Annotated in this window: 54 protein-coding genes and 3 tRNA genes (1 of these 57 cut by a window edge); 39 read left to right on the forward strand and 18 right to left on the reverse strand. The window is 40.0% G+C overall.

Annotated elements, in window-relative coordinates; all coding sequences use genetic code 11:
- The first annotated feature begins 907 nt into the window (after positions 1-907).
- Positions 908-1,225 (forward strand): hypothetical protein, encoded by a 318-nt coding sequence (locus B6258_RS17440; RefSeq protein ID WP_099076343.1) that lies wholly within the window; start codon positions 908-910, stop codon positions 1,223-1,225.
- An 89-nt stretch (positions 1,226-1,314) separates the two neighbouring features.
- On the opposite strand, the gene hemY is transcribed toward B6258_RS17440, so the two are convergent.
- Genes hemY through hemC form a run of 4 tightly spaced genes read right to left on the reverse strand, consistent with a single transcriptional unit; the run spans position 1,315 to position 5,504 of the window.
- Entirely contained in the window at positions 1,315-2,535 is a 1,221-nt protein-coding gene (gene hemY, locus B6258_RS17445) for a protoheme IX biogenesis protein HemY (RefSeq protein ID WP_099076344.1), read from the reverse strand.
- A 4-nt stretch (positions 2,536-2,539) separates the two neighbouring features.
- Positions 2,540-3,808, reverse strand: a complete 1,269-nt coding sequence (gene hemX / locus B6258_RS17450; protein WP_099076345.1) for a uroporphyrinogen-III C-methyltransferase — start codon at positions 3,806-3,808, stop codon at positions 2,540-2,542.
- 20 nt (positions 3,809-3,828) lie between these two features.
- Complete coding sequence (hemD, locus tag B6258_RS17455; protein WP_099076346.1) at positions 3,829-4,566, reverse strand: uroporphyrinogen-III synthase; 738 nt, start codon at positions 4,564-4,566, stop codon at positions 3,829-3,831.
- Positions 4,563-5,504, reverse strand: coding sequence for a hydroxymethylbilane synthase (gene hemC / locus B6258_RS17460; RefSeq protein ID WP_099076347.1), 942 nt, complete (start codon positions 5,502-5,504; stop codon positions 4,563-4,565). Before hemC ends, hemD begins: the two co-directional genes overlap by 4 nt.
- A gap of 997 nt (positions 5,505-6,501) precedes the next feature.
- Here hemC and B6258_RS17465 point away from each other — a divergent pair.
- Positions 6,502-9,096 (forward strand): class I adenylate cyclase, encoded by a 2,595-nt coding sequence (locus B6258_RS17465; protein ID WP_099076348.1) that lies wholly within the window; start codon positions 6,502-6,504, stop codon positions 9,094-9,096.
- 68 nt (positions 9,097-9,164) lie between these two features.
- Here B6258_RS17465 and cyaY read toward each other — a convergent pair whose 3' ends face one another.
- Positions 9,165-9,482 (reverse strand): iron donor protein CyaY, encoded by a 318-nt coding sequence (cyaY, locus tag B6258_RS17470; protein WP_099076349.1) that lies wholly within the window; start codon positions 9,480-9,482, stop codon positions 9,165-9,167.
- Between the two features lie 79 nt (positions 9,483-9,561).
- On the opposite strand from cyaY, the gene lptM reads away from it, so the two are divergent.
- The 7 genes from lptM to B6258_RS17950 all read left to right on the forward strand — a co-directional run bounded on the left by lptM (position 9,562) and on the right by B6258_RS17950 (position 15,826).
- A complete protein-coding gene (gene lptM / locus B6258_RS17475; RefSeq protein WP_071788576.1) occupies positions 9,562-9,729 on the forward strand; it encodes an LPS translocon maturation chaperone LptM in 168 nt (55 codons plus the stop codon).
- A gap of 41 nt (positions 9,730-9,770) precedes the next feature.
- Positions 9,771-10,595 carry a diaminopimelate epimerase gene (dapF, locus tag B6258_RS17480; RefSeq protein ID WP_099076350.1) on the forward strand — a complete coding sequence of 275 codons (825 nt, stop codon included), beginning with the start codon at positions 9,771-9,773 and terminating at the stop codon, positions 10,593-10,595.
- Between the two features lie 25 nt (positions 10,596-10,620).
- Positions 10,621-11,331, forward strand: a complete 711-nt coding sequence (locus B6258_RS17485; RefSeq protein ID WP_099076351.1) for a DUF484 domain-containing protein — start codon at positions 10,621-10,623, stop codon at positions 11,329-11,331.
- Positions 11,328-12,251 (forward strand): tyrosine recombinase XerC, encoded by a 924-nt coding sequence (xerC, locus tag B6258_RS17490; RefSeq protein ID WP_099076352.1) that lies wholly within the window; start codon positions 11,328-11,330, stop codon positions 12,249-12,251. Before B6258_RS17485 ends, xerC begins: the two co-directional genes overlap by 4 nt.
- Complete coding sequence (gene yigB, locus B6258_RS17495) at positions 12,251-12,967, forward strand: 5-amino-6-(5-phospho-D-ribitylamino)uracil phosphatase YigB (protein ID WP_099076353.1); 717 nt, start codon at positions 12,251-12,253, stop codon at positions 12,965-12,967. Before xerC ends, yigB begins: the two co-directional genes overlap by 1 nt.
- A gap of 144 nt (positions 12,968-13,111) precedes the next feature.
- Positions 13,112-15,268 carry a DNA helicase II gene (gene uvrD / locus B6258_RS17500; protein WP_099076354.1) on the forward strand — a complete coding sequence of 719 codons (2,157 nt, stop codon included), beginning with the start codon at positions 13,112-13,114 and terminating at the stop codon, positions 15,266-15,268.
- A 162-nt stretch (positions 15,269-15,430) separates the two neighbouring features.
- Positions 15,431-15,826 carry a hypothetical protein gene (locus B6258_RS17950; RefSeq protein ID WP_129586870.1) on the forward strand — a complete coding sequence of 132 codons (396 nt, stop codon included), beginning with the start codon at positions 15,431-15,433 and terminating at the stop codon, positions 15,824-15,826.
- A gap of 11 nt (positions 15,827-15,837) precedes the next feature.
- Here the strand turns inward: B6258_RS17950 and rarD are convergent, their stop codons facing one another.
- The gene (rarD, locus tag B6258_RS17505; RefSeq protein WP_099076355.1) at positions 15,838-16,731 is read right to left on the reverse strand and encodes an EamA family transporter RarD; all 894 of its coding nucleotides are present in this window, start codon (positions 16,729-16,731) and stop codon (positions 15,838-15,840) included.
- A gap of 145 nt (positions 16,732-16,876) precedes the next feature.
- Complete coding sequence (locus B6258_RS17510; protein WP_075672777.1) at positions 16,877-17,344, reverse strand: thioesterase family protein; 468 nt, start codon at positions 17,342-17,344, stop codon at positions 16,877-16,879.
- Positions 17,345-17,577: 233 nt separating this feature from the next.
- On the opposite strand from B6258_RS17510, the gene pldA reads away from it, so the two are divergent.
- The 4 genes from pldA to yigL all read left to right on the forward strand — a co-directional run bounded on the left by pldA (position 17,578) and on the right by yigL (position 22,236).
- Complete coding sequence (gene pldA / locus B6258_RS17515; RefSeq protein ID WP_099076356.1) at positions 17,578-18,450, forward strand: phospholipase A; 873 nt, start codon at positions 17,578-17,580, stop codon at positions 18,448-18,450.
- 114 nt (positions 18,451-18,564) lie between these two features.
- On the forward strand, positions 18,565-20,394 hold the full coding sequence (gene recQ, locus B6258_RS17520) for an ATP-dependent DNA helicase RecQ (RefSeq protein WP_099076357.1): 1,830 nt from the start codon (positions 18,565-18,567) through the stop codon (positions 20,392-20,394).
- Between the two features lie 18 nt (positions 20,395-20,412).
- Entirely contained in the window at positions 20,413-21,423 is a 1,011-nt protein-coding gene (gene pldB, locus B6258_RS17525) for a lysophospholipase L2 (RefSeq protein ID WP_099076358.1), read from the forward strand.
- Between the two features lie 12 nt (positions 21,424-21,435).
- Positions 21,436-22,236 (forward strand): sugar/pyridoxal phosphate phosphatase YigL, encoded by an 801-nt coding sequence (yigL, locus tag B6258_RS17530; protein WP_099076359.1) that lies wholly within the window; start codon positions 21,436-21,438, stop codon positions 22,234-22,236.
- An 83-nt stretch (positions 22,237-22,319) separates the two neighbouring features.
- Here yigL and mscM read toward each other — a convergent pair whose 3' ends face one another.
- From mscM to rsgA, 3 genes are all read right to left on the reverse strand, one after another.
- The gene (gene mscM / locus B6258_RS17535; protein ID WP_099076360.1) at positions 22,320-25,655 is read right to left on the reverse strand and encodes a miniconductance mechanosensitive channel MscM; all 3,336 of its coding nucleotides are present in this window, start codon (positions 25,653-25,655) and stop codon (positions 22,320-22,322) included.
- 22 nt (positions 25,656-25,677) lie between these two features.
- Positions 25,678-26,574 (reverse strand): archaetidylserine decarboxylase, encoded by an 897-nt coding sequence (gene asd / locus B6258_RS17540; RefSeq protein WP_099076396.1) that lies wholly within the window; start codon positions 26,572-26,574, stop codon positions 25,678-25,680.
- A gap of 88 nt (positions 26,575-26,662) precedes the next feature.
- Positions 26,663-27,721 carry a small ribosomal subunit biogenesis GTPase RsgA gene (gene rsgA / locus B6258_RS17545; RefSeq protein WP_099076361.1) on the reverse strand — a complete coding sequence of 353 codons (1,059 nt, stop codon included), beginning with the start codon at positions 27,719-27,721 and terminating at the stop codon, positions 26,663-26,665.
- 115 nt (positions 27,722-27,836) lie between these two features.
- On the opposite strand from rsgA, the gene orn reads away from it, so the two are divergent.
- The 4 genes from orn to B6258_RS17565 all read left to right on the forward strand — a co-directional run bounded on the left by orn (position 27,837) and on the right by B6258_RS17565 (position 28,847).
- A complete protein-coding gene (gene orn, locus B6258_RS17550; RefSeq protein WP_099076362.1) occupies positions 27,837-28,382 on the forward strand; it encodes an oligoribonuclease in 546 nt (181 codons plus the stop codon).
- A 166-nt stretch (positions 28,383-28,548) separates the two neighbouring features.
- Positions 28,549-28,624: transfer RNA gene (locus B6258_RS17555), tRNA-Gly, on the forward strand.
- Positions 28,625-28,660: 36 nt separating this feature from the next.
- A tRNA-Gly gene (locus B6258_RS17560) sits at positions 28,661-28,736 on the forward strand.
- Between the two features lie 35 nt (positions 28,737-28,771).
- Positions 28,772-28,847: transfer RNA gene (locus tag B6258_RS17565), tRNA-Gly, on the forward strand.
- 48 nt (positions 28,848-28,895) lie between these two features.
- Here B6258_RS17565 and B6258_RS17570 read toward each other — a convergent pair.
- From B6258_RS17570 to queG, 3 genes are all read right to left on the reverse strand, one after another.
- Positions 28,896-29,222, reverse strand: coding sequence for a type II toxin-antitoxin system RelE/ParE family toxin (locus tag B6258_RS17570; protein ID WP_099076363.1), 327 nt, complete (start codon positions 29,220-29,222; stop codon positions 28,896-28,898).
- A 5-nt stretch (positions 29,223-29,227) separates the two neighbouring features.
- Positions 29,228-29,497: a type II toxin-antitoxin system Phd/YefM family antitoxin gene (locus B6258_RS17575; RefSeq protein WP_099076364.1), complete on the reverse strand. Its 270-nt coding sequence runs from the start codon at positions 29,495-29,497 to the stop codon at positions 29,228-29,230.
- 756 nt (positions 29,498-30,253) lie between these two features.
- Positions 30,254-31,408 (reverse strand): tRNA epoxyqueuosine(34) reductase QueG, encoded by a 1,155-nt coding sequence (gene queG, locus B6258_RS17580; protein WP_099076365.1) that lies wholly within the window; start codon positions 31,406-31,408, stop codon positions 30,254-30,256.
- Between the two features lie 224 nt (positions 31,409-31,632).
- On the opposite strand from queG, the gene tsaE reads away from it, so the two are divergent.
- The 16 genes from tsaE (at position 31,633) to rplI (ending at position 48,137) form a co-directional block, all read left to right on the forward strand.
- Entirely contained in the window at positions 31,633-32,100 is a 468-nt protein-coding gene (gene tsaE, locus B6258_RS17585) for a tRNA (adenosine(37)-N6)-threonylcarbamoyltransferase complex ATPase subunit type 1 TsaE (RefSeq protein WP_099076397.1), read from the forward strand.
- Positions 32,101-32,113: 13 nt separating this feature from the next.
- Positions 32,114-33,454 carry an N-acetylmuramoyl-L-alanine amidase gene (locus tag B6258_RS17590; protein ID WP_099076366.1) on the forward strand — a complete coding sequence of 447 codons (1,341 nt, stop codon included), beginning with the start codon at positions 32,114-32,116 and terminating at the stop codon, positions 33,452-33,454.
- A 23-nt stretch (positions 33,455-33,477) separates the two neighbouring features.
- Positions 33,478-35,487 (forward strand): DNA mismatch repair endonuclease MutL, encoded by a 2,010-nt coding sequence (mutL, locus tag B6258_RS17595; RefSeq protein WP_099076367.1) that lies wholly within the window; start codon positions 33,478-33,480, stop codon positions 35,485-35,487.
- A complete protein-coding gene (gene miaA / locus B6258_RS17600) occupies positions 35,456-36,397 on the forward strand; it encodes a tRNA (adenosine(37)-N6)-dimethylallyltransferase MiaA (protein WP_099076368.1) in 942 nt (313 codons plus the stop codon). Before mutL ends, miaA begins: the two co-directional genes overlap by 32 nt.
- A gap of 109 nt (positions 36,398-36,506) precedes the next feature.
- The gene (gene hfq / locus B6258_RS17605) at positions 36,507-36,794 is read left to right on the forward strand and encodes an RNA chaperone Hfq (RefSeq protein WP_075672788.1); all 288 of its coding nucleotides are present in this window, start codon (positions 36,507-36,509) and stop codon (positions 36,792-36,794) included.
- A gap of 94 nt (positions 36,795-36,888) precedes the next feature.
- The gene (gene hflX / locus B6258_RS17610) at positions 36,889-38,172 is read left to right on the forward strand and encodes a ribosome rescue GTPase HflX (RefSeq protein WP_099076369.1); all 1,284 of its coding nucleotides are present in this window, start codon (positions 36,889-36,891) and stop codon (positions 38,170-38,172) included.
- A 92-nt stretch (positions 38,173-38,264) separates the two neighbouring features.
- Complete coding sequence (gene hflK / locus B6258_RS17615) at positions 38,265-39,539, forward strand: FtsH protease activity modulator HflK (RefSeq protein ID WP_099076370.1); 1,275 nt, start codon at positions 38,265-38,267, stop codon at positions 39,537-39,539.
- Between the two features lie 2 nt (positions 39,540-39,541).
- Positions 39,542-40,546, forward strand: a complete 1,005-nt coding sequence (hflC, locus tag B6258_RS17620; RefSeq protein WP_075672791.1) for a protease modulator HflC — start codon at positions 39,542-39,544, stop codon at positions 40,544-40,546.
- Between the two features lie 458 nt (positions 40,547-41,004).
- Entirely contained in the window at positions 41,005-42,303 is a 1,299-nt protein-coding gene (locus B6258_RS17625; protein WP_099076371.1) for an adenylosuccinate synthase, read from the forward strand.
- Between the two features lie 428 nt (positions 42,304-42,731).
- The gene (gene nsrR, locus B6258_RS17630) at positions 42,732-43,160 is read left to right on the forward strand and encodes a nitric oxide-sensing transcriptional repressor NsrR (RefSeq protein ID WP_036914714.1); all 429 of its coding nucleotides are present in this window, start codon (positions 42,732-42,734) and stop codon (positions 43,158-43,160) included.
- 39 nt (positions 43,161-43,199) lie between these two features.
- Positions 43,200-45,689, forward strand: a complete 2,490-nt coding sequence (rnr, locus tag B6258_RS17635) for a ribonuclease R (protein WP_099076372.1) — start codon at positions 43,200-43,202, stop codon at positions 45,687-45,689.
- Positions 45,690-45,792: 103 nt separating this feature from the next.
- Positions 45,793-46,524, forward strand: a complete 732-nt coding sequence (gene rlmB / locus B6258_RS17640) for a 23S rRNA (guanosine(2251)-2'-O)-methyltransferase RlmB (RefSeq protein WP_164996193.1) — start codon at positions 45,793-45,795, stop codon at positions 46,522-46,524.
- Positions 46,525-46,687: 163 nt separating this feature from the next.
- The gene (rpsF, locus tag B6258_RS17645; protein ID WP_023583607.1) at positions 46,688-47,086 is read left to right on the forward strand and encodes a 30S ribosomal protein S6; all 399 of its coding nucleotides are present in this window, start codon (positions 46,688-46,690) and stop codon (positions 47,084-47,086) included.
- 8 nt (positions 47,087-47,094) lie between these two features.
- A complete protein-coding gene (gene priB / locus B6258_RS17650) occupies positions 47,095-47,415 on the forward strand; it encodes a primosomal replication protein N (protein ID WP_099076374.1) in 321 nt (106 codons plus the stop codon).
- A gap of 4 nt (positions 47,416-47,419) precedes the next feature.
- On the forward strand, positions 47,420-47,647 hold the full coding sequence (rpsR, locus tag B6258_RS17655) for a 30S ribosomal protein S18 (protein ID WP_000135199.1): 228 nt from the start codon (positions 47,420-47,422) through the stop codon (positions 47,645-47,647).
- A gap of 40 nt (positions 47,648-47,687) precedes the next feature.
- Positions 47,688-48,137, forward strand: coding sequence for a 50S ribosomal protein L9 (gene rplI, locus B6258_RS17660; protein WP_023583606.1), 450 nt, complete (start codon positions 47,688-47,690; stop codon positions 48,135-48,137).
- Positions 48,138-48,229: 92 nt separating this feature from the next.
- Here the strand turns inward: rplI and B6258_RS17665 are convergent, their stop codons facing one another.
- Both B6258_RS17665 and B6258_RS17670 read right to left on the reverse strand, forming a co-directional pair.
- Positions 48,230-48,874, reverse strand: a complete 645-nt coding sequence (locus tag B6258_RS17665) for a LysM-like peptidoglycan-binding domain-containing protein (protein ID WP_240531623.1) — start codon at positions 48,872-48,874, stop codon at positions 48,230-48,232.
- A gap of 68 nt (positions 48,875-48,942) precedes the next feature.
- Positions 48,943-50,634, reverse strand: coding sequence for a hypothetical protein (locus B6258_RS17670; RefSeq protein WP_099076376.1), 1,692 nt, complete (start codon positions 50,632-50,634; stop codon positions 48,943-48,945).
- A gap of 247 nt (positions 50,635-50,881) precedes the next feature.
- On the opposite strand from B6258_RS17670, the gene B6258_RS17675 reads away from it, so the two are divergent.
- From B6258_RS17675 to zinT, 3 genes are read left to right on the forward strand one after another with little or no spacing between them, the layout of a single operon-like run.
- Complete coding sequence (locus B6258_RS17675) at positions 50,882-51,130, forward strand: type B 50S ribosomal protein L31 (RefSeq protein WP_099076377.1); 249 nt, start codon at positions 50,882-50,884, stop codon at positions 51,128-51,130.
- A 10-nt stretch (positions 51,131-51,140) separates the two neighbouring features.
- A complete protein-coding gene (gene ykgO / locus B6258_RS17680) occupies positions 51,141-51,266 on the forward strand; it encodes a type B 50S ribosomal protein L36 (protein WP_006535739.1) in 126 nt (41 codons plus the stop codon).
- Positions 51,267-51,270: 4 nt separating this feature from the next.
- Positions 51,271-51,918: a metal-binding protein ZinT gene (gene zinT / locus B6258_RS17685; protein WP_099076378.1), complete on the forward strand. Its 648-nt coding sequence runs from the start codon at positions 51,271-51,273 to the stop codon at positions 51,916-51,918.
- A 142-nt stretch (positions 51,919-52,060) separates the two neighbouring features.
- Here the strand turns inward: zinT and B6258_RS17690 are convergent, their stop codons facing one another.
- Positions 52,061-53,509 (reverse strand): NAD-dependent succinate-semialdehyde dehydrogenase, encoded by a 1,449-nt coding sequence (locus tag B6258_RS17690; protein ID WP_099076379.1) that lies wholly within the window; start codon positions 53,507-53,509, stop codon positions 52,061-52,063.
- 260 nt (positions 53,510-53,769) lie between these two features.
- Between B6258_RS17690 and B6258_RS17695 the strand changes: the two genes are divergently transcribed.
- Positions 53,770-54,390: a BamJ family beta-barrel-assembly machinery protein gene (locus tag B6258_RS17695; protein ID WP_099076380.1), complete on the forward strand. Its 621-nt coding sequence runs from the start codon at positions 53,770-53,772 to the stop codon at positions 54,388-54,390.
- 142 nt (positions 54,391-54,532) lie between these two features.
- Positions 54,533-55,273 (forward strand): 3'(2'),5'-bisphosphate nucleotidase CysQ, encoded by a 741-nt coding sequence (gene cysQ, locus B6258_RS17700; RefSeq protein WP_099076398.1) that lies wholly within the window; start codon positions 54,533-54,535, stop codon positions 55,271-55,273.
- 52 nt (positions 55,274-55,325) lie between these two features.
- Here cysQ and B6258_RS17705 read toward each other — a convergent pair whose 3' ends face one another.
- Entirely contained in the window at positions 55,326-55,886 is a 561-nt protein-coding gene (locus B6258_RS17705) for a YtfJ family protein (RefSeq protein ID WP_099076381.1), read from the reverse strand.
- Between the two features lie 283 nt (positions 55,887-56,169).
- On the opposite strand from B6258_RS17705, the gene B6258_RS17710 reads away from it, so the two are divergent.
- Positions 56,170-56,376, forward strand: coding sequence for a DUF1107 domain-containing protein (locus tag B6258_RS17710; RefSeq protein ID WP_006535730.1), 207 nt, complete (start codon positions 56,170-56,172; stop codon positions 56,374-56,376).
- A gap of 79 nt (positions 56,377-56,455) precedes the next feature.
- On the opposite strand, the gene paeA is transcribed toward B6258_RS17710, so the two are convergent.
- Positions 56,456-57,671 carry the 3' portion of a polyamine export protein PaeA gene (paeA, locus tag B6258_RS17715; RefSeq protein ID WP_099076382.1) on the reverse strand. It continues 170 nt past the right edge of the window, so 1,216 of the gene's 1,386 nt are visible here — the last part of the coding sequence; its start codon lies off the right edge, out of view; its stop codon occupies positions 56,456-56,458.

The following is a 57,671-nucleotide window of genomic DNA, read 5'->3' on the forward strand; positions in this document are numbered from 1 at the left end:
ATTTCTATTTCTATTTCTATTTCTATTTCTATTTCTATTTCTATTTCTATTTCTATTTCTATTTCTATTTCTATTTCTATTTCTATTTCTATTTCTACAAGTCATTACTCTTACCCATGCTTTTTATTTCTTGTTATGTGTTCTAGGTAAGAAAACCAAAATGATTCTTTTAACGAAAATACCCTCTTCGTCACTTAAGGGTTATTAATAATTTAATTTATTGCCGAATTTTAATCTTCATAAAAAGATGAGTTAAATACGTAAAATAATTGATGGTAATTATATGAAATATAACTCTTTTATTTTATCTGTCGGCAAATGCCAACACTCGCTATTTTTGATGTCTCCAATAGGAGACATATAATGCATTGATTTTAAATAATTAAATAATTGGTATGTTCTTCTTGTCGTGAAAAAGAGACGTATATCAGACCCTATATTTTCTTTTCTATTTAGCAATAGCATGGTGAAAGCACAAACCATAGCTTCTTTATCATTGGAAATGAGTAAAGCCAGAAAGGAAAACCAACATTCAATAAGTTATCTTATGCTTTTTAGAGATAGAGGGTATTTTTAATAAAAAATGAAAAATTGGCACGCTAAATGCAATATGTATATTGTAGATGCTCATTCCACTCCTTATGACAGCATATGGCTTCATAAACCTAGGAATGATGCAGAGCCGATTATTCGGTGCCTACGTCCACGTTAACGATGAACATCATTCATCATCAACAGGACGAAACGTTGAGTGAGGCACCATCCGTCTGTAGACCTGATTGTATATTTATGCGCCTGTATAGTTTTATACAGGCGTTTTTTTATATATCAATCTCATATCCATTTTGTATTCACCGCATTATCACGCTATTATCCAGCGCAAGGGTAGATTGGAGATAGCATCAATATGATAAATAAACAAAAAGCATATCTTGCACAAGAAAAACTCTTTCTTATAGAGAAGTTTGGCCCATTATTGTTCTTTTTGATCCCTCTTATCATGCTCATTATTGGTGGCAAATCATGGGCTAAATATGTGGCTTTTCTTTGTCAGGGGATCGCACTGATTTATATTGTCGTGTTTTATCAAGCGAGAAAAAATTACCAGTCATTTAAGCAAGAAAATGAGAAGGGAATACCCACTCGTTTTTATCGTATTGCTTGGGTGTATGTGTTTTTGACTTTATGTGTAGAAGTGGTGTTGTTATTTCAAAGTGTCTTTTAAATCACATAAAAAAACCCTCAATAATTAATAAAGAGGGTTTTTAGATCAGGTGATTAAACGATTTATGATCACGTTCTTATCGAATAAGCTTATTTACTTTTTTTCGGCTCTTCAAAAATGACAGAATCCTTTTTCAGTGTCATTAATAAAGCATCTTTACGCACTTTCGCCGACTCTTCCGATTTTTTCTGTTTATCTAATGCATCAGCAAGCCACGCAAAGTCATGAACATCAGGACGCTGTTTTAACGCATTACGAAAAGCCTCTTCAGCTTGGGTCCATTGTCCTTGTTGCATTGCAATCTGACCTAATGTGCTATTGAGTAATGGCGTTGGTCCATGTTGTTTAATTAATGAATTGAGTACTTTCAAAATAACGTTGGCATCTGTATTTTTTAAACGAGGGAGTAGTAAGATCAAGCGTTCATCATACTGGCGTTTAACACCGTCTAAGATGATCGTTTGAGCAGTATCAGGATCGTTACACTCAATAAGGTGTTCAGCCAAAACGACGCGCAAGGCATTATCGTGATGGACTTTACGCGGCTGTGCTTTCCACCAATTTTTCAGTCCATCACAGCCACTTTCGGACATCTTTTGCCCCATAATACCGATATAGGCTTTTTGGCGTAGTTGCGCGAGTTCATCATCCGTATGTAATGCAATTTTTTGCATGGAAGGAATGATATCAAGCAATGCTTGCCAAGCGCCTGTTCGTGTATAAGCAGCTTCTGCAAGGCGTAATACTTCTGGATGGCGTGGCGCTTGATTTAATAACTCATCAACCCCAGTACGCGCGGCATGATTTTCGTTTTGTGCTAATAAAATACGCACTCGTGTGATATCAACAGGAAGCTGATTTGTATCGGCAAGCTCGGCTGCGCGTTCAAGGTGTTGTTGAACTCGGAATTCATCACCTCGTTGTTGTGCGGCTTCAGCGGCTAATAGGTAGTTTACAACAGGCTGTTCTGCATAATCTGCATTACGGCTCATTAGTTTTTCAACTTCTTTAAAATCACCTTCCGCTAATTTCATTAATGCCATACTGGTTTGTTTGCGTGCACGATTACGTTTACGGAAAGAAAACCAACTATATGCTTTTGAGCCTGTACCAATAAAGCGGCGATAACTCCAACCAATCAGCAACAATGCTAATTGTAGTAAAACAAACATAATGACAAGGCTAGTCACACTGGTTTCAATATCCCAATCATCAGTTTGTATAAGCACATAACCTTGATGACCTGCCAATAGTGGACCAAAAATGATGCCTGCAATAAGCACCACAAAAAGGAGCAGTATTTTTAACATAAGCTTATTCTCCTTGTCGTGTTACTGGTGCATCAACAGTTGTGCTATCAGCTGCAGCATCTTGTACGCTTTCTGATGCATTATGTTCAGCTTCTACGGCTTGGGCATCTTGGGCTTCTACAGCTTGTGCTTCAGCAACTTGTGGCTCTGCATACTCATTTTTTGCCAGCAAATTGCGGATTTGTTTTTCTACACGTTTTTCTAGCAATGTTGGGCTTTTCAATTCTGATGGCATTGCAAGCGTAATAGGCTGTTTCTCTAATTCAGATACTGTATCTAAAAATGCGGTTGTACTTGGATCAGAGGTATCAAAGTAAGCTCGTACCCAAGTGGATACCGCTTCCAGTGATTGCTGATAAATTTCAGTTTGGTGACGAGGCACTGCTTGAGAAGCAATTAATAAACGCGAACGGATATTTTCACGTAAATAGACATCTTGATTCGGTGCTAATAAAGGAACGGCAGCAGTATCACGACGACGAATGGTAATAAAATCATCCATAAAGCTTTTCCAGCTTTTGCTTAGATTCTGTTTCCAATCAGAAAGTGAACCTGAAATAGTTTCATCGTTCTTATCCATTGGTGAGCCATTACGCTCAAAACCAGCTAAACGGAGATTATCAATCTGATTCGCTAACTGGTTTAATTGTAAGATGATGCCATCATTATCAATTTTAGTGAGTGCGGCTAAATTGCTGATATCTTCATTAATAGCACGACGGATCTCAAGTAAACTCGGATCGTTCATTTCTGCTAAGCTACTATCGGCACCTTTTAATAGACTGACTGCGGTCACAACATCTTGATCATTCCATAACTTACGACCGGCCATTTTCACCATAAAATCGGCTTGTGCTAATAGCCAACTTTTGACATCTGCACTGGAAATAGCGGCAAAGCGTGTTTGTAGATCTTGAATTTGGCGCTCTGTTGTTTGGCGCTCGCTTTGTAACTTATCGATAGTCTGTTTTTGTGAATTAAACATGCTATCAATATTGTCAAAGCGTTGTTGATATGTATTTTGGCGTTGTTGTAATTGGGCTAGCTCAGATTTGAGTGATTGATTTTCTGCACTCAACGTTGATGCTTGTTGATTGGTGTAATAGTAAAGGCTACCACCGATTGCCAAAATAACAAGGATAGCAACAGCACTTCCAATTAGGCCTGAGCGCTTGTTATTAACAGGTTTGACTTCCTGATAGCGGACATTCTCATCAGCTTTAGCTGCATCTTTTGGCAAGTCATTATCATTTGTATTTTTCTGTTCCGTCATATCGGCGTCTCATTTAGGTTCTATATTAATGCATGAAATAAAGCATCATTATTGGCACTTTCAGCAACGGTGACAGTTTCCCACCCTAATGTTTTTGCTATTGTTGCTAATCGTTCACTGACTACCAGTAAATGGCAGTTTAACAGCCATGCTTTTTTAGATTCAGCGACCAGATCAAAGAGTTGTTGTAACATTTCACCGCTAGTGACAACAAGCGTATCAACCTGTGCTTTTTCCCATTGAAGCGCAAAGTCCTCAGGGGAATAATGAATAAATAGGCGTTGGTAACATTCGCATTCATCAACGATTGCGCCTCGTTGACTTAATGTTGTTGCGAGTAAGTCACGACCCCCGTTACCTCTAAGCAGTAATATTTGTTTGTTTTTCACCTGATTAAGCGCAGGAAGATCAAGAAGATCTTCACTGGTTTCTCCTTGCTCAGGGTAGCAAATTGGAAGACTGCTTAAATATTGGAAATCTTTCGCTGTGCTTTGACCTATACCATAATAGGATAGCGTATCTGGCCATGATTGTTGTAATTGATTTAGCTGCCAGTTTGCGTATGACACCGCATTTTTGGAAAGTAAAAACACACAATCACCCGCCCTTAATCCTTTTAGTTTAGCATCTAATAAAGAGAGTTCACGACCTGCGGTGATCTCTATTAAAGGTGCTTGAAAGGCTGTTTTCCCCGCATCAATTAAACGCTGGGTTAATGCCTTCCCTGCTGGGTTGGGGCGAGTAACTAAAATACTCATGCTGGTGTGCTGCCCTGGTACACTGCCGTTAAAATAGCTCGTGCACCTTTATCTAAAAGCTCCTCTGCCAATGAGATACCTGCGGCTTCAGCATCTTTAGGAGTCACTAAACGTTCGCCACGTAAAATAGTTTTGCCATCAGGCGAACCGACTAAAGCACGTAACCAAATTTTGTCTTTTTGCCAAATGGCATAGCTTCCAATAGGAACTTGGCAACCGCCTTCAAGACGCGTATTCATTGCACGCTCTGCTTTAACGCAAATTGCAGTGCGTGAGTGATTGAGAGCATCTAATCGTTGGCGAGTTTCATTGTCATCTAAGCGACACTCAATTCCCACTGCACCTTGTCCAACCGCAGGTAAAGATTGCTCAGCAGATAATGGTGTGCGAATACGTTCGTTAAGACCTAGGCGCTTTAAGCCAGCAACGGCAAGAATAATGGCATCGTAATCACCATTATCTAATTTCCCTAAGCGAGTACCTACATTACCCCGTAAATCACGAATAATTAGGTCTGGGCGCTGTGCTTTTAATTGGCATTGGCGGCGTAAACTGGATGTACCTACGATGCTACCCGCAGGAAGCTCTTCCAAAGAATCATAATGATTAGAGACAAAGGCATCACGAGGATCTTCGCGTTCACAAATAGTCACTAACCCTAAGCCTTCTGGGAAATCAATAGGAACATCTTTCATAGAGTGAACGGCAATATCTGCGCGTGATTCAAGTAGAGCCAGTTCTAACTCTTTTACAAATAGCCCTTTGCCACCTACTTTAGCTAAAGGTGTATCTAAAATGATGTCACCTTTAGTGACCATTGGTACTAATTCGACGACTAAACCTGGATGAGTAAGTTGTAGTTGTTCTTTCACGTAAAGTGCCTGCCACATAGCAAGAGGGCTTTGGCGGGTAGCAATACGGATGGTACTTTTTGACATAATAGTATTATCTCTTCCGAGCGATTAGCGATATTTTTGTTTAGAAATAAGGCATTGTTTTAACACTTTAAGGCTCAATTTTCCAGTTAAGGCGCTTTGTGTCGTAATAACAATGAAAGAAATGAGGGCGTCATCGAAAAAGAAAAAAAGAAAGGAGAAATAAAAAATAAGTAAATTACTAATGGATACTATTGGATTTAGTTATTTTCAGAGTTTTATTCTTTTTATATCTATATAAAAAGTGTGGTTATTTACAAAATTAAAACATTGGGTTAATTTTGTTAACAATTGATGGGTGAGAAGTAATATAAATATTATGTTCAATCTGAACATATTGATAAAACAACTATTATTTTAAATTTACTTATTTTTCTTATTATTTTTTAATATATAAAAACACGATAAATTTTAACAAAATTATTATTAAATAAAAGAACGAGAAATAATAAAAATAGAGAAAAGAATTTAGTCTTAAATTAAATAAAAAACTAATAAAAATTAAATATTATTTTAAATATTATTATCGCAACATTAAAAATAGAATTCTTATTTTAAGTATAAAAATCAAAAACAATCAAAAAATAGAAATAATTCATTGTTATCAATCAGTTGTTTTTATTTTTGTTTTTTTATCTATTTTTTATGTTTTATTAAGATTTATTTTCAGTTTCATCATTAAGTAAACAGGGGTTTTTGTGGGATAAAGGAAGGATTGAGAGATTTTTTTTATCATTTTATCTATAAGTAAAATAATGTATCCATATGATTGTAAATATATTTATTTGATGGCTTTACACGATTAAGCGCTTAAATATCACTTTTAGATCTTGGTGCTATATTTTGAGTTCCTCTTTACGCCTTGCGCTCAAGGTGTTAAATTGATCACGTTTCCGAGATTTTGTTAGTAAAGTTTTATCTATTAATATTACCTAACTCAACCTTGGTCACTTATAAACTCAGATTCTACTATCTTCTTAGTATTGTTCAGGCGAAACTCTTGTATCTTTATATTGAAACACTGAAGCAACGGCTGGATGCGATTAATCAACTCAGACTGGAACGAGCATTTGCATCGATGTGTGATGTTTTTAAACAGGTCTATGGTTTAATTCCTGTTTTATTGCATTACCACCATCCTGAGTTGCCCGGCTACATACAAGGAAATGTTCCTCACGGTACATGTTTCTTTGAACCTGATGACATGCAACGTCAATGGGCGAATAAGCTGGTTAACGCATTATGTGATGATCCGATGGATGGATACGCCAATGGAGAGCTGCCAATTACTGGCATCTATTCAATGGGGAGTACCTCTTCTATTGGTCAAAGTCACTGCTCCGATATTGATATTTGGGTCTGCCATCAATCATGGCTAGATCAAGATGAGCGTGCACTTTTACAACGCAAATGCCAATTGATTGAACAATGGGCTGGCGAACTAGGTATTGATGTTACATTTTTCTTAATTGATGAAAATAGATTTCGTCACCACGCAAGCGGTAGCTTAGGTGGAGAAGATTGTGGCTCTACTCAACATATTCTTTTACTTGATGAGTTTTATCGTACAGCGGTACGTCTAGCAGGTAAACGCTTGCTATGGACGATGGTACCTATTGAAGAAGAACATCATTATGATGAATATGTTAATTCCCTTTATGCTCAAGGTGTATTAACGCCAAATGAGTGGCTAGATCTAGGGGGTTTAGGTGAACTTTCTGCTGAAGAGTACTTTGGCGCAAGTTTATGGCAACTCTATAAAAGTGTCGATTCACCTTATAAAGCGGTACTAAAAAGTATTTTATTAGAAGCCTATTCAGCGGATTACCCTAATGGGAAGTTGCTGGCATTAGAAATGAAACAACATCTACACCGTGGCGAAATCGTTAATTATGGTTTAGATGCTTATTGTATGATGCTTGAGCGAGTCACTCGCTATTTGGTTTCTATCAATGATTTAACACGCCTTGATCTTATTCGTCGTTGTTTCTACCTGAAAGTGTGTGAAAAATTATCTAACGAAAAAACACCCAACGAACCAGAAGGTTGGAGACGACAAGTCTTATTGCAATTGGTCACTCAATGGCAATGGGATAATGAGCGTTTAACAGTACTCGATACGCGTGATAGCTGGAAAATCGAGCGTGTGCGTGATGCACACAATGAATTATTAGATACGATGATGCAAAGCTATCGTAATCTTATCCGTTTCGCACGTCGTAATAATTTAAGTGTCAGTGCAAGTCCACAAGATATCGGTGTTCTAACACGTAAACTTTACGCTGCGTTTGAAGCATTGCCCGGCAAAGTCACACTGGTTAATCCACAAATTTCACCTGATTTATCAGAGTCACATTTAACCTTTATTTATGTACCACAAGGTCGAGCAAATCGTAGCGGATGGTATTTATATAATCGCGCCCCTGATTTTGAAAATATCGTTGGACATCAACCACTAGAATATAACCGCTATTTAAATAAATTAGTGGCATGGTCTTATTTTAATGGGCTGTTAACGAAAGAGTCTCGAGTTTATATTCATCAAGGAGGATCCTCTTGTGATGAAATTAAACTGCATGAATTAGTTAGAGATATGTCGAACCATTTTCCGATCAGACTGCCCGCACCAACGCCTAAGGCACTGTATAGCCCTTGTGAAATTAGACACTTAGCCATTATTGTTAATCTTGAGACTGATCCAACTGAACGTTTTTCTGATCAAGTGGTTCATTTTGATTTTAGAAAATTGGATGTTTTTAGCTTTGGTGAAGAGCAACAATGTTTAATTGGCAGCATTGATTTGTTATATCGCAACTCATGGAATGAAGTGAGAACCTTGCATTTTAGCGGCACACAATCAATGCTGGAATCTCTGAAAACGATTTTAGGTAAAATGCATCAAGATGCGGCTCCACCGGCCTCTGTTGAAGTATTTTGTTATAGCCAACATTTGCGTGGTTTGATCCGTACTCGTGTTCAGCAGTTAGTTTCAGAATGTATTGAATTACGATTATCAACGAATCGTTTAGAGCCGGGTCGTTTTAAAGCTTTACGCATTGCTGGACAAACGTGGGGATTGTTCTTTGAACGCCTCAATGTGTCAGTACAAAAATTAGAGAATGCGATCGATTTTTATGGGGCGATTTCCTATAACAAATTACATGGGTTGCCCGTTAAACTTGATAAAGATGCCCGTTATTTACCCGCAGTGATTGATGGCTTTGCCTGTGAAGGAATTATTCAATTCTTCTTTGAAACCACTGAAGATAATAATGTTTTTAATATCTATATATTAGATGAATCTAATCGCGTTGAAATTTATTCCCATTGTGAGGGCAGTAAAGAAGAGTTAGTGAAAGATGTTAGCCGTTTCTACTCTTCATCTCATGACCGATTTACATATGGTTCGAGCTTTATTAATTTTAATCTGCCGCAGTTTTATCAAATTGTGAAAGTGGAAGGATCAACACAAGTGTTACCTTTTGCTGGGGGATCCTTTGGTAAGTTATCCGATCTGGGTAGTAAAGAAGTTCAACCTGAGATGAATGTTGTTGCCCACGGATTTACAGATTATAAAGCGGTGCAACACTCTTAATTGAGTACAAGCCAATAAACACAAATGGGAGCTTTGATAGCTCCCATTATTGTTGTTAACTGCGCTTCTTAGAAAGAAAACGCTTCTCCACTTTGTTCTGTTATTGCGTGTGCCAGCATGGTTAAAAATTCACCGCCACTTCTATCACAAATCCATTGTTCATCTTTCCAATCAAAGTGATAGCCACCAGCGCGTGTCGCTAACCAAACTTGATGAAATGCTTCTTGGCGATTAATAATAATTTTGCTATTATTTTCAAAGGTTAATGTCATTACACCGCCATTGATTTCACAATCAATATCTGCGTCACCTTCATAATTATCAATAGTTTGTTCTATTTCTGACAAGAGTTCGTCAGCTAATTGGTGAAATTCACTGTCGTTCATCTTCATTTCCTATTTGCTTTTCGAGATCTAACTGCGATTATAGAGGATATTAACCAAATAAATGACAGGCAGATTTCGAATGAAAACGTATTTACGTTGCACTCTTGCTATAATAACACTGATTTCTCTTTCTGGTTGTGGCTTGAAAGGCCCTCTTTATTTCCCTCCTGAAGATACTCAGGCAAAAATGACACAGTCATCCCAGCCAACCCAGCAAGTTGAGAGCGCCTCAACTCAGACCAATTAGTCAATCTTAGAAACGGTAATTTCGTTTCAGGCAGGGGCAAGATGCAATTTTCAAAAATGCATGGTCTTGGCAACGACTTTATGGTGGTCGATGCTGTGACTCAAAATGTTTATTTTTCACCAGAATTAATATGTCGATTAGCGAATCGTCATACTGGTGTTGGATTTGATCAATTATTGGTGGTTGAAGCACCTTATGATCCTGAACTCGATTTCCATTATCGTATTTTTAATGCGGATGGAAGTGAGGTTGCGCAGTGTGGTAATGGTGCTCGTTGCTTTGCTCGATTTGTGAGATTAAAAGGTCTTACAAACAAAAGAGAGATAAAAGTCAGTACGCAGTCTGGCAGAATGACCTTGCATGTTATGGATAATGATGATGTATGCGTCAATATGGGCGAGCCTGAATTTGAACCTCAAAAAGTCCCTTTCCGTGCACAAAAGGCAGAAAAGACCTATATTATCAGAGCAATGGAACGTACTGTATTATGCGGTGTTGTTTCAATGGGAAATCCTCATTGCGTTATTCAGGTTGAAGATATTAAAACAGCAGAAGTTGAGTTGTTAGGGCCTGTGTTAGAGCAGCATGAACGTTTTCCTGAACGTGCTAATATTGGTTTTATGCAAATCGTAGATAGAAGTAACCTTCATTTGCGGGTATTTGAACGTGGTGCAGGTGAAACAAATGCCTGTGGTAGCGGGGCTTGTGCGGCTGTCGCAATTGGTATTTCACAAGGCTTACTAGATAAGCGAGTGAAAGTCACCTTACCGGGTGGATCATTACTCATTGAATGGAAAGGAGAGGGTAACTCTCTTTATATGACTGGGCCTGCGACACATATTTATGATGGGATCATTCAGCTATAATATTATTTTTTGAGAGGCTATCTGTATGACGGATAAAAATGAGCAGTTCTGTTGCCCTGAAACCAACGAACTTAATGATCAACAAGTGATCCGTTACCTCAGGGAACATCCTGGTTTTTTTATCCGTAATGCAAGCTATATTGAGCAAATGCAAGTTCCTCATCCCGTCAGAGGAACCGTTTCTTTAGTTGAATGGATAATGTCGCGTCAACGTAACCGCATTCATTATCTTGAAGAAGATATGCGTTTGTTGATAGAACAAGCCTCTGAAAATGAAGCTCTATTTAGCCAACTCTTGTTATTAATTTCTGAACTATCCAGCAGTGCTTCTCTTCACGAAATGCTAGAACGCTTAAACCTTTGGGCTAAGGGATTAGGGCTTTATTCAGTTCAATTACGCCTATTTACCGATCGCTGGCAATTACAGCCACCTTTAGATGCACAAGATCTCCCATTATCTCGCCAAGCATTTGAACATTTCCGTATTCAACGTATGGGCGATGATAATCACTATTTAGGGACATTAAATGGGCAAGAGATCATGTTATTGATGCCTAATGTACGACGTTCTGGTTCTGTTGCGCTTTCATTGTTAGGACATTATGGTGATTTGGGCGTGATTATTTTTAATAGCCGAGATAACCAACATTTTCAGGAAGGGATGGGAACAGTCATGCTGGATAAGCTCGCCCATATTTTACCCGAATTGTTACTTCGTTGGATTGCAAGGCAATGAATCAATCAATAGATATTCCAGAAACACTCTCCACCGTTATCGAGCAATTCCTGCGTTACATCCAAGTTGAACGCCGATTAAGCCCTGTCACAGTAGAAAATTATCATCGCCAACTGACCGCATTAGCACAAATGATGGTGGCGATGAAAATCACACAATGGATATCACTTGAAAGCCAACATGTACGCATGTTATTAGCGAAAAGTCATCGAAGTGGATTACAACCGACCAGCCTTGCTTTGCGCTTTTCGGCGTTACGTAGCTTTCTTGATTGGCAAGTGACACAAGGAATGTTAGAGGTTAATCCCGCAAAAGGCATTCGCACCCCTAAATCTGGTCGTCACCTTCCTAAAAATATGGATGTCGATGAAGTGAGCCAATTGATGAATATCGACTTAAAAGATCCTCTTTCTGTGAGAGATAGAACCATGCTGGAAGTGATGTATGGTGCAGGATTACGCCTATCAGAATTGACTAACTTAAACATGAGCGATATCGACATGAATGAAGGTGAGGTTCGTGTCTTAGGTAAAGGAAGTAAAGAACGAAAAGTACCATTGGGAAGAAAAGCACTAGAGTGGCTACAAAATTGGTTTCCGATGCGAGAGCTCTATGCGCCTGAGGATAAAGCTGTCTTTATCTCAACACAAAGCGGCAAGCGTTTATCCGTGCGCAGTGTACAAAAACGGTTTGAACTTTGGGGTGTTAAACAAGGACTAAGTAGCCATGTGAACCCTCATAAATTACGCCACTCGTTTGCCACACATTTACTGGAATCCAGTGGTGATTTACGTGCTGTACAAGAGTTATTAGGGCACGCTAATTTATCGACTACACAAGTTTATACACATTTAGATTTTCAGCATTTAGCGAAAGTCTATGATGCTGCTCATCCGAGAGCTAAGAGAGAAAAATCATAATGCGCTTTTACAGAACTCTGACGCCAATTGCAGCGATGACTTTTGATTTAGATGACACGCTGTATGACAATGTGCCAGTGATGGACAGAACTGAAAAAGAGACGCTGGATTTTATTCGTCAATATGATCTGCGTTTTAATCATTTCACAGAAAAAGATGTGAATGCCTATAAAAAGCCACTTATAGAAGATAATCCTGATATTTTTCATGATATTACTCAATGGCGTTGGCTTGCAGCTAGAAATATGTTGTTAGATTATGGTTACAGTGAGGCCAAAGCACAGCAAGGTGCTGATGAAATTATGACTAACTTTGCTTATTGGCGTAGCCGCATTAATGTGCCTAAAAATACCCATCAGGTTTTGACCGAATTGGCACAGAAAATCCCATTAATTGCGATTACAAATGGTAATGCAAACCCATTAAGTTGTGGCTTAGGGCAGTATTTTTCACATATTTTAAAAGCTGGCCCTGATGGTCGTTCTAAGCCTTATCCTGATATGTTTGATAAAGCCGCTTCACTGTTAAATCTTCCACATGAAAAAATCCTACATGTGGGTGATCACCTGATAACAGATGTTGAGGGGGCCGTTAATAGTGGATTACAAGCATGCTGGATTAACCTTGATAACCGTAGTTTATTTGAAGAAGGTGAAACCAGAGTAATGCCACATATTGAAATTACAGATCTAAGCAAACTGATAGAATTAATTTAATGTGATATTCGATAAGAATGGCACAGATAAACGCGGTTAAAAAAGGCTTTATTTTGCATAGCGCGTGAATTCCTGTTAGTTTGTTGCTTACTCTCTATTTCTGTATATATCCACAGTATTTTCTTCACTAAATGATTGGTAATTATGGACGTCTCATATCTGCTAGAAGGCCTTAACGATAAACAGCGCGAAGCTGTAGCCGCACCTCGTATTAATATGTTGGTGTTAGCTGGCGCAGGTAGTGGTAAAACACGGGTTCTGGTACATCGTATCGCTTGGTTATTATCTGTTGAACAAGCTTCTCCTTTTTCGATTATGGCTGTGACGTTTACCAATAAAGCCGCTGCAGAGATGCGCCATCGTATTGAAGACTTAATTGGCACAAGCCAAGGTGGCATGTGGATTGGCACATTCCATAGCCTTGCTCATCGTTTATTACGCGCACACTATCTTGATGCAAATTTGCCACAAGACTTCCAAATTATTGACAGTGATGATCAATATCGCCTTATTCGTCGTATTGTTAAGTCAATGGATCTTGATGATAAACAATGGCCTGCACGTCAAGGTATGTGGTATATCAACGGCAAAAAAGATGAAGGTTTACGACCACAACATATTCAAACTTATGGTAATCCTGTTGAAACAACATGGTTGAAAGTGTATCAGGCATATCAAGAAGCGTGCGATCGCGCGGGGCTGGTGGACTTCGCTGAGCTTTTATTACGTGCTCACGAACTTTGGCTTAATAAACCTCAAATATTGGAGCATTACCAAAATCGCTTTACCAATATCTTGGTTGATGAATTTCAAGATACTAACCGCATTCAATATGCATGGATAAGAATGTTGGCGGGTCAAACAGGTAAAGTGATGATTGTAGGTGATGACGATCAATCTATTTATGGCTGGCGTGGTGCGCAAGTTGAGAATATTCAAAATTTCTTAAATGAGTTTCCTGGCGCAGAGACTATCCGATTAGAGCAAAATTATCGTTCTACCAGCAATATTCTAAAAGCCGCGAATGCACTCATTGCTAATAATAGTGACAGATTAGGTAAAAACCTGTGGACTGAAGGGGCTGAAGGTGAGCCTATTTCGCTGTATTGTGCTTTTAATGATCTGGATGAAGCACGTTATGTCGTAGGTCGAATTAAGCGCTGGCAAGAAGAAGGTGGTGCGTTAACAGACTGTGCCATTCTTTATCGTAGCAATGCCCAATCTCGTATAATGGAAGAGGCATTATTACAAGCAGCGATGCCATATCGTATCTATGGCGGTCAGCGTTTCTTCGAGCGCCAAGAGATCAAAGATGCACTCTCTTATATGCGATTAACGGCTAATCGCCATGATGATGCTTCTTTTGAACGCGTTGTGAATACCCCAACACGGGGCATTGGTGATAGAACATTAGATATTGTTCGCCAAGTCGCCAGAGATAACCAAATTACCTTATGGGAAAGTGCATTACAGGTTATTGAACATAAAATGCTTGCAGGACGTGCAACGGCTGCAATTCAACGATTCTTAGAACTGATTGAAACACTCGCCTCTGAAACGGCAGATATGCCATTACATGTGCAAACAGACCGAATTATTCGTGATTCAGGCTTAAAAGCGATGTATGAGCAAGAAAAAGGTGAAAAAGCACAAGCTCGTATTGAAAACTTAGAAGAGCTGGTTACTGCGACTCGTCAATTTAGCTATCAAGATGAAGACGAAGATTTAATGCCACTGCAAGCATTTCTTTCACATGCTGCATTGGAATCAGGCGAAAGCCAAGCTGATGCCTATCAAGATGCCGTGCAGTTAATGACACTTCACTCGGCTAAAGGGCTCGAATTTTCACAAGTCTTTATTGTGGGGGTAGAAGAAGGCATGTTCCCAAGCCAAATGTCGCTAGATGAAGGTGGGCGTTTGGAAGAAGAGCGTCGCTTGGCTTATGTCGGTGTCACGCGAGCGATGAAAAAGTTAACACTCACTTACGCTGAAAATCGCCGTTTATACGGCAAAGAAGTGAGCCATCGTCCTTCTCGTTTTATTGGTGAATTACCTAAAGAGTGTGTTGAAGAAGTCCGTTTACGCGCGACAGTTTCACGCCCTGTTAATCATAGCCGTTTAGGGACGCCGATTATCAGCAATGATACGGGTTATTCGCTTGGCCAACGTGTGAAGCACCCCAAATTTGGTGATGGTACCATTATCAATATTGAAGGTAGTGGTGAACATTGCCGATTACAAATCGCCTTTAATGGTGAAGGTATTAAATGGCTAGTGGCAGCGTTTGCGCGACTGGAATAAGCCTTGATGAGAGTGAATTAGCATTACCCCAATATAAAAACACCCTAACTTATTTGATCGATAAACGGGGGTCAGTTCATAAATAAGGGTGTTTTTTTAAGGGCGGTGCAAGTTGATTGATTAATAATCTCGTTATCTATTCTTACTCAACGAGATTAATTGATGAAACTCTCTAGTGTATTCTTTCATACCTACTCTTTTGTTGCACCTTGCACGCGAACTTTTCCTGCCTCTTTTTCTAGTAATGAATTATCGGTCGAAAATACGGAGGAAGTCCTGTGTGATACTTATCATCCCAGCGAGCCTATCCATGAATTTGAAGAAGATTTGTATTGTAAGTTATTGAGACACCAGCGTGATTTTGTTCCTCGTGTCAATCTCTATTACAGTGTCTTGATTAACCATATTCAATTGGTTAATAACGCAATATCAACCTTATTTAGGTGCTCACATCGCTATGTAGAGGAGATATCAAAGGGTGCGTATTCATTAAAGAAGAATAAGAAAGAAAAATGCTCTTCCGCTTTTACACAAATCAGCAATTTAGCGGAAGAGTGAGTCTTAGAGGGTTAGCTACGTCTTAAGCGGCGTTGTGTATAAAGCGCATCAAGCGTAAAGAGGATCAGTGCAACCCAAATAAAGCCGAAGGTGACGAGTCGTTCTGCATCAATTTGTTCGCCATATACCATTGTGGCAAGAATAAACATCAAGGTTGGGCCAATATATTGGAAAAAGCCCAAGGTTGATAAACGCAGATGATGCGCAGCTTCTGTAAAGAGCAGTAGTGGCACAGTTGTAATAATACCGGCAGCAATTAACAAGGTATTTAATGACCAGCTATTCTCAAGCATATTGCTAGTCGGCGAATGTGTGAAAAATAAGATATAAACTAATGCAACAGGGAATAGCCATAATGTTTCTACCAGCATGCCTGTTTGCGCATCGACACCCAATTTTTTACGCAGTAAGCCATAAAGACCAAAAGTCACCGCGAGGCTTAATCCAATCACAGGTACTGAACCAAAGTGCCAAAGTTGAATGAATACTCCCGTAAAGGCTAAACCTACCGCGACCCATTGCATACGGCGGAAGCGCTCACTCAAGAAAAGCATACCAAAGAGTACGTTAACCAGTGGATTAATAAAGTAACCAAGGCTGGCTTCTAGCATATAGCCGTGGTTAACCGCCCATATATAGGTAAGCCAGTTAGTTGCGATAATGACGGCAGTCAGTGCTAAAAGAAGAATTTTTTTAGGTTGACGTATTAATTGGCGCAAATAAGGCCAATGACGACTAATCGTCATTAAAATTAACATAAAAAAGAACGACCATAAAATACGGTGCGTTAAGATCTCTTCTGCGGGCACTTCTTGAATACTTTTAAAATAGACAGGGGCAATACCCCAGATCAAATAGGCGCCTAAGGCACATAAAACGCCTTTCATCGTGTTTTTCTGGCTCATGCTATCTCTGGAATTGATGGAAAGGAAAAGTGTGACGGGGTTATCATACCCAATGACATTATCTAATGTGTCATTAGGTATGTATTTTTACAAGTAATTAATACTAATCTAAGCATCATCGCGCACAATGAATTCTAACAAAGGCTTAACCTACGATGTAGGTTGCTGTCCCACTCGCAATATGAACTTGTTTTTCATTATGTAATTCAACACGAGCAACAGACACTTTATTACCACTGCGTAAAATATGGCTACTTGCAGTAAAACATTCTCCACGTCCCGGTCTTAAATAATCAACTCGTAAGTCGATAGTGCCCATATTAGCGAGTTTCTGTTCAAGTTGCTCTTGGGATATGGGAGCCAAACGTGTTAATGCGTTACCGACACAAACTAACCCCGCACTAACATCAAGCACAGAAGCAATGAGCCCACCATGTAAGATACGTTGAGCGATATTACCAACAAGTTTATCTTGATACCGAAATTGAATTTCCGCGTAGTCTTGTTCAAAGCGAACTAGCTCTAGGCCGATTAATTGATTAAAGGGCATTTTATAAACAAAAACATGACCAATAAGTGTTTGAGCCTCTTCTAATGTTAACTGTTTTTCCATTTTTAGAACCCCTGATATCACGTTATTAAGTTAATACTATGTTAATAATACATGACGAAATCGTAATTGCACATTCGTGCTATAAATATAATGGTGTGAAAATATACGAGATTTAATGGCAATTACGTGTAAAATATGGGCACTAAAGTGTAATAAAGCACATATATAAGAACTAATTCTAAAGTAAGTACTAACTTTTTATATTATTCAATAATGAGACAGGATAATTAACTATGCGTTACATCCGTTCTTTACTCGCGGTGGCTTTATTCTATCCAGCATGGGGATTTACATCCGAAATACAAGCATCATCTCCTGCACCGCTTGTTCAGGGCAGTATTATTTCTGGTTTATTACAAGAATACGATTCACCTTTTGTTCTTTATCCTTATGAATCCAATTATATTATTTATACGAAAACCTCTGATATGAATAAAGAGGCTATTCAAAGTTATGATTGGGGTAATAAGGCTAAAAAAGATGAGGTGAAATTTCAGCTTAGTTTGGCCTTTCCTTTATGGCGTGGTATTGCGGGTGAAAACTCTGTTTTAGCGGCATCTTATACTCAACGCTCTTGGTGGCAATTAAGCAATAAGAAAGAATCTGCTCCTTTTCGTGAGACAAACTATGAACCGCAACTTTTTCTAGGTTGGGCAACAGACTATAAATTTGCTGGTTGGACACTTCGTGAGATAGAAACGGGTTTTAATCATGAATCGAATGGCCGTTCTGATCCTACCTCTCGTAGTTGGAACCGTGCTTATGCGCGTTTTATGGTGCAAAAAGGCAATTTACAGCTTGATCTAAAACCTTGGTATCGCTTTAATGAAAGTGCACAACGTGATGATAATCCAGAGATTAATCGCTATATGGGGTATTATCGCTTAAAAGCAGGTTACCGATTAGGCGAAAGTGTGATCACGGCAACTGGGCGTTATAATTGGAACAGCGGTTATGGGGCAGCTGAATTAGGCTGGAGCTACCCAATTACTAAGCATGTACGCTTTTATACCCAAGTATTTAGTGGTTATGGTGAATCAATGATTGATTATAACTTTCGTCAGACTCGGGTCGGTGTTGGTGTGATGCTTAATGATATGCTGTAATTTTCCCCGTTCTGGGTTAGCATAGCGCTATAAATGATGATGGCACCTTCATATTGGTGCCTTTTCTTTTACTCCTCATCATAGTTTTTATCAGCAGCTTTTCAGAGGAACGGTGTGTCCACAGCAGAAGTTCTTAATTCAATGCCATCAGCACAGGCTATTTTGCGAGAAACCTTTGGTTATCAGCATTTTCGCCCTGGCCAGCAAGAAATCATCCATACCATTACAACAGGGAGAGATTGCCTAGTTGTGATGCCGACAGGGGGTGGTAAATCCCTTTGTTATCAAATTCCCGCATTATTGCTCGATGGATTGACTGTGGTTGTTTCGCCACTCATCTCACTGATGAAAGATCAGGTTGATCAACTTTGCCTTCATGGTATTGAAGCTGCTTATTTAAATTCAACTCAAACGCGTGAAGAGCAGTTTGATGTTCAAATGCGTTGTCAACAGGGTGAAATAAAACTGCTGTATATCGCCCCTGAACGTTTAATGATGGAGAGTTTTCTTCATCAATTAGTGCAATGGAAACCGGTATTACTCGCTGTTGATGAAGCTCACTGTATTTCACAATGGGGACATGATTTTCGCCCTGAATATCGCGGTATAGGATTATTAAGACAATATCTTCCTGATGTTCCCATCATTGCATTGACAGCAACGGCGGATAATACAACACGTTACGATATTATTAATCAGCTAGTGTTGCGTGATCCTTTAATTCATATCAGCAGTTTCGATAGACCGAATATCCGCTACACTTTAGTAGAGAAATACAAACCGCTTGATCAGCTTTGGCTATTTATTCGTGGTCAAAAAGGAAAATCAGGCATTATTTACTGTAATAGTCGCAGTAAAGTCGAAGAAACAGCAGAGCGCTTGAGTAAACGAGGATTAAGCATTGCGGGCTATCATGCTGGAATGGAAATTGCGCAACGCGCTAAAGTACAAGACGCTTTCCAGCGCGATGATTTACAGATTGTGGTTGCCACGGTGGCATTTGGCATGGGAATAAACAAACCCAATGTCCGATTTGTGGTTCACTTTGATATTCCGCGAAATATTGAATCTTACTACCAAGAAACAGGGCGTGCAGGGCGAGATGGATTGCCCGCAGAAGCGGTATTATTTTACGATCCAGCGGACATGGCATGGTTGCGTCGTTGTTTAGATGAAAAGCCAGAAAGCGATCAAAAAGCCATTGAAATGCATAAGCTTAATGCGATGGGAGCATTTGCTGAAGCGCAAACATGCCGACGCTTAGTGTTGCTAAATTACTTCGATGAACATCGACAAAACGCCTGTGGTAACTGCGATATTTGCCTTGATCCTCCTAAGCAATATGATGGTTTAGTGGATGCACAAAAGGCATTATCCTGCATTTATCGTACGGGGCAGCACTTTGGTATTGGTTATATTGTTGAAATTTTAAGAGGCGCGAATAATCAGCGTATTCGCGATTCGGGACACGATACATTACCTGTTTATGGTATTGGTAAAGCACAAAGCCATGAACATTGGGTCAGTGTGATCCGTCAACTTATTCATTTAGGTATGGTGACACAAAATATTGTCCATCGTTCTGCATTACAACTGACAGAAATGGCTAGACCGATCTTACGAGGTGAAGTGCCATTACAATTAGCTGTACCTAGATTATTAAGCTCGACAAAAAGCCGTAATCAACAAACAAAAAATACCCATAGGCAGTACGATAGAAAATTATTTGCGAAACTACGTAAATTACGCAAGTCTATTGCTGATGAAGAAAACATTCCGCCCTTTGTCGTCTTTAATGATGTTACATTGATTGAAATGGCAGAACAGTGCCCCGTTTATCCTGATGAATTATTATTAATAAACGGTGTTGGACAACGAAAATTAGAACGATTTGGACCCGCGTTTATGACACTCATTCGTGACCATATTGAGGGCTTCGAATAACGCCAATAAGGAGAGCCAATGACAACCACTCTGTTTAAATATTCGTGGTTATCGCGTGAAAAGCAGTTTTCTGCATTTACGAACGGCGTCTTATTGGATTTTTGGGGGCAACGTGAAGAGGGGGAGTTTGTTGGTGTTGATGGTGCCAAAATTCGTTATGTTTATTGGCGTTCATCCTTATCTTCACACAATAAAGCGCTAGTTATTTCATCGGGTCGTACTGAAAGTTACATAAAATACCCTGAAGTTGCTTTTGATTTTTTCCATATTGGCTATGATGTTTTCTTGCTAGATCACCGTGGACAAGGTTTTTCCGATAGACTTTTGGACGATCCCCAAAAAGGCCATGTTGAAAGATTTAGTGATTATATTGATGATTTTTCAACTTTTATTGATAAAGTTGTTTTGCCTTATCGATATAAACATTATTTTGTATTAGCTCACTCAATGGGCGGGGCAATTTTAGCGGGATATCTGTTGAGACAAACCAATGTATTTAGTGCAGCTGCGCTATGTGCACCGATGTTTGGGATTCGATTACCTATACCTCGCTGGGTGGCTAATTTTTTAGTCAATCGAGCAGAGCAGAGCCAATCTGAAAAAAATAACTACGCTGCATCTACGGGTAAATGGTTTCCTCTACCTTTTATTCTTAATGTGTTAACACATAGTCATGAGCGATATCGCCGGTATTTACGTTATTACGCTGATTTCCCAGAACTACGATTAGGCGGACCGACTTATCATTGGATGGGGGAAAGTCTAAAAATGGGAGATTGGTTAATTGAACATGCGGGAGAGATTAATACCCCTCTATTAGTGCTCGAAGCAGAGCATGATAAGGTGGTAGATAATCAAGAGCTAAGGGCTTTCTGTGAAGGTTATAGTCAGTCCAGAACAAGAGAAGAAAAGCAAAAATTGCCACTAGTAATTGAGGGTGCGCATCATGAAATCTTGTTCGAAATAGATAAGCTACGCTCACAAGCATTAAATGAAATCTGTGAGTTTTATGATAAGCATTTATTTTAATCAGGAATGTGTATGTATTCGATAGTCGCTTCAGATCTTGATGGCACACTGTTATCACCTAATCATGTATTAACTCCCTATACGCAAGAAACCCTGCATTTACTTATTAATAAAGGCGTGCACTTTGTATTCGCAACAGGTCGCCATCATGTTGATGTTGCTCAAATTCGTGATGGATTAGGCATTAACGCTTATATGATAACCTCTAATGGTGCACGTGTGCATAACACGCATGGCGACCTTATTTTTAGCCAAGATCTTGAGCCTGAAATTGCTTATGACTTGGCTCTTATGGTTTTTGATCACCCTGAAATTGAAACTAATATTTATGCTGGTGACTACTGGTATGTGAATAAGGAGATGCCAGGGGCTTGTGAGTTTTTTAGAGAATCAGACTTTAGCTATGAACTATATTGTAAAACAGGATTTCCAACCACCAATGTCTGTAAGGTTTTCTTCACCTCTGAGGATCATGAGCTATTACTGAAACTAGAGAATGAAATTAATCAACGCTGGGGTGACAAGGTTAATGTGAGTTTTTCACTGCGTAATTGCTTAGAAGTGATGGCTGGTGGCGTATCTAAAGGTGAGGCACTAGAGAAAGTGGCTGAACTGATGCAACACTCTGCGAAAGATGCTATCGCGTTTGGTGATGGTATGAATGATAAAGAGATGCTACAGATGGCGGGTAAAGGTTGCATTATGGAAAATGCGCACCAGACATTAAAAGATCTGTTACCCAATATGGAAGTGATTGGTACCAACGCCGATGAAGCCGTTCCTCATTATTTACGTAAGCTATACCAAGTGTGATCTCTTCGAAAAGAAAAGGCGAACAAGGTATGTTGTTCGCCTTCTTTGTCTATTATTTTCTTTACATTAACTGAATAGGTAGATTATAACCCACCCACTTCTCTTGGTGTCGCTCGCATTGAGCTACTAATTGTATTACCCATCATATCCACTCTTGCTTGGAATGGCGGGAACGGTAATGGGATACCGTGCTCTGCAAAGGCTAAGAGAATATTTTGGTGGATCTCGTGTCTTGCTGGCATTCTATGCCCCATCTCTGCGGCGTAAACACGTAATTCGAAAATCTGAATACCTTGCTGTAAATCGACGAGGTAAACCTCAGGTGCTGGGTTTTCTAAAATCATCGTAGAGCGTTTTGAGGCTTCTAATAACACATTGGTCACTTGCTCACTGTTGCAGTCCGCAGGCGCTGGGATTGTCATTACGATACGAGTGACAGAGTCTGACAGTGACCAGTTAATAAATTGCTCTGTAATAAAGGCTTTGTTCGGTACGATAATTTCTTTTCTATCCCAGTCAGTTAGCGTAGTTGCCCGTGTGTTGATCTTAGAAATATTTCCGGTCAAATTACGAATGGTAACGGTATCGCCAATACGGATTGGTTTTTCAAATAAGATCATCAACCCTGAAATAATGTTGGCAAAAATTTCTTGTAAACCAAAGCCTAATCCGACACCCATTGCCGCCACTAGCCACTGTAATTTTGACCATTCAATCCCTAATAAAGAGAAACCCACAATACTCCCAATTAAGGTGATGGTGTATTTGGTCATGGTGGTAATGGCGTAACCTGTACCTGGAGTTAAATCAAGATGCTGTAAAATGGCCAATTCAAGTAAAGCAGGAAGGTTTCGAACTAATTGGGTTGTAATAATAATGACGAGGATCGCCACTAAAATAGAGCCCATTGTGATAGGTTGCACCGTGTTAACGCCATTCACCGACGAGGTGACATCCCAAAGTCGGATATTGTCAACGAAAGAGAACGCCGTGTTTAATTCAGACCACAATAAGATCATCGAGACTAATGCAATCATAGTCAGAATAGAGCGAACTAAACCAATAGATTGCGCACTGATAGCATCAAGGTCTATTTCTTGAGCCTCAATTTCAAGTCCTACTGTGCTTTCACCACTGCTCCCAACAATCGTATTTTCATCTTCACCTTTTGCACGCTGAGCCAGAATTTCTGCACGCTTTTGTTTAGCACGCTCAAAGGCTAATTTTCGGCGCTGAATCAGCATCCATCGCTGAATAATGTGGTAGATGATCAGTAGAGCAAACCAAATGGCGACAGACATTTCTAAACGACCAAGTAAGACAATCGATGTAGAAAGGTAACCTAAGACGGCGGCTAAACCTGCAATAACCGGAGCAAGCAGTAAGAACCACCATAAAATGGTGTTGATCAGATTATCGCCAGATCCATGTTTATCAAGATAAAGGGGGACGTGCGCTTTTTTAAGGCTAGACGTAATAAAGCTTAAGGCGATACAGAGTAGTAAGAAACAGAAGCGACCGACCGTCGGTGCAAATTCTCTATCGCTATAATATTCAAAGGTAATTAATGACATCATCAGCGGAACGATGACAAAAATAGAAAGCTGGTAAAAGCGCATCGCTTTTTTAACACGGCTCTCTTTCCATTTAAATTGAGCAATAAACAGGCCGTTATGACGTGCAAATGTTGCACTGATCATAAATAACCACAGCACAGGTGCTGCCGCTGTGACCCCATATCCAATAGCGCCCGCCATTGGATAACGCCATTCAACACTTTGTAAACCATAACCTACGGCAGACCATAACAGAGGTAATGGCAACGCAATTAAAATAGACCAAAAGACGGTGCGTATTGTCAGTGAAAAGTGATCTTGTGTGACTTTACCAATACGGTTGCTGACTCTTTCAAGAAATGCGTTGTAATGTTTTCGAGTACGCAGGCTAAAGCCCACAATGGATAACGTGACAAATAGGAATAGGAACGTATCCTGATTTTTAAGCATGCTGATAGCAGCATGACCTAATTGTGAAAAGGTATCTAGCGAAAGCAATCGAGTGATATCTTTGACTAATAAAACCGGATAATTAAGTTTGATAGGGCTGATATCGGCAACCCAGAACATATAACGGTTTGTTGCGTCTTTTGTCTCTTTTAATGCATCCGCTAATTGTGTTGTCGCCACTTTTAGTTTTGTTAACTCAAGAATTTGAGAGTCATAACCAGATAACAACGAATTCAATAATTCATGGCGTGCTTGGATCAGAGAATCAAAAATATATTGCTGAGCTTCAGGCAATTTAGAACCATCGGCAGTTTCTGGTGGCTGGATCTTACTTAAGTTTTCCAGCATATCCTCATAGCCTAAACGCTCGACACGTAACTGAATGATATCTCTATCAAGTTCTTGTGAACGAGGCATTTCAGGTAAGCGAGAAAGCTGGGTTCTTAATGCTTCACCTAATGCTGTTGAGCCACTTAACCACTGTGCTTGTTCTCGAATAGTGGTGAGCGTTTGGCGAACTTGTTGTGTCTGCTGTGTAGTAATGCGCTGTTTTTCTGATAACTCACTCATTTCCTGTGTTTGTTTATTCAGGATCTGAGAGAGTTCACGGTTAGTTTGGATCTGCTTTGTCAGAAATTCAGGAAGCTCGCCCCCTTTCTCCGCTAACATCTCTGTTTTTTCTAATGCAAGATCAGCCACTTCTTGGCGCTTTATATTTAATAAGCTGCGCAATTGTTGTAATTGCACATCAAGACGCTGATAGCGTTTTTTAAACAATTCTAAGCGAAGGCGAGCAATTTCTTGGCGGTTATTCGCTGACAGTTGTGCCATTTCAAGCTCATTAACCATCGCTTTACGTGCGGTGACTTCAGCTTGTGTGAGTTTATTTTGTGCTTCTGTTAATGGCGTTGTTGATGCACTGACAGCTGCGAGTCTTGCTGTTGCATCGCTGAGTAAACGGCGCGCTTCAGAAAGCTGTTGGGGTAATAAGTTTAAAGATTCGCTAATTTCACGGCTTTTATCTTGCTCTTGCTGTTGAAGCCTTGCTTGTTCCATTAATTGGCTACTGATTTGAATAATTTTCTGTTCTAAATCAGGGATGCTAATTTTTTCAGGGATAGTAGGAACAGCATGGCTTTCCTCAAGGAGTTTGGTTCTTAGCTCTTGCGTAATTTGAGGGTAATCATCAATGGTTTTTTGATAGCTGTCTGCGTTTGTTTGCGCTTTTTCACCATCATTAATCCAGTTGATAGTGCCTTGTAGCGCCTGAACTGCCTCAATATCTTGAGGATTGGTGCTTCCTTCAAGTTGTTTAATATCTTGACGTAATTTCTCCACATCTGCTGATATTGCGGATGTGCTTAACGAAAGCGTCAAAAAGAGCGAGAAGAAAAGACTGATTATCAGGCGCACAAAGGTTACTCCGAATTACGTGTTATTCACTGATGGCATTATTGTCATTACCAGCGACATTGATGATGGAACCCAGTTGTTCCCCCATTAATGTAACGGAGCCATTCATAAGATCTTTATTCAACTGAACGGTATTTTCTGGGAAAAGATTGATGACCGTTGAGCCTAACTTAAATCGACCCATTTCTTCACCTTTTTTCAGGAATATTGCTCCTGCTTTCTCCGCTTGAGGGTATGTCCAGCGTTTAATAATACCTTCACGAGGTGGCGTTACCATGCCACACCAAACCGTTTCAATACTACCGACAATTGTTGCACCAACCAGAATTTGTATCATTGGACCAAATTGAGTTTCAAAAAGGCAGATAATACGTTCATTACGTGCAAATAAGTTAGGGACATTAGCTGCTGTTAATGGATTAACAGAGAAGAGATCGCCTGGAACATAAATCATCTCTTTTAATAAACCATCGCAAGGCATATGAACACGGTGGTAATCACGAGGCGAAAGATATGTTGTAATAAACTGACCATTACGGAACTTATCTGCCAACATAAAATTACCCGCAAGTAATGCTTCAAGGGTGTAGTGATGCCCTTTGGCTTGCAAGATTTGATCATCTTGAATTAGGCCAAGTTGGCTTACTGCACCATCAGCCGGTAATGCAAGTTTGTCATCACCTTCAATGATAGGGCGAGCACCGTCTTTTAAAGTACGAATAAAAAAGTCATTGAATGTAGAATAAGCTTGGAACTGGCTGTCTTTCGCTTCATTCATATCGACTTTATAAGCTTTCGCAAAAGTCTTGATAACAAACTGGGTGATGATACCCGCTTTTTTATTTGCGAACCAACCTGCTAACTGTGTTAGCCATAATTTAGGCAATAAATACTGTAGTTTAATTTTTAGCTTGTCCAAAATGGCAACCTCTGGGATTAAACGATAAAAAATAGACAAAAGGGGTCTATTGTACCCACCCTTAATAGGGTTGTCAGTGAATCAATTATTAAGAGTCTAAATTAATGTTCTTACGAACTTTCACCTGACTCATACTTTCTAAAATTCGATGGTAGTTTTCAAATCGTGTTTCTGCAATTTCGTTGTTTCTTACTGCTTTACTAATTAAGCAACCCGGATCGTCTAAATGCTTGCAATCGCGGAATTTACAACCACCAAGGTACGGTCTGAATTCAATAAACCCTTTCGTGACTTGTTCTGGCGTTAAGTGCCATAAACCAAACTCACGCACACCCGGAGAGTCAATGACATCTCCGCCTTGTGGAAAATGGTAAAGGCGTGATGCTGTTGTGGTATGTTGGCCTAAACCGGAGTTATCAGAGACTTGATTAACAACAATGCTTTCTTCCATTGGGGGTAACAGCGTGTTAAGTAAACTTGATTTACCTACACCGGATTGACCAGCAAAAATAGAGATGCGTCCGATAAGTTCTTGGGTCAGTGCTTCTAATCCTTCTTTGGTATAGCTAGAGACTTCAAGAACACGATAACCAATATCTTTATAAGTCTGCATCCATTCACTAACCGTCTTACGGCTTTCTTCATCTAACATATCGATTTTATTGAGCACAATCAGAGGCTCAACATTTAACGTTTCACATGCTACAAGGTAACGGTCGATAATATTTAAAGAAAGTTCAGGCAAAATAGCCGAAACGATAATAATTTGATCGATATTTGCGGCAATAGGCTTAATACCATCATAATAGTCAGGACGGGTCAGCACTGAAGTTCGTTCGTGTACGGCTTCTACAATGCCATTTACGCGGACATTTTCTTGTGTTTGTAGCGCAGGACGCCAAACAACTTTATCACCCGTTACCAGTGATGAAATTGTGCGTCGAATATTGCAGCGTGTAATGGTGCCGTCAGCAGCTTCGATATCGGCATGTTGACCAAAACGGCTGATCACTAAGCCTTCGGTCGCTTCGCCTAGTTGTGTATCGTCTAATTCAACGTGGTTTTTTTTCTCTTTGCTTTGCAAACGCTTTTTATGATTTTCTTGTACTCGGCGTTGCTGGCCTTTAGATAATTTACGTTTTGTCACCGATCCTCACTTGTATTATTCGGTTAGATGTTCTTCTGTCGTGCTTATTGAGTAAACGCGCTATGATAAACGCTAAAATATCATGTCTCACACTTAGAAACAGCTAGGATATATTATGTCAAAAAGCGAGAACAATCTGATCTGGATAGATCTGGAAATGACAGGTCTTGATCCTGAATATGACCGTATCATCGAAATTGCCACTATCGTGACAGATCCTCAACTTAATATTTTAGCCGAAGGCCCTGTAATTGCAGTACATCAATCTGATGAGCAATTAAGCTTAATGGATGAATGGAATACACGTACCCATACAGGAAGTGGCTTAGTTGAGCGCGTAAAAGCCAGTTCATATGATGATAATTCAGCACAAAAAGCGACAATTGAATTCCTAGAAAAATGGGTACCAAAAGGCGTATCACCTATCTGTGGTAATAGTGTGGGGCAAGATAGACGTTTTCTATACCGTTATATGCCAGAGCTAGAGCAATATTTTCACTATCGTTATCTTGATGTGAGCACATTAAAAGAATTAGCTCGTCGCTGGAAACCTGAAATTTTAGAAGGTTTTGAAAAAAAGAATACTCATCAGGCATTGGATGATATTCGTGAATCCATTGCAGAGCTTGCTTATTATCGTAGAACCTTTATTAAAGAGTAAAAAGTGGGCATTCATGATTGATATTGCATCATTGTGATGATTTTATCGGCATGTAATCAAAAAAACGTATTTTTTTGTTGATAAGGGCTTGCGGTTAAGCATTTTTCTCGTATAATGCGCTTCCCGTACCGATGAAGAATTTCGTTTGTACGGGTGTAAGAAAGACGCGGGAATAGCTCAGTTGGTAGAGCACAACCTTGCCAAGGTTGGGGTCGCGAGTTCGAGTCTCGTTTCCCGCTCCAATCTTTCTTAGACAATTATTAGTAGTGTTATGCGACGCGGGAATAGCTCAGTTGGTAGAGCACAACCTTGCCAAGGTTGGGGTCGCGAGTTCGAGTCTCGTTTCCCGCTCCAAATCTTTTACTAATCATTGTCAAAACTTACCAAATGCGGGAATAGCTCAGTTGGTAGAGCACAACCTTGCCAAGGTTGGGGTCGCGAGTTCGAGTCTCGTTTCCCGCTCCAAGTTTTTCTCTTCCAGTTTTTATTCTTCTAATCAAAAAAATCAATACGTTATCCTAATAGTCTACGGCTAACTAGCGCTTTCATATCTCGTCTACCATCAGTAATGACGTAAATAATAATTTGTTGTCCTAATACTCTGTAGATCACCCGATAGGGTTTAAATAGAATTTGCCGAAATTCACGAATACCTAACGTTAGCAATTCATTAGGCGCAGTTCCCTCCATTGGAAAGTTAGTTAAATTGTCTGCTATTGCTAGTAACTCATCTAATACATAATCCGCATTTTCTGGGCAGTCATGTTCAGAAATATAGTTATGAATGTTTTCTAAATCTGCCTCGGCATCTTTAGTAACTACGACCTTGTATGATGCCATTCTTTTTACTTCCTTTTATTTTTTAAACGCTGAACAACACTTTTTATATCACTGACTTCGCCTGATTCAACTTGTTGTTGACCTAATGCTAATATTTTCAGTAAAGCTAACGTCTCCTGAGTTTCTTCATAAGATTCAATATCTTGAATGACTGCTTTAGCTTCGCCATTTTGAGTAATAATCATAGGGGAGCCAGATTCGGTAAGTTTTACCATTACTTCAGCCATATTGGCTTTTAAATAGCTAATTGGTTTAATTTGTTCTGAATAACGCATATTCACCTCCATAAATTAAGTCTTAATTTAGACCAAAAAAAGACTATGTTCGCTAGTCTAATAATGTGTAGCCTAAAATATAACCAAAAAAATCTTCATTTACTCTCTCGCTTTTTAAAATATCGACTACACTGTGTTAGGGTGCAGATTAAGGGATTTTACTTAATACTCGCAAAGAGAGTGTGAGAGATTATTGTTCAAAAAGAAAAATGTGATGACTGTGCGTAAGATCAAGCTATTTTTTTGTGATCTATCTTTGATCTTTGCTTGCATTTCTATTTTGACAGCACTAGAATGTGCGCCTTTCCTCATTTAGAGGGGAAATTAGAGGCAAGATCATTTTTTAGGTTTTAGGCCTTTATTCTGTTAAACATGCATTGAATAGTATTTTAGAAAAAGAAAAGGGTTTATCAGGCTTTTCTTTAAAAAAACGTGGTATATATTCTACTATTCTTAAAATCTTCCCAAATCGATTTATCCACAGTGAGATGCTAATAACCATCGCATCTAAGCACTATTTATTTTTTTACTGCACAGAGTTATCCACAAGCATGTATCCTTCAGTGATAAGGATATTATTCTCTTCAATAAATCGATTGGATTTTATATCTAATTGATAATTAAGTTTATTTTAATTTTTTAAATTTTGAGTCTTAGTTCGCTTGAATTTTTTTTTCATATTGATAGGCAAGGGATTTTTATTTTATTCACAGAGGAAACTAATAGTTACTCGTAATGCGTTTATTCTGTTAAAAATTAAGCGTCGCGAGGTAAGCCTTTAGTTATCGCCCTTACTAAGCGTTTTTGTTGTGAAGTCTGTATTTTCACTTCTTTTTCATTTCTCTTCGCTGTCTGTTGTGCAATTGCCCAGTTTAAATGTTCATCTAAAACATCACTCAATCCAAAGCGTTCTTGCAAGGCAAGTATAATTTTATCTTGATAAGGTGCATTTCCTAACGCCACGCTAATATTTCTAAGCCAACGTAAATAGCCGATACGACGGATCGGGGAACCTTCTGTGATACGCAGAAATTTATCTTCACGCCATTGAAAGAGATCGAGTAATTCTGGGGTATGAAGCGCTCTTCTTGGGGAGAAATCTTCTTCATCAGTCAGTGATGAAAAACGATTCCAAGGGCAGATAAGCTGGCAATCATCACAACCATAAATACGATTACCCATTAGAGGGCGAAATTCTTCGGGAATAGCACCATCGAGTTCGATAGTAAGATAAGAAATACAGCGACGAGCATCAATAGTATAAGGTTCAACAATGGCACCTGTCGGACAGGTTGTTATACAGGCGACACATTTACCGCATTGTTCTTCAACTGGGCTATCAGTAGGCAATGGCAAATCAATCAGTAGTTCACCAAGGAAAAACCAAGAGCCTGCTTGATTGTTAATAACAAGTGAGTGTTTACCAACCCAGCCAAGTCCAGCCTTAACGGCTAATGGGCGCTCCATGATAGGTGCTGAATCAACAAATGGACGAAAGTTGACGACCCCTTGATATTCAAATTGCTGACAATATTGTGAAATTCTTTCACCGAGTTTTTTAAGACGCTGTCTTAATACTTTGTGATAATCTCGACCCAGTGCATAACGACTGATATAGCCTTGCTCTGGATTATTTAAGGTTCGAGCAAAAGCCGCATCTGTAGGGAGATAATTCATTCTGATACTGATTACGCGTAATGTACCCGGAACCAGTTCATGAGGTCTGGCTCGTGTCATTCCATACTTTTCCATCCATGCCATTTCACCATGATATTGCTTATCTAACCACGCTTGCAGGCGAGGCTCTTCAAGCGATAAGTCAGTATCACATATTCCTGTTTGTTGAAAACCTAGCTCAGAACCCCATAATTTAATGTTTTGAGCGAGAAGATTAAGATCGAGTGATGACATGAATAAACCGAATCAATAGGTAAGGGGTGAGTCCTAAGAGCGCGCAGTGTATCATAGTGAGGCAGTAGGAAAAATCCTCGCAATAAATAGATTTATGGTATGGTTATTTGATAGTGATTTCGATAACTATTTGCCTTAAGAAAACATATAAAGCTTAGTATTTGATGTTCTCCAACGATCTCACTTTATTAAGCCGTTATAACTTAACAATAGATTATATAAATATGAAAGAATGGGTTGTTACATTAGAAGATGAAGCGGCAACAGTTGAACTCGGGCGTACTGTTGCAATGGCAACTAATCATAGCGGATTGATCATTTATTTATATGGCGATCTTGGCGCTGGAAAAACAACCTTTAGCCGAGGCTTTTTACAAGCGCTTGGCCATCAAGGGCATGTTAAAAGCCCAACATATACATTAGTTGAGCCTTATATGCTCTCGCCAAATCCCGTTTATCATTTTGATCTTTATCGTTTAGCCTCTGCCGAAGAGCTGGAATTTATGGGAATACGCGACTATTTTGAGCAAGACGCGTTATGCCTTATTGAATGGCCATCGCAAGGTGAAGGCTTTTTACCTAACGCTGATGTAGAACTTCATTTAAGCTACGAAGATGAGGGTCGAAAAGCGCGTTTTGTTGCCCTTTCACAAAGAGGGAATACTGTTTTATCCCGTATTCAGTCTGCATAAAGGAATATTGATTATGTTGAGTCTCATCACCATTGTGAGTCAAAGTCAGCGCTATGTTGTTGCCTTTCTGTTGGTTGTTTTGTCTTTATTTTTTGTGCAAGCAGCACAAGCCGCTACTGTGACAGAAGTAAAAGCAGAAAACGGTATTTCAGCAACAACCCTCACATTCACTTTTAGTGATGGGAAGCCTAGTTATCGATATTACTCATTAAAAAGTCCTGACCGTTTGGTGATGGATTTTAAGCAGAGCACAAAAATTACGGGATTACCGGCAACATTAGGCAATGGGCAGTTAGTCCATAAAATTCGCTCAACGCAATCAAAAGATAGCCAATACCAAAGTATGGTTGTTGAGCTTGCTCAGCCTGTCGTGGTGACTGAGAGTTTGATGAATGTCAGTAGTGGCTATAAGTTGGTACTTACTATCAAAGCGATAAATGGTCGTCAAAATAGCAATACCCAATCAACAGTAAGTGTTGTTGCGTTATCACCGACAGCAACAGCAACTACATCAAGTACAAATACATCAAATTCAAATAGCAATAGGGAAATGGCGCCTTTAATGACCAAGCCGACACCTGAGGTTACGCCAGTAGCTCCTATTGTAAAACCACGCACTACATCATCAAAACCACAAGCAGGCTCTCGCCAAATTATTATTGCGATAGATGCGGGTCATGGTGGGCAAGATCCGGGAGCGATTGGCCAGAAAGGTAATCGTGAAAAAGACGTGACATTAAGTGTGGCAAGGAAGTTGGAAGCTCGCTTACGTAATGATCCTATGTTTAAACCTGTTCTAACACGTAGTGGTGATTATTTTATCTCAGTTGCAGGGCGCTCTGAAGTTGCCCGTAAGCAAAGTGCGAATATGTTAGTGTCTATACATGCAGACTCAGCACCCAATCGTAGTGCAAGAGGGGCCTCTGTATGGGTACTTTCTAATCGTCGTGCAAACAGTGAATTAGGTAAGTGGCTTGAACAAAGTGAGAAACAATCTGAATTACTCGGTGGTGCGGGTGATGCATTAGATGGCGCTGATCCTTATTTAAGTCAAACAGTACTCGATTTGCAGTTTGGTAATTCACAGCGAGTGGGCTATGACGTTGCTGTTGCTGTATTGTCTGAATTAAGAAAAGTCGGTTCATTACATAAAAAAACACCAGAGCATGCGAGCTTAGGTGTTTTACGTTCGCCTGATATTCCTTCAATTTTAGTTGAAACAGGCTTTATCAGTCACGCGTCAGAAGAGCAATTACTGATTTCTGATGCTTATCAAGAGAAACTTGCGGCATCTATTCACGCGGGTTTAAGAAATTATTTTCTGGCACATCCTTTACAAAACGCGCCTAATTGATTGAGTAGAATGGAATAAAGGTAATGGCGATAAATTTATTACCTCCTCAGCTTGCAAACCAAATTGCCGCAGGGGAAGTTGTTGAAAGACCCGCCTCTGTTGTTAAAGAGTTGCTGGAAAATAGTTTAGACGCAGGCGCAACGTCGATTGATATTGATATCGATAAAGGTGGCGCTAAGCTTATCCGTATCCGTGATAATGGAAGTGGTATCAATCGTGATGATTTGAAGTTAGCACTTGCTCGCCATGCAACTAGCAAAATATCAAGTCTTGACGATCTCGAAGCCATAATGAGTATGGGCTTTCGTGGAGAAGCATTAGCGAGTATTAGCTCAGTTTCCCGTTTAACGCTGACATCACGTACTCAAGATCAAGAAGAAGCATGGCAAGCTTACGCCGAAGGTAGAGATATGGCAGTCACCGTTAAACCTGCTGCTCATCCTATCGGAAGTACAGTTGAAGTGCTTGATCTCTTTTATAATACGCCTGCAAGACGTAAATTTTTACGTACTGAAAAAACAGAGTTTGCACATATTGATGAAGTGGTACGCCGCATTGCGTTATCGCGCTTTGACGTCTCTATCAATCTTACCCATAACGGTAAACGTGTTCGGCAATACCGTGCAGCGAAAGATGAAAGTCAGCAAAATCGCCGTTTGAGTGCGATTTGTGGTAATAATTTTGTCAATCAATCAATGCAGTTATCGTGGGAACATGGTGATTTAGCAATAAAAGGCTGGGTAGAACACCCTTTATCACCAGTGCAAAGTAGTGAAATTCAGTATTGTTATGTGAATGGACGAATGATGCGTGATAGGTTGATTAATCATGCTATTCGCCAAGCTTATGAAGGATATTTACAAGGGGAACAGCAACCTTCTTACATCTTGTATTTAAGTGTTGATCCTCACCAAGTCGATGTTAACGTCCATCCTGCTAAACATGAAGTTCGCTTCCATGAATCTCGTTTGGTTCATGATTTTATCTATCAAGGCGTGTTGAGTGTTTTACGACAAGCAACGCAAGAGCCTTTATCACTGATTTCAGATGACGAAGAAGAACATGAAACCGCGTTAAACTTCCCTGAAAATCGCCAAGTTGCAGGTGAAAACGTATTTTCTCAGCCTTATCAAGCGCCAGTAGCTCAAACTCCGTCAAATACATCATCACACCAATACAGTGAACGAGAGTACAACAATAACTTACATCAAAAGCAAGCCTCTCAATTTGGCGATCGCCGTCAGTTTGGTGAAAGCTATCAACGGACACAAGGTGCGCTTTATCAAAAAATGATGCAGGAAAGTGTATCTACATCAAAAGATAAAGAGAAAATACCCCTATTTCCTGACCGTGCCCCATTGAATTTAGGTGAAATCGTTCATACAACTAATAATATCGAAGGCGATGCTATTTCGGTGATGCCGCGTTCCGTCAATGCGAAAGAGGGGCAAACTGATTATACTTTTGGGCGAGTATTGGCAATTTATCAGCACAAATATGCGTTAATAGAATCTTCACAAGGTCTTGGGCTGTTGTCATTGGAAGAAGCTGATTTTCTGTTAAAATGTGCGCAATTACTGCCTAAAGATGAAACATTGAAGCCACAACCTTTGCTAGTGCCTTTAAAGTTGGCATTGAGTAAAGAGGAGATTAGTGTATTCAATCAGTTTCAATCGCTAATTAGTCATTTCGGGATCGTTATCGAAATTTCTCACGGTAAAGCAACAATACATGCGGTGTCGTTGCCTTTGCGCGAGCAAAATTTACCCGTGTTACTGACAGCATTATTAGCCTATTTGTCAGCAGAGCAAACTTGTACTGAGCAACAACTTGGACAGTGGTTCGCAAAACAATTAGGAGTAGAGCAGGCGCAGTGGTCGCAAGCTCAAGCAGTAGGACTATTGGCTGATATTGAAAGACTTTGTCCTCAATATGTCAGACAGCCAGCAAAAAACTTATTACAATTAATTGATTTACAACCGGTGGTAGTGGCATTAAATAATGAGCGATGTGAACACGCAAATAAAACCTAAAGCAATTTTTCTAATGGGGCCTACCGCATCAGGTAAAACGGCATTAGCAATTGCGCTGAGACAAAAACTGCCTGTAGATATTATTAGCGTGGATTCAGCTCTTATCTATCGTGGTATGGATATCGGTACAGCAAAGCCGGATGCGAACGAGCAATCGCTTGCTCCACATCGATTAATTGATATTCTGGACCCTGCATTTCCCTATTCTGCTGCAGATTTTCGACGTGATGCATTAAATGCCATGGAAGAAATTACGGCATCTGGGCGAATTCCACTATTAGTGGGTGGGACTATGCTATATTTTAAAGCGTTACTTGAAGGTCTATCGCCTCTACCCAGTGCTAATTCGGATGTTCGTGCTGAAATAGAAAAAAAAGCAGCAGAACAGGGGTGGGAGGCAATACATAAAGAGTTAGCATTAGTTGATCCCGTTGCAGCACAACGGATCCATCCTAATGATCCTCAACGGCTTTCTCGTGCGCTAGAAGTTTACCTGATTTCAGGTAAGACAATGACGGAATTGACCAAAATATCAGGCGAGTCTTTGCCTTATGATGTTTATCAATTTGCGATTGCTCCGAAAGATAGAAATGTTCTTCACCAACGCATTGAAGCCCGTTTTAAACAGATGTTAACGTGTGGATTTGAAGATGAAGTAAAATCATTATATGAACGGGGCGATCTGCATGAAGATCTACCTTCTGTACGTTGTGTCGGTTATCGCCAGATGTGGTCATATTTATCAGGCGAAATAGATTATGATGAGATGGTTTATCGAGGGATCTGCGCTACCCGGCAATTAGCGAAGCGACAAATCACCTGGTTAAGAGGTTGGAATGACATTCACTGGCTTGATAGTGAAGATCCAAAACAATCTCTTGACACTGTTTTGCAGGTAGTTAGTGCATAGATGGTAGGTTTGTGTAAAATTGATAGTTGCCAAAGCGCAATTTTTGAGTAGTTCATTTTTCGAACCAATTGGGTTCTAATATAAAACAACAAAATAAGGAAAACATAGAATGGCTAAGGGGCAATCTTTGCAAGATCCTTTCCTGAACGCATTACGTCGTGAAAGGGTTCCCGTTTCTATCTATTTGGTAAACGGCATTAAATTGCAGGGTCAGATCGAATCTTTTGACCAATTTGTTATTTTGCTGAAAAACACAGTAAGTCAGATGGTATATAAACATGCTATCTCTACCGTGGTACCTTCGCGTCCTGTTTCTCATCATAGCAACACAGGCACGAACCAAACTGGTACAGGCTACAATGGTGGCGCTGCTCAGCAGGATGATGTTGCAGAATAATAATCCAATATTATTCTTGATATAATAAAAACATAGGTAGGGAGACTTTACCTATGTTTTTTCCTGTTTTTATAAAGTCCAAGGGGTTTCGCCTTTGTTTGATCGTTATGAAGGTGGCGAATTAGCCGTTTTAGTGCACGTCTTCTTTTCTCAAGAAAAGGACGTTGATGATTTGCAAGAATTTGAATCTTTGGTGACATCTGCGGGTGTGAAACCAGTTCAGATTATTACAGGAAATCGTAAAGCACCTCATCCTAAATATTATGTGGGGGAAGGTAAGGCAGAAGAAATTGCCGAGTCTGTAAAAGCAAGTGGTGCAGATGTTGTTTTATTTAATCATGCACTGACACCTGCACAAGAACGAAATCTGGAAAGACTTTGTGAATGCCGAGTGGTTGATCGCACGGGAGTTATCCTTGATATCTTTGCTCAAAGAGCAAGAACCCATGAAGGAAAGCTACAGGTAGAACTTGCCCAGTTACGTCACTTATCAACCCGTTTAGTCAGAGGGTGGACTCACCTTGAAAGACAAAAAGGGGGGATTGGGTTACGAGGACCAGGCGAAACTCAGCTAGAAACAGACCGCCGCTTACTCCGGGGTAAAATTAGTCAAATTCTAATGCGATTGGGTAGAGTTGAGCGTCAGCGTGAACAAGGACGACAAGCGCGGAGTAAAGCTGATATTCCAACATTATCCCTTGTTGGTTACACGAATGCAGGAAAATCGAGTTTATTTAATCATATTACCTGTTCTGATGTGTATGCAGCAGATCAGCTCTTTGCAACATTAGATCCGACACTAAGACGTATTCAAGTCGATGACGTGGGAACGGTTGTATTAGCCGATACTGTTGGATTTATTCGACATTTACCTCATGACCTTGTTGCTGCTTTTAAGGCGACGTTGCAAGAAACACGAGAAGCAACCTTACTTCTTCATGTGATTGATGCAGCAGATAGTCGTTTTGAGGATAATATTCATGCAGTTGAAAGTGTATTAGAAGAGATTGATGCTCAAGAAATACCAACACTGCATGTTATGAACAAAATTGATCTTCTTGAAGATTTCACTCCAAGAATTGATCGAAATGAAGAAAACTTACCCGTTAGGGTTTGGGTTTCTGCACAAACAGGCGAAGGTATTCCTCTGTTGTATCAGGCGTTGACAGAACGTCTTTCAGGTGAGATCGCACACTTTGAATTACGTTTACCGCCAGAAAATACAGGGCGCTTACGTAGTCGTTTTTATCAATTACAGTCAATAGAACGTGAATGGATTGAAAAAGACGGTAAAGTTGGGCTAATCATACGTATGCCTATGGTAGACTGGCGCCGCCTTTGCAAGCAGGAACCAAATTTATTGGATTACGTGGTCTGATATTCGGCCATAATAATGAACATTAACTGAGAGCTGGCGACGAAATCGGCTCTTAAGCCTGATAAATCTAATCATAATAATGGAGCTAGAACATGGCGTGGAATCAGCCCGGTAACAACGGACAAGACCGCGACCCGTGGGGTAACCGAAACAGCGGCAATAATAATGGCGATGGCAACGGTAACTCCAACGGCAATCAAGGAGGTCGGAATCGTGGAGCATCAGATCTCGATGATATGTTCCGTAAACTGAGTGAAAAGCTTGGTGGTTTCGGCGGCAAAAAAGGTGGAAACTCCTCTTCTGGGCAAAATGGCGGTCCTCGTAGCAATGCTGGAAATCTTCTGATTTCTCTTGCATTAGGTGCGGTTGTCGTGGTTTGGGCTGCAAGTGGTTTTTATACCATCAAAGAGGCAGAACAAGGCGTAGTGACTCGTTTTGGTAAATTTTACCAAATCGTGGAACCTGGTCTGAACTGGAAACCGACTTTCATTGATGAAGTTCAGCCTGTTAACGTAAAAACTATCCGTGATTTAACCACGGGTGGCATGATGTTAACGTCAGATGAAAATATGGTTCAAGTTGAGATAAACGTGCAGTATGTTGTCTCCGATCCAGAAACATTCCTATTTAACCTGACAACACCAATTAACAGCTTAGGTCAGGCAACTGACAGTGCAGTACGTGGCGTTATTGGTCGTTCAGAAATGGAAAAAATTCTGACTTCTAACCGTTCAGAGATTCGTGACCAAACGCGTCAAGAATTAGAAGAGACTATCCGTCCTTATAATATGGGTATCTCGATTGTGGACGTCAACTTCCAAGTTGCTCGCCCACCAGAAGCGGTAAAAGCGGCATTCGATGACGTAATCGCTGCGCGTGAAGAAGAACAAAAAACAATTCGTCAAGCGGAAGCTTATAAAAACGAAGTGTTACCGTTAGCAAAAGGTAACGCACAACGTATGATTGAAGAAGCGACGGCTTATAAAACCAGTGTGGTGATGAAAGCAGAAGGTGAGGTCGCAAGCTTTGCTAAAATCTTACCTGAATATCGTGCTGCGCCTGAAATTACCCGCGAGCGTCTTTACATTGAAACGATGGAAAAAGTGTTATCCAAAACACGTAAAGTCATCGCTAATGATAAAGGTAATAGCATGTTAGTGTTGCCTTTAGAGCAAATGTTACGTCAGCAATCTCAATCTGCACCATCAAATACGTTTGAGGCGCCAGCTCGTGTAACGGCACCTGCTCCAACTGCAAATCCAGCACCAGCACAAAAACCAGCAACAACGACTTATGGTAATGGTGGATATGGTAGTAATAATGGCGGTTATGGTCAGCCTTACGGCAACAATCAAGGAGGACAATAATCATGCGTAAAGTTATCGCTGTTGTTGCAGTTATTATTTTAGCGTTGTTGTACTCTTCTGTGTTTGTCGTTCAACAGTATGAGCGTGGCATTATTTTACGCTTTGCAAAAGTTGTACGTGATGCTGAAAATAAACCTGTTGTTTATGAACCAGGTCTTCACTTTAAAATTCCATTTATTGAGAATGTGAAAAAACTGGATGCGCGTATTCAAACTATGAATATCCAGCAAGACCGTTTCTTATCAGGCGAGAATAAAGACTTATTAGTCGATTCTTATCTGAAATGGCGTATCAGTGATTTCAGTACTTACTATCTGGCAACAGGTGGTGGTAATACAACGCAAGCAGAAACATTGCTGCGTCGTAAATTCAGTGACCGTTTACGTTCAGAGATTGGTCGTATGAGCGTAAATCAAATTATTACGGATTCTCGTGGTCGTTTAACCATTGATGTTCGTAATGCACTGAATGAAGGTACACCTTCTCGTGATTCAAGCGCTGCTGATGATGCAATCGCTATTGCTGCTAAAAAAGTGGCTGAAGAAACTAAAGGGCAAGCGCCTGCTATCAATATGAACAGTATGGCAGCGTTAGGTATTGAAGTGATTGACGTACGAATCAAGCAAATCAACTTACCTATGGAAGTTTCTGAAGCGATTTATCAGCGTATGCGTGCAGAGCGTGAGGCCGTTGCTCGTCGTCACCGCTCACAAGGTCAAGAGCAAGCTGTGAAAATTCGTGCAGCTGCGGATAAGACTGTAACAGAGACTCTGGCTGAGTCTGAGCGTGAATCATTACGTCTTCGTGGTGAAGGTGATGCTCAAGCGACTAAACTGTTTGCGGATGCGTTCAACCAAGATCCAGACTTCTATGCCTTCATTCGTAGCTTACGTGCTTATGAGAAGAGCTTTAACCAAGATGGTAATGACGTCATGGTGTTAAGCCCAGATAGCGATTTCTTACGCTATATGAAAGCACCAACAAAAGCGCGAGCGATCGAAGAGTAATTTCCAAATGTATTAAACCATTTGAGTAAATAATAAAATCCTCCACCTTAAAAAAAGTGGGGGATTTTTTTTGATATCAATAAGATAAAGTGAGTGATCAAGCTAGGAAATAAATAATTGTGTATAAAAAGATGAAAATTTACGCTTAATGGTTTCCAAAATGGTTTTAGCTGGGATAGTATAAAGTGAAAATTGCATTTCAAGATAAACCTTCGGCAATTCCGAAGCGTCTTCTTCGCCATTTTCACTTTTATGTCACTCTGCTTCCTGTTTTTGCGATCAAAACTGTTGATAAAATTCACAATACGTTTGTAGTGCGGATTTTTCGGGCAAAAATATTGACAATGGCAAGATAATCTATTGCTTAAAAGCGGGGATGACATAATTAGATAAAATCTACTGTAACTCTTGAATTGAGATGGTAGAATCCTTTTTTAAGCAACCGAGTGTATTTTGAAATGAGTAATAACGTTGTCGTATTGGGCACCCAGTGGGGTGACGAAGGCAAAGGCAAGATAGTCGATTTGCTGACAGAACGCGCTAAATATGTTGTTCGCTACCAAGGTGGCCATAACGCAGGTCACACTCTAGTCATCGACGGTGAAAAAACCGTTCTTCATTTAATCCCATCAGGCATTCTCCGTGAAAATGTTGTTAGCATCATAGCAAACGGTGTCGTTTTATCACCGGAAGCTCTGATGAAGGAAATGACCCAACTTGAAGATCGTGGCATTCCTGTTCGCTCTCGTTTACTTCTGTCTGAAGCTTGCCCATTAATCCTTCCTTATCACATCGCATTAGATAATGCGCGTGAGAAAGCGCGTGGCGAAAAAGCTATCGGTACAACAGGCCGTGGTATCGGTCCTGCTTACGAAGATAAAGTTGCTCGTCGCGGTTTACGTGTTGGCGATCTGTTTGATAAAAAAGCGTTTGCACAAAAACTTAAAGAAATCATCGAATACCATAACTTCCAACTGGTGAACTACTACAAAGTTGAACCTGTTGATTACCAAAAAACCTTAGACGATATCATGGCAATCGCTGATATTCTGACGGGTATGGTTGTTGATGTTTCTGACTTACTGTATAAAGCAACACAAAACGGTGAGTTAGTGATGTTTGAAGGTGCACAAGGTACTTTATTAGACATCGACCACGGTACTTATCCGTATGTAACCTCTTCAAACACAACCGCGGGTGGTGTGGCGACAGGTTCAGGTTTAGGCCCTCGTTATGTTGGTTACGTATTAGGGATCATCAAAGCTTACTCTACGCGTGTAGGCGCAGGTCCATTCCCAACTGAATTGTTTGATGAAGTGGGTGACTTCTTACGTGAGAAAGGCCAAGAATTTGGTGCAACCACAGGTCGTAGCCGTCGTACTGGCTGGTTAGATATTATTGCTATTCGTCGCGCTGTTCAAATCAACTCACTGTCTGGTTTCTGCATGACGAAACTGGATGTGTTAGATGGCTTGAAAGAAGTGAAACTGTGTGTAGGCTATCGCTTACCAAACGGCGAAGTGATTGATACAACACCTTTAGCTGCAGATGATTGGGAAGGTATCGAGCCTATCTATGAATCAATGCCAGGTTGGAACGAAAGTACTTTTGGTGTGAAAGATCATGCTCAACTGCCACAAGCAGCGCTGAACTACATCAAACGTGTAGAAGAGTTAACAGGCGTTCCTGTTGATATCGTTTCTACAGGTCCAGATCGCTCAGAAACCATCATTCTCCGTCATCCATTTGATGCATAATCTGCATTAAATTGGTTTGATGTGAAAATCGTCCCTGAAAATGACAGGGGCGATTTTTTCGTATCTATTTGTTGGTTAAATTGAGATAGAAATACGCGTTACACACATAAGATAAGACAGCTTTACACTCGGTTTTGCTTCTGTTTTATCAGTAACGAGTAAAAAACGATAAGACAATGTTATTGTTGTAATACCAAAAATAGAAAAGCGATCTGTTGAAAATCGACAGTATCGCTTTTTCTTTGCCTATGATGTCGCTATTATTTTGCTAATGGTCAAGTGAGAGATGGAAATAACTCACTTTTGAGCATATCTTTGCTAAATGTCCAAAAATTAAACATAATATTGCTTAATAAAATGATATTCTCATTAATAATTACTTATCCCTTAACGACTTTAATAGGGAAAACCACTTTTCAGAGGTCATTGTGCAATTAACCAGTTTTACAGATTATGGATTGCGAGCATTGATATATATGGCTTCATTGCCAGAAGGCAAAATGACGAGTATCACGGAAGTGACACAAGTCTATGGCGTCTCACGTAATCATATGGTGAAAATTATCAATCAACTTAGCCATTTAGGTTTTGTTGAGGCTATTCGCGGTAAAAATGGAGGGATCCGTTTAGGCAAGCCTGCAACAGATATCATTGTGGGTGAGGTTGTTCGTGCTTTAGAGCCACTTTCATTAGTAAACTGTAGTGCTGAGTTTTGCCACATTACCCCAGCTTGTCGGCTGAAACTGGTGTTAAATCAGGCAATTGAGCAGTTTTTGAAAGAGTTAGACCGTCACACACTCGCAGAGCTAGTTGAAAATAATAGCTCCTTATATAAATTGTTATTAGAAGATGTTTGAGTCTACTATTTCATCAAATCTGATAGCTTGGAGGTCATAATGTCAAAAGATCCTTTTCAGGATAGAGAAGCAGAAAAATACGCCTCTCCAATTGCTAGTCGTGAATATATTTTAGAAGAAATGAAAAAGCGCACGGCACCCATGAGCCGTGAAGATTTAGCACAGGCGTTAAAAATTTCAGGTGAAGAAGACTTAGAAGCGTTACGTCGCCGCTTAAGAGCGATGGAGCGTGATGGTCAATTAGTTTTTACCCGTCGCCAGTGCTACGCATTACCTGAACGCCTTGATTTGTGGAAAGGCAAGGTAATTGGTCACCGCGATGGTTATGGTTTTTTACGTGCAGAAGGTCAAAAAGATGACCTCTATCTTTCACAAGATGAAATGAAAAAAACGATGCATGGCGATGTGATCCTTGCTCAACCTTTAGGTATGGATAGAAAAGGTCGCCGTGAAGGTCGTGTGGTTCGTGTTATTGAACCTCGCAATAACCAAATTGTAGGTCGCTATTTTATTGAGTCAGGTATGGGATTTGTTGTCCCTGATGATAGCCGTTTAAGCTTTGATATTCTTATTCCTAAAGAAGATATCATGGGTGCACGAATGGGTAATGTGGTTGTTGTTGAAATCACAACAAGACCAACGCGTCGCACTCAAGCCGTAGGCCGTATTATCGAGATTTTAGGTGAAACTATGGGAACGGGTATTGCGGTAGAAATCGCATTACGTACTCATGAGATCCCTTATACATGGCCGGCAAAAGTTACAAAAGAAGTGGCTGATTTAAAAGAAGAAGTGCCTGAGTCTGCTAAAGAAGGACGTGTTGATTTACGTGACTTACCTTTAATTACTATTGACGGTGAAGACGCGCGAGATTTTGATGACGCCGTTTATTGCCAACGTAAAAAAGGGGGCGGCTGGCGTTTATGGGTTGCGATTGCCGATGTGAGCTATTATGTACGCCCACAAACAGCATTAGATACAGAAGCACGTAGCCGAGGAAACTCTGTTTATTTCCCTTCTCAAGTCGTGCCAATGTTGCCAGAAGTTCTCTCCAATGGATTGTGTTCATTAAACCCACAAGTTGACCGTTTATGTATGGTCTGTGAGATGACGGTTTCTGAGCAAGGGCGTCTTTCTTCTTATAGATTCTATGAAGCGGTGATGAGTTCTCATGCTCGAATGACCTACACCAAAGTGTGGAAAATCATTCAAGGTGATGAAGAACTGCGTGAACACTATAAGCCTATTGTTAAAGATATTGAGCATCTGTATGAGTTATACCAAGCGTTAGATAAAGCACGAGAACAACGTGGTGCGATTGGTTTTGAATCAGAAGAAGCGAAGTTTATCTTTAATGCAGAACGCCGTATTGAGCGCATTGAGCCTGTTATTCGTAATGATGCACACAAATTGATTGAAGAGTGCATGATCCTTGCTAATATCGCAGCCGCTCGTTTTGTTGAGAAAAACGAAGAACCTGCACTTTATCGTATTCATGATAAACCTAAAGAAGAGAGCGTTCTGAATCTACGCTCTGTCTTTAATGAATTAGGCTTAACGTTGCCAGGAGGCTTAACACCAGAGCCAGCAGATTACGCGCGTGTCATGAAAGAGGTTGAAGACAGACCTGATCGTGAAATGCTACAAACCATGATTTTGCGCTCAATGAAACAGGCAATTTATGATCCTGAAAATCGTGGGCACTTTGGTTTAGCATTAAAATCTTATGCGCACTTTACCTCACCTATTCGTCGTTATCCTGACTTGGCTTTGCATCGCGCTATTAAATATCAAATTGCGAAACAAGAAGGTCACGGTTCACAACGTTGGACACCAACGGGTGGCTACCATAGTGATATGGACACCATGTTGCAATTAGGCGAGCACTGCTCTTTAACCGAGCGCCGTGCTGATGAAGCAACACGAGATGTGGCTGATTGGCTGAAATGTGACTTTATGCTGGATCAAATAGGTCAACAATTTACAGGGATTATTACCAGCGTAACGGGCTTTGGTTTCTTTGTTCGCTTAAATGATCTGTTTATTGATGGCTTGGTGCATGTTTCTACATTAAATAATGATTACTATCAGTATGATAATGTCGGACAGCGTTTAATTGGTGAGTCTTCAGGACAAGTTTATCGCCTTGGTGATGAAGTTGAAGTGAAAGTAGAAGCGGTCAGTATGGACGAGCGTACTATCGACTTCTCCTTAATTTCAACAACACGCACTGCGCGTAATCCGGGTAAAACGGCTCGTGTTCGTGGATTGAAAGGCGAAAAAGACAAGAAAAACGCAAGTTCAAGTAAGTCTCGCCGTCGTGATGCCAGCAAAGATAAAAACTTTGAGCCAGACAGTGCCTTTAAAAAAGGAAAATCAGGCCGAGGCAAGGCGAGCAAAGACAAAGCCGTAAAAGACCAAGTTGCGAAAGACAAAGCAAGTAGCAAACGTAAGAAAGCATCATCACAAACCAAAAAGATAGAGGCAAAACTTAAAGCTAAACGCGCAGCTAAACGCGATAATGCATAAAGTTTCGTTCTTCTGGTTCTTTATTTAAAAGGCGGAGACTCCGCCTTTTATCTGTTTTGTGCCTTTTATTTTTTAATGAGTAAGCACCGCTATGAGCGAAGAAATTATTTATGGTATTCACGCAGTAACCGCATTACTTGAGCGTGATCCTGCACGTTTTAAAGAAGTTTATGTATTAAAAGGGCGTGAAGATCGCCGTTTAACACCTGTTATTCATGAACTAGAAGCGCAAGGTATTCTGGTTCAAGTGGCTAATCGCCAATGGTTAGATAGCCAAACAGAGGGTGCTGTTCACCAAGGTATTATTGCTAAAGTAAAACCAGGTCGTCAGTATCAAGAACAAGATTTACCAGACTTGTTAGCTAAAGTCGGTACACCTTTCTTATTAGTGCTAGATGGCGTTACTGATCCTCATAATTTAGGGGCTTGTTTACGTAGTGCAGATGCAGCGGGTGTGCATGCTGTTATCGTTCCGAAAGATCGCTCTGCACAATTAAATGCAACAGCCAAAAAAGTAGCTTGTGGTGCAGCAGAAAGTGTTCCTTTAATTAAAGTGACTAACCTTGCGCGTACATTACGTTTCCTGCAAGAAGAGAACGTTTGGATTGTCGGCACAGCAGGCGAAGCAGATCATACTTTATATCAAAGTAAGCTCACTGGCCCAATGGCATTAGTGATGGGCGCTGAAGGTGAAGGTATGCGTCGTTTAACTCGAGAGCATTGTGATGAGCTGATTAGTATCCCAATGGCGGGTACCGTGTCTTCACTCAACGTTTCTGTGGCAACTGGCGTTTGCTTATTTGAAGCGATGCGCCAGCGTATTATTGTGAAATAATTGCTGAGTTTATTTTATTCTCCATACTCCCTTGAGTTTTATTGACTGCGGGGGTATAGTTACGCGTCAATTTTTTCAGTCACAACTTAAACAAGTTCCTTGCCTCCATGGGTGGTGACTGACCCTGACAGGAGGCTGATAAATCCGTAAGGAGCAATATCAAATGCGTCATTACGAAATCGTTTTTATGGTTCATCCTGACCAGAGCGAACAAGTTCCGGGCATGATCGAGCGTTATAAAACCGCTATCACTAATGCAAATGGTCAGATCCACCGTCTAGAAGACTGGGGTCGTCGTCAATTAGCTTATCCAATCAACAAACTGCACAAAGCACACTACGTTCTGATGAACGTTGAAGCTCCGCAGGAAGTGATTGATGAACTGGAAACTACTTTCCGTTTCAACGATGCCGTTCTCCGCAACATGATCATGCGTACTAAACACGCAGTAACTGAAGCTTCTCCAATGGTTAAAGCAAAAGACGAACGCCGTCGTGATATCGCTGATGACCTCGATGATGAAGATGAAGTTGATGATGTAGCAGAGGATTCTGAAGAGTAATTAGTGCTGTGACGGCTAATAATCATTTGGTGCTAACTGGCACAGTGTGCAAAGCATTAATTCGAAAAGTTAGCCCCGCTGGGATCCCGCACTGTCAATTTGTTATTGAACATCGTTCAATACAAGAAGAGGCGGGATTAAAAAGACAATCATGGTGTCGAATGCCCATTATTGCTAGCGGGAAAGCGTTACAAGCAGTTACTCACAGTATAACGGTCGGCAGCCTAATCACCGTTTCTGGATTCATTAGTAGCCATCAGGCGAGAAATGGATTATTTAAATTGGTGCTTCATGCCGAGCAGATTGAATTGATAGATTCTGGAGACTAGCCATATGGCACGTTATTTCCGTCGTCGTAAGTTCTGCCGTTTCACAGCAGAAGGCGTACAAGAGATCGATTATAAAGATATCGCTACGCTGAAAAACTATATCACTGAAAGTGGTAAAATTGTACCAAGTCGTATCACCGGTACTCGTGCAAAATACCAGCGTCAGCTGGCTCGTGCTATCAAGCGCGCACGCTACCTGTCTTTATTACCTTATACTGATCGTCATCAGTAATAGGTATATAGTCCATTAATGACTTGTAGAGGATAAGGTAATGCAAATTATTCTGCTTGATAAAGTAGCGAATCTGGGTAGCCTGGGTGATCAGGTTAACGTAAAATCGGGCTATGCTCGTAACTATTTAATCCCACAGGGTAAAGCTGTTTCTGCGACTAAGAAAAACATCGAGTTTTTCGAAGCGCGTCGTGCTGAGTTAGAAGCTAAATTAGCTGAAACTTTAGCAGCAGCTGAAGCTCGTGCAGCGAAGATCAATGCACTGGGTTCTGTCACTATCAGCTCTAAAGCGGGTGACGAAGGTAAACTGTTTGGTTCAATCGGTACTCGTGACATCGCTGATGCAGTAACTGCAGCTGGCGTTGAAATGTGTAAGAGCGAAGTTCGCCTGCCAAATGGCGTTCTGCGTACTACTGGTGACCACGAAGTTCACTTCCAAGTTCACAGTGACGTATTCGCTGAACTGAATGTTATCATCGTTGCTGAATAATCTTTGATTAAACAGTGAATGTTGATAAAGAAAAACGCCAGCTTAGCTGGCGTTTTTTTTGGGATAAATAAATGTTCTTCTTACTATTCTTACTATGGTGTACGGTAATAGCTTCCATCACTCAAACGAGTGTAAGTGATAACGGTACCGGCGCTATTTGTCACTTCTAGCATACTGATATCACCTTGAGGATTACGCTGTAAACGAATAGTTTGCCCTGAGCGTAATTGACTTAATGATTTTTGTTGGCCTTCTGATTTCGCCATAGAAAATGCATCATTGACAGGAAGCTGATTGTCTCTAAAAAGTTGCGCTAAGGTTTGCCCCTCTTTGATGGTATAAGTTTGCCATGTTTGCGCTGGGGTTGATTGTGTGTTTTGTGGCGGTGTTGTTTGAGCAATATTTCCTTCAGGATCATTTGCCGTTGGATCCTCTATTGATGGAGAAACCGCGGGATCGGCATTTAAACTATCTTGTGCTTGAGGGATCGCTGTTTGAGATGTCAGATCATTTGTAGATGCGATTGGGACAGGAAGATCATGCGTTGATGATGACGGTTGAGGTGGCTCACTCGTGTTTTCACTTGTCGGCCAAAAAAACACGACCAATAAAGCAATAGCAATAACCAGTATTGCTCGACGATGTAAACCAGGGAATTTGCCCATATTCACCTCATTATTGATCTGTGAATCAGTATTATGAATTGCTGTAACATCTTTTTTATTTCTTGTAGCCATACTAGCACGAACCATGATCCTAACCTGCTCCCTGAATTCTTTTCAGAATTATCTATTCGCTCTAACCGTTAATGTTCTTTATTCCCTTGATGGTTAACTAAAAATAGTTTCATACGTTGATACGCATTTTTATCAGTTTCTATGGTTAAAGCCTGCGTTAATTCACTATAAAGATCATGAGGCAATAATGTGTCAGGCCATGTTGAAAGCACATTCAGCGCCATATTTCTATCGCGCAATGTCGGACTGCGTAATTGCCTTTTGATAAGTGACCAGCCGATACCAGGAAAACCACCAAGATCTTGCATAATATATTCAACGGCATGATGAGGCTGATATTCAGAGTAGGTAGCTATTAATGGATCACCTGTGCTATCGAATGCTGTTAATTCAATTTGTTGTTCTGCAAGTTTAACTACTCTTTCTATTTTGTGAGAAGCATCTGTTTGCATTAATTGGTACCACCAATCCGCATTGGGATTATCTTTTTGGAGTGAAAAGAGCAATTCCCAAATATCAAGGCGAAGAGATTTAGCGACAAGGCTTGCTTGGTAATTTTTTGAGCGAGAAGGGTTTTGTAATGCCTCGATAATGAGTGTCGACCATTCTGGTTTTTGGATAATATTTTGCGAAGCAGAGATAATTTGTTGTTGGCAATGATCATTCCAGCCGAGAGACTCGAGTAATAACCAATCTTCACCACTATTTTGCACAAAGTCGGCGATTTCACAGACGCAATAAAGGAGTTTTAATTCTTTTGGTGGCAAAATATCGACTTGTGAAATAAAAACATTGCACGCTTGGGGACCCTCTACATAATCATAGATATCTTTTGCGGGGCCTCCATTAAGCAGTGCGTGTAAAAGATCACTACAGCCAAGCAATAGCTCATTATCTAAAGGATGTGTGTTCAACATCTCTAATAATGCCCCTTTCGTGACACAGTCATAGGCCACATATTCTGTCATCACATTATTTTTATACCCTTCAGTCAGCAACCAATAGCGATTATTAACAGACAGTGTTGAAGGTAGATGTTCGATAAATTGGATACGTCCCCAACCTTTAGTTCGTTGACCAAGGGAATATAAAAAAGGCTCAAAATCTTCACAAGAAAGGCGTTGTTTTAGCGAACGAATAGCATAAAGTGTAAATTCAGGATGAAGAGCAAACAATAAAAGTAAACGTTGAGAAGGACTATCGTTGAACGATCCTAATAGCCCTAAGGCGATTTTTATCGGATTCTTATCAGGACTTAGCTTTAAGATCCATAAAATGAATTGAAAATAGCTCTCATGATTAATCAGCGTTTCATCTTGTTCTATTTTATCTATTAGATATGAAAGATAGGTAATAGGGGCGAGTTTGTCTTGGCAAGTCATTGAATAAAAAGAATCGATATGATCTTTATCAGGTAAAAGCACGACATGCTTTATTGCATGATAGAGTGATAATGCAAATTCTTCACATACTTTTTGAGAAGGTTTCTGTTCAATCGCTCGACCTATTCGTTGGTGCAAAATAATACCTTCGCGAGCACCTGCTGACCAACTAAAAGGTATTGAATCATCAGGTTTTATTTTTAAGTGAGTGTCTGATAAGAGATTTAATTCATCAGGCAAAGGTGTATCACCTATTTCATAAGGTACTAATTGTGAAAAAATTGAAGGAGCAGCAAAAGGACAAACGTTAGGAAAGTCTATTTTGAGGTCGATAGACAGAGGTGACTTACTGAAAAGCTTATCGCGCCAATTAGCCATAATAGATCCTATTTTTGCCGTCTTAGTTTTGCCACCTTAGTATAACTTTAGCGGAAAATAGGAACACTGAATAAAAAAAAACAGAAAATCCACTTATATCACTTAAAAAAATCCTCGCCCAAAACATACCTCTTTCTTGAGATAGAAAAACAAATCAAAAAAAACTGGTCAATAAAATTAAAAAACGGTACATTATCGCAATTCATAATTGTTATATTATAACATTACAGTTAAAGTGAGGTTTATTATGAAACCAGGTATTCACCCTCAATATCGAACTGTCATTTTCCATGACACTAGTGCAGATGCTTATTTTAAAGTGGGTTCAACCATCCAAACGGAAAAGACAATAGAGTATGAAGGGCAAACATACCCTTATGTGACATTAGATGTCTCTTCTCAATCACACCCATTTTATACCGGTAAGCAAAAGACACATTCTCAAGAAGGTAATGTGGCACGCTTTAATAAACGTTTTGGTCAATTTATTAAGTAAGGAAGAAATAATGCAGGTATTAAGTTCATTGAAAAGTGCCAAACAACGCCACCCAGATTGCAAAGTGGTGCGTCGCCGTGGTCGTCTTTATGTGATTTGTAAGTCAAATCCACGTTTTAAAGCAGTTCAGGGGTAAGATTATGCAAAAGCCTGTTCTTTCTTGTATTTTGATTATGGGGTTATTGGGGAGTGCGATGTCAGTTTTAGCACATGGACATCATCATGAAAAAGTGCAAACACAAGCACAACGCGATGCTGCTAACGGAATTTTTGAGGACAAGGACGTTCTCAATCGCCAACTGAGTGATTGGGATGGCGTATGGCAATCTGTAGAGCCTTATCTGGTGAGTGGCGAGCTAGATGAGGTTTTACAAAAGAAAGCAGAAACGAAAAAAGATAAAACCGTTGAAGAATATCGCGCCTATTACGCACAAGGCTATAAAACTGATGTGGATATGATTGGTATTGAAAACAATATCATCGAGTTCCATCGTGGCGAGAAGGTAGATAGCTGTGAATATCATTATGATGGGTATCGTATTCTACATTATGAGTCTGGTAAAAAAGGAGTACGTTATCTTTTCCACTGTGATGATGCTAAAAGCCAAGCACCTAAATTTATTCAATTTAGCGACCATATTATTGCGCCAGAGAAAGCAGAGCACTTCCATTTATATATGGGCAATACATCACAAGATGAGCTACTGAAAGAATTAAGTAACTGGCCAACATATTACCCTTATTCCATGAAAGCAGATGATATTGTTCACGAAATGCTTTATCACTGATAACTCATTGATAAGAATATTGAGCTGACACCTTATACCCTTGGTGACTATCGAGGGTATTTTTCTTTAAAAATAATGATAAAAAAGAAAAAAGTAGTAGCATCCATGCTGACTTACTTTTATAAGTTGGGTTAAAGATTATTTATAATCCTTGGCAGAGGTATTTCATTTCCATATAGTCTTCAATGCCGTGTTCAGAACCTTCACGGCCTAAACCTGATTGCTTAATGCCACCAAATGGCGCAACTTCATTGGAAATTAAACCCGTGTTAATGCCTACCATGCCGTATTCTAAATTCTCAGCAACACGCCAAATACGTTGTGGATTTTCACTATAAAAATAAGCCGCTAAACCATAAATGGTGTTATTAGCTAAATGCACCACTTCATCTTCATCCTCAAAGATAACTAAAGGTGCCACAGGGCCAAAGATCTCTTCTTCAAGAATATGACTATCTGCGGGAACATTTCCCACAACAGTAGGTTGGAAGAAGTTCTCACCCGCTTTATCATTTTCACCACCACAAAGCAGTGTCGCACCGCGTTTTAGAGTATCAGCCAGTAAAGATTGTGATTTTTCAACGGCTTTGTGATTAATAAGAGGTCCAATAGTGACACCATCTTCAAAACCGTTACCCACTTTGAGTTTTTTAACAGCAGCAACAAAGCGTTCACTAAATTGTTGATAAACATCTTTATGAATATAAAAACGGTTAGCGCAAACGCAGGTTTGTCCTGCATTGCGGAATTTAGCACCCATCGCCCCTTCAACCGCTTTATCAATATCAGCATCGTTAAATACAATAAACGGCGCATTGCCACCTAACTCTAAAGAGACTTTTTTTACGCTATCTGAGCACTGACGCATTAATAAACGTCCAACACCCGTAGAGCCTGTAAAACTTAATTTGCGAACACGGTTATCTGAGGTAAAGACTTCACCAATTTTAATGGCATCACCAGTCACAATATTAATCACACCCGCAGGAATACCGGCTTGAGTCGCTAATTCCGCTAAAGCTAATGCGGTATAAGGTGTTTCATTGGCAGGTTTAATCACCATCGTACAACCCGCGGCTAATGCCGGAGCAGCTTTGCGGGTGATCATCGCGGCAGGGAAGTTCCAGGGGGTAATCGCAGCACAAACACCAATACCTTGTTTAATCACCATCAAGCGTTTATCAGCAGAAGGTGAGGGGATCATTTCACCGTTGGTTCTCTTTCCTTGCTCTGCAAACCACTCGATAAAAGAAGCGGCATAAGTAATTTCGCCTTCAGCTTCAGCAACGGGTTTACCTTGCTCAAATGTCATTAATTCAGCAAGTTTTCTTTTGTTTTCAGTGATTAATCTAAACCAGTTTTGCAATAATGCTCCGCGCTGATGTGCTGTAAGTGCGCGCCATTTTGGTAAGGCTTTTTGTGCAGCATCAACAGCCATTATTGCTTCTTGTGTTGCCATATTGGGTACAGTGCCAAGTAAAGTACCGGTGGCAGGATCGATAACATCAACAGTTTCGTTGTTTTTAGCATTACACCAAAGACCATCAATATAGCCTTGTTCGCGGAAATAGGGATTTGTCGTTATCTTCACTTAATACCTCTCTGAACATATTATATATTGATATTTATAAGGCTAGGCAGTTCGGTGCCTGCTTATAATTATATGCTTGTGTTGTGATGTTGTGAAAATAAGTATGACAAATGCCAAGAAAAAAATATCAAATTGCGGTGAATAGGCTCAATTGCTTATGTTTTTAATGAATAATCCCCATTACTCAAGACTGAAGGTTTACGCTGTACCTTACCACTGTTATTCTTGGATCTAACTTTCATAAAAAACAGGTATTTTTCATGTCAAAACCATCATTTGATTCTATCGAATCACAGGCAAGTTACGGTATTGGTCTGCAAGTCGGTCAACAACTGACTGAATCAGGTCTTCAAGGATTAGAGCCCGCGGCACTGTTAGCTGGCTTGACCGATGCATTAGAAGGTAATGCGCCTTCTGTACCTGTTGAAACATTACACAATGCTTTACGTACTATGCACGAGCGTGCTGAAGCTGTTCGTCAAGAACGACAAGCAGCGTTGGCTGATGCTGGTAAGATTTTCTTAGAAGAAAATGTGAAAAATGAAGGTGTTCAAGTTACAGAATCAGGCTTACAGTACAAAGTACTGACCGCGGGTGATGGTGCAATCCCTGCGCGTACTGATCATGTTCGTGTTCACTACACGGGGCGTTTAATCGATGGTACTGTGTTTGATAGCTCAGTTCAACGTGGGCAACCCGCTGAATTCCCAGTAAATGGCGTTATCGCAGGCTGGATTGAAGCATTAACATTAATGCCAGTAGGTTCAAAATGGGAATTATATATTCCTTACCAATTAGCTTATGGCGAACGCGGAGCGGGTGCGGCTATTCCTCCATTCGCAACATTAGTATTTGAAGTAGAATTATTAGAAATTTTATAATTTCTTATTCTGCGGTAAATCAGAGTAAAAAATAGCCGGTTTTTGCCGGCTATTTTTGTCTCTGGACTAAAATAAAGAGACAGTAGGGTAATTAATTTTTATAAGTGAAGTTATCTGCTTATAGAAATAAGAGAGGTGCATGATGTTAGAACAAGTCAGCAAATTAGCCCGCCAAGCAGGTATGGCGATAATGCAAATCTACCAGCAGTCAGAGCCTATCCAAATACAGGAAAAAAGTGATAATTCACCTGTTACAGAGGCTGATTTGGCCGCTCATCAAATTATCAAACAAGGACTTGCTTCTATTGCTCCTGATATACCTCAATTATCTGAAGAAGCTCCCCCTGAATGGGAAGTTCGTCGTCATTGGGATCGCTATTGGTTGATTGATCCTCTAGATGGAACTAAAGAGTTTATCAGTAAAAATGGTGAATTTACGGTAAACATTGCTTTAATTGAAAAGGGTATTCCTGTTTTAGGGGTTGTCTATGCGCCCGTTCAAAATGTGTTATATGCGGCGGCAAATAAGCAGGCGTGGAAAGAAGTGTGTGGACAACGATTGCCTATCCATGCAAGTCGTGCAGAGCCACCAGTGATTGTGATTAGCCGTTCTCATCAAGATGATGAATTAAAAGAGTATTTATCTCAACTTGGCACACATCAAACCGTTGCTGTTGGTTCATCCTTGAAATTTTGTTTAGTTGCTGAAGGCAAAGCGCAGCTTTATCCTCGCTTCGGGCCTACGCATACATGGGATACCGCAGCAGGCCATGCCATTGCGATTGCCGCGGGTGCACATGTTACAGATTGGAAAGGGGTAACGTTAGATTATTCCCCAAAAGAGTCGCTGATAAATCCAGGATTTAGAGTTTCTATTTTTTAAGTAGACCAGATAAGGTTGGAGCCCTATATATGAAAGGGCTCTGACACAGAAATTATTCTTTAATTAAATCGTTGATAAGGTTGATTGCAGTCGTAATTTCTGCACCACTTAATACACCTTCTTTGACGAAACGGACTTTGCCCTGTTTATCTAAAACAACAATAACTGAACTCTCTTTTTCTAATCCCCAGCCTTTTAATGCTACGCCATCAGCATCAACAATAAACTGTGACCAAGGAAATGCTTTTTTACTGTCTTCAACGCTGCCACGAACAAATGGGCCTGTACCAAATACGGCATCATCAGTATTAATAATCGTTGTAGTTTGATAACGGGTTTGTGGGAATTTAGCCAGTTTTACGGCTTCAATAAACGGCGCATTCATCTCCTTAGCCTTGCTACGTCCTGCGATATGCTGAACAGTACGTACTTTTCCACTGAGCAGCCCACTGTTCCAATTTTGGTAGCTAAACTTATCTTTGGTTGTGTCATAAAGTAGCTCACCTTTGTCATTGATTGTGACAGCGGGAAGTACTGAGTTTTCAGTGATGTTATGTGCAAATGCCCATGTGGATGTGCTGAGTAAAAGAGCAGCTAAGGTTATTTTGTGCATAGCCATTGTCCTATTATTGAAATCGACGCCAGATTCTATCTAAGCATAGAACCTAGTGAAGAATAATACCTCATCGCTGATACATTTATTTAACATTGAGTGGGTAAAATAACGCACGCGCTATCTTTATTTATATTCTTTACTGTCAATTAATGTAAAAACAGATAAGAAAATCAAATAAGTTGAACCTAGTACTTATAATTAGGTCTTTAAATTTGATATATAAAGATAAGTCTTTATGACTTATTAAACTCAACAACGAGCATGGGAGACTAACTGAAAGATGAAAATCTTCAATCGCTATAACCCTGAAAAAATTGCTCTCTACGTTAAGACATTATTTCGTGGACGGTTTTACATCAAAGGAATGGGTGCATTTGAATTCGATTACGGTAAAATTCTATTACCTAAAATAAGAGATAAGCTACATTTTAATGTCATGAGTGAAGTGAACCAGCAGGTCGTTTTACTGAAAGCAGAAATGGGCTAACTTTTATCTGATAGATAACTGAGTCTTTTTCTTTGATGAGTTAGATAAGACTCAGTTATTAATTGCATTTCGTTACTAATTAATCAGCTACTTTATTATTCTCATTTTTTTGAGTATCGACTTCTGTTGTGGTCGTCTGCGTCACAGGAACATGTTCTTGTAAAACAGGTTTAACAGGAGGAATATCATCAATTTTTGTTACAAGTAATTGATCTATCTTGTAATTATCAATATCGACAACCTCAAACTTATATCCTGAGAACTTCACATAATCAGTACGTTTTGGAATTTTACGCAAGCGATACATCATAAAACCGGCGATGGTTTCGTAGTTACTTGAATCAGGGAAATCGTCGATATCAAGTACACGCATCACATCATCAATTGGCGTACCGCCTTCAACTAACCATGAGTGCTCATCACGGCTCACAATTTGCTCTTCTTGTCCCGGTCCAATTAAATCGCCCATTAAGGTTGTCATCACGTCATTTAGTGTAATAACACCCATCACCATCGCGTATTCATTAAGGATGATGGCAAAGTCTTCACCGGATGTTTTAAAGCTTTCCAACATATCTGAAAGCGTTAATGTGTCAGGAATAATCAGCGCTTTACGGATATGAACACCTTCATTGAGGTTTAGGCTTTGTCCGTTAATAACGCGATTAAGAAGCTCTTTGGAATCGACATAACCAATAATATGGTCGATATCACCTTCACAAACTAAAAATTTAGAGTGAGGTTGAGTGGCAATTTTTTGTTTGATATCGCTTTCGGTTTCTTCACGATCAAAATAGACCACATCTTCTCGTGGTGTCATTGCAGAAGGCACTGTGCGTGATTCTAATTCAAAGACATTTTCAATCAGCTCATGCTCTTGTTTGCGTAAGACACCCGCAACAGCACCTGCTTCAACAATGGCAAAAATATCATCCGAAGTGATGTCTTCATTTCTGACCATCGGAATTTTAAACAATTTGAAAATAAGGTCAGCCATGCCATTAAAGAGCCAAACAAGAGGGCGGAAAAAGGCTAGGCAAAAACGCATTGGATTAACAATTCTTAGCGCGATAGCTTCTGGTTTAATCATACCAATACGTTTCGGTGTTAAGTCAGCCAGTAAAATGAACATGGAGGTGACAATAATAAAGGAACAAATAGATCCAAGCTGTTGCGCTAAAGGCTCTTCGAAAAATTGGAGGTAGAAGCTTTTGAGTGAAGGAGAGAAGGCGGATTCACCAACAATACCCGCTAAGATAGCGACGGCATTTAATCCTATTTGCACGACGGTAAAA

Origin of the sequence: Proteus alimentorum, from assembly GCF_002607735.1 — a bacterium.
Taxonomy (GTDB): Bacteria; Pseudomonadota; Gammaproteobacteria; order Enterobacterales; family Enterobacteriaceae; genus Proteus; species Proteus alimentorum.

What these genes read in the sequence shown, in the direction of transcription:
- B6258_RS17440 (WP_099076343.1), top strand. Translation starts at nt 908, where the DNA reads ATGATAAATAAACAAAAAGCATATCTTGCACAAGAAAAACTCTTTCTT.
- hemY (WP_099076344.1), bottom strand. Translation starts at nt 2,535, where the DNA reads ATGTTAAAAATACTGCTCCTTTTTGTGGTGCTTATTGCAGGCATCATT.
- hemX (WP_099076345.1), bottom strand. Translation starts at nt 3,808, where the DNA reads ATGACGGAACAGAAAAATACAAATGATAATGACTTGCCAAAAGATGCA.
- hemD (WP_099076346.1), bottom strand. Translation starts at nt 4,566, where the DNA reads ATGAGTATTTTAGTTACTCGCCCCAACCCAGCAGGGAAGGCATTAACC.
- hemC (WP_099076347.1), bottom strand. Translation starts at nt 5,504, where the DNA reads ATGTCAAAAAGTACCATCCGTATTGCTACCCGCCAAAGCCCTCTTGCT.
- cyaY (WP_099076349.1), bottom strand. Translation starts at nt 9,482, where the DNA reads ATGAACGACAGTGAATTTCACCAATTAGCTGACGAACTCTTGTCAGAA.
- lptM (WP_071788576.1), top strand. Translation starts at nt 9,562, where the DNA reads ATGAAAACGTATTTACGTTGCACTCTTGCTATAATAACACTGATTTCT.
- dapF (WP_099076350.1), top strand. Translation starts at nt 9,771, where the DNA reads ATGCAATTTTCAAAAATGCATGGTCTTGGCAACGACTTTATGGTGGTC.
- B6258_RS17485 (WP_099076351.1), top strand. Translation starts at nt 10,621, where the DNA reads ATGACGGATAAAAATGAGCAGTTCTGTTGCCCTGAAACCAACGAACTT.
- xerC (WP_099076352.1), top strand. Translation starts at nt 11,328, where the DNA reads ATGAATCAATCAATAGATATTCCAGAAACACTCTCCACCGTTATCGAG.
- yigB (WP_099076353.1), top strand. Translation starts at nt 12,251, where the DNA reads ATGCGCTTTTACAGAACTCTGACGCCAATTGCAGCGATGACTTTTGAT.
- uvrD (WP_099076354.1), top strand. Translation starts at nt 13,112, where the DNA reads ATGGACGTCTCATATCTGCTAGAAGGCCTTAACGATAAACAGCGCGAA.
- B6258_RS17950 (WP_129586870.1), top strand. Translation starts at nt 15,431, where the DNA reads ATGAAACTCTCTAGTGTATTCTTTCATACCTACTCTTTTGTTGCACCT.
- rarD (WP_099076355.1), bottom strand. Translation starts at nt 16,731, where the DNA reads ATGAGCCAGAAAAACACGATGAAAGGCGTTTTATGTGCCTTAGGCGCC.
- B6258_RS17510 (WP_075672777.1), bottom strand. Translation starts at nt 17,344, where the DNA reads ATGGAAAAACAGTTAACATTAGAAGAGGCTCAAACACTTATTGGTCAT.
- pldA (WP_099076356.1), top strand. Translation starts at nt 17,578, where the DNA reads ATGCGTTACATCCGTTCTTTACTCGCGGTGGCTTTATTCTATCCAGCA.
- pldB (WP_099076358.1), top strand. Translation starts at nt 20,413, where the DNA reads ATGACAACCACTCTGTTTAAATATTCGTGGTTATCGCGTGAAAAGCAG.
- yigL (WP_099076359.1), top strand. Translation starts at nt 21,436, where the DNA reads ATGTATTCGATAGTCGCTTCAGATCTTGATGGCACACTGTTATCACCT.
- orn (WP_099076362.1), top strand. Translation starts at nt 27,837, where the DNA reads ATGTCAAAAAGCGAGAACAATCTGATCTGGATAGATCTGGAAATGACA.
- B6258_RS17570 (WP_099076363.1), bottom strand. Translation starts at nt 29,222, where the DNA reads ATGGCATCATACAAGGTCGTAGTTACTAAAGATGCCGAGGCAGATTTA.
- B6258_RS17575 (WP_099076364.1), bottom strand. Translation starts at nt 29,497, where the DNA reads ATGCGTTATTCAGAACAAATTAAACCAATTAGCTATTTAAAAGCCAAT.
- queG (WP_099076365.1), bottom strand. Translation starts at nt 31,408, where the DNA reads ATGTCATCACTCGATCTTAATCTTCTCGCTCAAAACATTAAATTATGG.
- tsaE (WP_099076397.1), top strand. Translation starts at nt 31,633, where the DNA reads ATGAAAGAATGGGTTGTTACATTAGAAGATGAAGCGGCAACAGTTGAA.
- B6258_RS17590 (WP_099076366.1), top strand. Translation starts at nt 32,114, where the DNA reads ATGTTGAGTCTCATCACCATTGTGAGTCAAAGTCAGCGCTATGTTGTT.
- mutL (WP_099076367.1), top strand. Translation starts at nt 33,478, where the DNA reads ATGGCGATAAATTTATTACCTCCTCAGCTTGCAAACCAAATTGCCGCA.
- miaA (WP_099076368.1), top strand. Translation starts at nt 35,456, where the DNA reads ATGAGCGATGTGAACACGCAAATAAAACCTAAAGCAATTTTTCTAATG.
- hfq (WP_075672788.1), top strand. Translation starts at nt 36,507, where the DNA reads ATGGCTAAGGGGCAATCTTTGCAAGATCCTTTCCTGAACGCATTACGT.
- hflK (WP_099076370.1), top strand. Translation starts at nt 38,265, where the DNA reads ATGGCGTGGAATCAGCCCGGTAACAACGGACAAGACCGCGACCCGTGG.
- hflC (WP_075672791.1), top strand. Translation starts at nt 39,542, where the DNA reads ATGCGTAAAGTTATCGCTGTTGTTGCAGTTATTATTTTAGCGTTGTTG.
- B6258_RS17625 (WP_099076371.1), top strand. Translation starts at nt 41,005, where the DNA reads ATGAGTAATAACGTTGTCGTATTGGGCACCCAGTGGGGTGACGAAGGC.
- rnr (WP_099076372.1), top strand. Translation starts at nt 43,200, where the DNA reads ATGTCAAAAGATCCTTTTCAGGATAGAGAAGCAGAAAAATACGCCTCT.
- rpsF (WP_023583607.1), top strand. Translation starts at nt 46,688, where the DNA reads ATGCGTCATTACGAAATCGTTTTTATGGTTCATCCTGACCAGAGCGAA.
- rpsR (WP_000135199.1), top strand. Translation starts at nt 47,420, where the DNA reads ATGGCACGTTATTTCCGTCGTCGTAAGTTCTGCCGTTTCACAGCAGAA.
- rplI (WP_023583606.1), top strand. Translation starts at nt 47,688, where the DNA reads ATGCAAATTATTCTGCTTGATAAAGTAGCGAATCTGGGTAGCCTGGGT.
- B6258_RS17665 (WP_240531623.1), bottom strand. Translation starts at nt 48,874, where the DNA reads ATGGCTACAAGAAATAAAAAAGATGTTACAGCAATTCATAATACTGAT.
- B6258_RS17670 (WP_099076376.1), bottom strand. Translation starts at nt 50,634, where the DNA reads ATGGCTAATTGGCGCGATAAGCTTTTCAGTAAGTCACCTCTGTCTATC.
- B6258_RS17675 (WP_099076377.1), top strand. Translation starts at nt 50,882, where the DNA reads ATGAAACCAGGTATTCACCCTCAATATCGAACTGTCATTTTCCATGAC.
- ykgO (WP_006535739.1), top strand. Translation starts at nt 51,141, where the DNA reads ATGCAGGTATTAAGTTCATTGAAAAGTGCCAAACAACGCCACCCAGAT.
- zinT (WP_099076378.1), top strand. Translation starts at nt 51,271, where the DNA reads ATGCAAAAGCCTGTTCTTTCTTGTATTTTGATTATGGGGTTATTGGGG.
- B6258_RS17695 (WP_099076380.1), top strand. Translation starts at nt 53,770, where the DNA reads ATGTCAAAACCATCATTTGATTCTATCGAATCACAGGCAAGTTACGGT.
- cysQ (WP_099076398.1), top strand. Translation starts at nt 54,533, where the DNA reads ATGTTAGAACAAGTCAGCAAATTAGCCCGCCAAGCAGGTATGGCGATA.
- B6258_RS17705 (WP_099076381.1), bottom strand. Translation starts at nt 55,886, where the DNA reads ATGCACAAAATAACCTTAGCTGCTCTTTTACTCAGCACATCCACATGG.
- B6258_RS17710 (WP_006535730.1), top strand. Translation starts at nt 56,170, where the DNA reads ATGAAAATCTTCAATCGCTATAACCCTGAAAAAATTGCTCTCTACGTT.